This is a genomic window from Saccharopolyspora sp. NPDC002376 (assembly GCF_053593195.1).
Map to the genome: position 1 here is coordinate 1 of NZ_JBSFBZ010000033.1, position 57,671 is coordinate 57,671.

Below are 57,671 nucleotides of genomic sequence, written 5' to 3' on the forward strand. Positions count from 1 at the left end.
ATCGGCGGCCGCACCCACGAGATCAGCCGGTTGATCGGCCGCTCCCTGCGCGCCTGCATCGACATGGCCGCGCTGGGCGAGAACATGACCAAGCCCCGGGTGACGCGGCCGGGTCAGAAGTCGACTGCGGTCCGGTCGTCGATGCGCAGCACCGATTCCTGGGCGAAGCGCTGGGTGTATTCGGTGCGGATCTGCTCGATCTTCGGGTCGGTGTCCTGGTACTCGTTGACCGGGTAGAGCAGGACGAGCTCGAAGGAGCGCTCCTTCTCGATCACGCCGTTGGCGTCGCGGTACTGGCCGTAGCCGTCCTGGACCGTGAGCCCCGCCGGGAACCGCGGCGTGACGACTTCGTCGACGAAGGAGTGGAACTGCTCGTCGGTGACCGGCGCTCCACCGTCGGGACGCACGGTGCCGAACATCAGGCTGGTCTCGACGTACGGCGTGCCCCGCCCGCTCTGCACCGGTGCCTCGTCGCCGAACGCGGCGTAGGCGGCGGGCGCACCCGCTCCGATCAGGGCGGTGGCCAGAACTGCAGTGGTCAGCCGCCAGGACGGCGTGATCGTCTTCTTCACGACAGGAACAGTAGTTCCATCGCGGCGCAGCGGAGCCGACGTCTCACTGGCCGGTCGGCAGAGCTCCCGCGATCATCAGGTGTCGATGGTCGTGAGGAACTGCTCGATGCTGGTGGCCAGTGCGACCGGGGTTTCGTCGATCGCGTAGTGGCCGGCGTTGCTCAGGGTGTCCAGCGCGCAGTTCGGGTAGTGCTGTTGGAAGGTCGCCTGCATGGTCGCCGCGCCCAGCGCGGGGTCGTGCTCGCCGACGATCACCTTCACCGGCACCGGGTTGTCCTGGATCTCGGTGTGGAAGTCGGCCTTCGCCCACGCCGTCAGGTAGTCGCCGAACGCTTGGCGGTCGGAGTGCTCCAGGGAATGGCGCACGGTCGCGTCCAGCCACACACCGGTCAGCCGGTTGCCGGTGGTCAGGTCGATGATGGCGCGCCGGTTGCCGGTCTCCTCGACCGCGCCGGTGAACAGCGCCCAGCCCTGGTCGTCGAACGGGACGCCGCTGGCGGGCACCGGGGAGATCCCGACCATCGCACGCACCCGCTGCGGCGCATCGGCCAGCACTCGCTGCATCACCGCGCCGCCCATCGAATGGCCGATCAGCGAGAACCGGTCGAAGCCCAGCTCGTCGGCGAGCGCCAGGACGTCCCGCGCGGCTTCTTCGAGGGTGTGCGTGCCGGGCTCGTCGATGCGTTCGCCGTAGCCGCGGTAGTCCGGGAACACGTAGCGGAACCGGCTTCCGTCCAGGTGCGGGTGCAGCGGCCACCAAGCCGCGCCCGAACCGAACCAGCCGTGCAACGCGATGACCGGGTGCTGCCCAGCACCGATTTCCTCCGGCACGCGAGACCTCCTAGATCGACTCGCGCCCCAGCATGGCGGACCGGTCAACCCGGCGCACCGACCTCGATCCAGCACCACCTGATCAGCCGCCGCTTCGCCCAGGCCAGTTACGCCCCGCCCACTCGGCGTACATTTGTTTGGTGCGCACCGACCGCCCGCGCACGCTGACTCGCACAACGTTCGGCGTCCCGGCCCGGCCGGTACGGCAGCACCTAGAAGGTTGATCGTTTGGCTTCCCCCACGACTCGTGCGAAGCGCACCGCACGGCCGGATCGCAGCAGGACCACACGTCGATCGACCGGGCTGCTGCACTGCCTGCTGCGTGTGCTCGCGACCATCGCGGCCGGGTTCGCCCTCTACGCCGGGTCACCGCCGCGGGAGCTGTGGTGGCTGGCGCCTCTCGCGTTCGCCGTCTTCGCCGGGGTGGTCTACCAGCGCCGCGCCCGCGCCGGGTTCGGCTACGGCCTGCTGTTCGGGTTTGCTTTCCTGCTGCCGCTGCTGGGCTGGTTGCAGGACTTCCTCGGCACCGACTTCGGTCCGTGGCCGTGGGCTGGCGTGGCAGGGGTCGAGGCGCTGTTCATCGGACTCGCCGGTGCCGGGATGGCGCGGGTCAGCCGACTGCCCGGCGGACCGGTGTGGATGGCGGCGGTGTTCGTCACCTCCGAGATGGTGCGCTCCATCGTGCCGTTCGGCGGCTTCCCCTGGGGCCGGCTGGCCTTCACCCAGGACACCGGGCTGCTGCTGCCGCTGGCCGCGCTAGGGGGCAGCGCGCTGGTGTCGTTCGCGGTCGCGCTGATCGGCGGCGGCCTGGCGCAGTTGGTGCACCGGCGGCATGAGCCGCGCCGCTGGGCCGCGCCGCTGGCCGCGGTGCTCGTGCCGATCATCGGTGGCGTGGTGATGCTGCCGTTCATCGGCACCGACGCCAACGCCGGCACCGCGCGGGTCGCGCTCGTGCAGGGCAACGCGCCCGACATCGGGCTCGGACTGCTCTACGAGGACGGCACGCTGCACGACAACCACATCAGGGCCGCGCAGCAGCTCGTCGCCGACGTGCAGGCGGGACGGGTACCGCAGCCGGACTTCGTGGTGCTGCCCGAGCAGGTCGGCAGCTGGGGGCCCAGCCGGACCGACCCGAACCTGTCCGCAATCGCCGAGCAGCTCGGCGTCCCGCTGATCGTGGGCGGTATCGGCACCGACGCGGACGGCCAGCCGCGCAACCAGATCGTCCGGTGGGACCCGGCCACCGGTGCCGGCGACCGCTACGTCAAGCAGCACCTGGTGCCCTTCGCCGAGACGATCCCGATGCGCTCGGTGGCGCGCCTGGTCAGCCCGTTCGTGGACCGCTTCCCCAAGGACATGGTGCCCGGCGACCAGCCGGGTGTGCTCAAGGTCGGCGACATCCGGGTGGGCGTGGGCATCTGCTACGACGTCGCCTACGACGACGTGTTCACCGGCGCGGCCCAGCAGGGCGCCACCGTGCTCGCGGTGCCCACCAACAACGCCTGGTACGGCCACTCCGAGATGAGCTACCAGCAGCTCGCGATGGCCCGGCTGCGCGCCGTCGAGCACGGGCGCGCCGTCCTGGTGGCCTCGACCAGCGGGGTCAGCGCCGTCGTGCAGCCGGACGGGTCGGTCAGCGAGCAGACCCAGCAGTTCACCGCGCAGAATCTGATCGCCGAGGTGCCGCTGCGCTCGACGCAGACCGTGGCTACCACCCTGGGGTCCGCTCCGACGTGGGCGGCAGTGGTGCTGACGGTCGGCTCGCTGCTCTTCACCTGGTGGCGGCCCCGGCGCAGCGCGGACGACTGAGGGGTGGTTGCAGAATGACCACGCACTTCCCCAGCTGACCCCCGAAACAACACCCGAAACGCACGGCCGGTCCGCGCGACCGGCTAGGAGGACTTGGATGTCGACCCGGCGAACCCCTGACGGTGGTGCCGACGCGGTGCTGGTGGTGGTACCCACCTACAACGAGCGGAACAACCTGGAGCCGATCGTGCGACGGCTGTTCGCCGCAGTGCCCGCGGCGCACGTGCTGATCGTCGACGACGGCAGCCCGGACGGCACCGGCGAGATCGCCGACCGGCTGGCCACCGACGACGAGCGGGTGCAGGTGCTGCACCGCACCGAGAAGGCCGGGCTGGGCGCGGCCTACGTGGCCGGGTTCGACTGGGCGCTGGCCCGCGACTACGACGCGATCATCGAGATGGACGCGGACGGCTCGCACTCCCCGGAGGACCTGCCCCGGCTGATCGGCATGATCGGGCCGGACGGCACCGGAGCCGACGTGGTGCTGGGTTCCCGCTATGTGACCGGCGGGCAGACGGTGAACTGGCCCTGGTACCGGGCGCTGCTGTCCCGCGGCGCGAACACCTACTCGAAGCTGGCGCTGGGGGTGTCGATCAACGACATCACCTCAGGCTTCCGGGTGTACCGGCGCGAGGTGCTGGAAACGGTCCGGCTGCACAACGTCGCCTCGCAGGGCTACTGCTTCCAGGTGGACCTGGCGTGGCGCGCGGTCGAAGCCGGGTTCGTAGTGGTGGAAGCGCCGATCACCTTCGTGGAGCGCGAGAACGGCAACTCGAAGATGGACGCCGAAGTCGTCCGCGAAGCACTGGTCCGAGTCACCAAGTGGGGACTACGCCGCCGCGGCCACCAAGCAGCAGAGGTTCTCCGCTCACTACGGCGCTGAGGTTCGCTAGGCGCACCGCCACGCAAAACGCGTGGATAGAGTTTGAGAAGCACGTCAAAGCGCCTGGGAGCTGATCCCAGGCGCTTTTTCCGTGTGTTGCTCCTACTGGCCGCGGCGGGCGTGCAGCAGGTCCAGGCGCTCCTTGAGCAGCTCCTCGAGCTCCGGGATGGTGCGACGCTCCAGGAGCATGTCCCAGTGGGTGCGCGGCGGCTTGGCCTTCTTCTGCTCCGGCTCGTTGCCGTCGATGATCTTCGACTCGCTGCCGTGCAGACGGCACTCCCAAGTCGGCGGCACCTCGGCGTCGTCGGAGAACGGCACCTCGAACTCGTGGTTCTTGGGGCAGGCGTAGCGCACCGTCCGGCGCGGTGCGAGGTCGTGGTTGCGATCGGTCTCGTAGCTCACTGCTCCGAGCCGGCTGCCACGCAGAACGCGGTCGGCCATGACGGTTCCTTTCACTTCGGCCCGGGGCCGAGCCCGAGCGGTTGTGCTCACCGTGTGCAACGACGGGAGCCCCGCCGTCTGTTCCCGGTGTGATGCTTCTGGTTGCCGTCGGTGACGTTGTTCACCCGTCAACGACAGCCTTCTCCCTAGAGATGCAGTCGGTCCGCGTTCGTGACGCGTTATTCCACTGGCAAACTATAGGTGCGTTCGAACGGGTGATAGTGCCAGATGGTGAGTCACTATGGCTAAACCAGGTCCAGGGAAAACGTCGAGAGTGGGACATAGATCACGCCCCGGAAGGGCTAGATCAACGAAAAAGAAGTAACGGAATGTATCGGTACTGTGTGCACTTCTTTCACAACGCAGCGTACCGGCATATTCCGAACATGCCTTTCTTGCCCAGTCCACCCATCACCAGCTTGGAGCAACGGCCCTGGAATGGCAGAGCGAGTGCGGAGCGTCACCCTTCAGGCACAATCCGCAGCCACGGCCACATCCCGTTTCGGGTGGCGGCGACTCGCACCGCCACCCGGAACATCCGCTCAGAGCACCTTCGGCGCCGGGTTGCCGACCGCCTCGATGGCCCGGCGCACCGGCACCAAGGCGACCAGCACCAGGCCGAGGGCGAAGAACACCACCAGCGAGATGATGGCCAGCCGGAACGATCCGGTGGCCTGCCCGACCCCGGCGAACACCAGCGGGCCCATCCACGAGGTCGAGCGCTCCCCCACCTCGTACAGCGAGAAGTACTCGCCTTCCCGGCCGGGCGGCACCATCTGGCTGAACAACGACCGGGACAGCGCGTTCGTTCCGCCGAGCACCAGGCCGATGCCCACCGCCAGGCCGTAGAACTGGTTCGCCTGCCCGGCCTGCACGAAGTACGCCGCGATGACCACGACCAGCCAGATCGCCAGGCTGATCAGGATCGTCTTCTTGGCGCCGATGTACCTGGCCAGCCAGCCGTGCAGCATGCCACCGACGAAGGCGATGAACTGCACGATCAGCACGGTGACGATCAGCGCGTCCTGCGGCAGCTTCAGCTCCAGGTTGCCGTACTGCGGCGCGACCTGGACGACGGTGGCGATGCCGTCGGTGAAGATCCAGTAGGCGCCCAGGAACGCCAGGGTCAGCGGGTAGTGCTTGGCCTCCAGCAGGGTGTTCTTCAGCTGCTTGAAGCCCTCGAGGACCGTCGAGGTCGCACGCGGCGCGTCCTCCGCCGGCTCGCCGCCGTCGCGCAGCGCCGCCAGCGGCAGCAGCGTGAACACCGCCCACCACACGCCCGAGGACAGGAAGACCAGCCGCACCGCGCCGTCGGCGTCCAGGCCGACCGAGTCGTGGAAGAGGTAGATCACCAGGTGCAGGGCCAGCGCGACACCGGCGCCGAGGTATCCGAACGCCCAGCCCTTGCTGGAGACCATGTCCCGCTCATCGGCGTCGGCGATCTCCGGCAGGAACGAGTAGTAGACGACCACCGAGCCGCCGAAGCAGATGTTGGCGATGATGAACAGCACCACGCCCAGCTGCCAGTTCTCCCCGCCGACCAGCGCGAGCAGCGCCGTGGTCGCGGCGCCGCCGAAGGCCAGCACGCCCATCATCAGCCGCTTGCTGCGGGTCCGGTCCGCGATCGCTCCCGTGATCGGCAGGACCAGCACCTGCACGACGGTGGAGACCGACAGCAGGTAGCCCCACAGCGATCCCGCCGGGAAGCTCAGTCCGGCGATCGAGATGTCGCAGTCCACCAGGGCGTTGCCCGCCGGGCACGGGTTCGGACCGTTGCGGTTGGTGTCCACCTGGGCCGCCGCGGTGGCCACCGAAGTGAGGTAGAGCGAGAGGAAGACCGTCGAGACCGACGTCGGGAACACCGAGTTGGCCCAGTCGTACCAGCACCAGCCACGTTGCTCCCGACGCCGCTGCGCGGCGTCCGGTGCCACGTCGCTGCCCATCACGCTCATCCGTTCGGTCCTCCGAAGCCAACATCACTCGATTGGGGGTAACCGGACCTTACTGGCTCAGCCGAACACGGTGGAGGCCCAAGCGGGAACAATGCGTAGTTGTACTCACCTGCCGATCTCCGACCGCGGGTCGCCGAACCGCTCGCGCAGCACGTCGTTGAGCACATCGGGACGGTCCGTGACCAGCCCGTCCACCCCGATGCCGAGCAGCTGCCGCATCTCGGCGGGATCGTCGACGGTCCAGACGTGCACCTCGATCCCCCAGCGGTGCGCTTGACGAACGAACTTGCGGTCGATCACGCTCAGGCTGCCGAACTCCTGCGGCACCTGCGCCGCGCTTCCAACGACCAGCGAACGCAGCGGCCAACCGCCCCACTTCGAGCCGAGCCACAGCAGCCCTGCGGACCGCTTCCCAGTCGAGGTCAGCAGTCGCGGGCCGGCGGCACGTCGCAGTTGGGTCAACCGGTGCTCGGCGAAGGACGCCAGGCACACGCGGTCCCAGGCGTCGTGCTCACGCAGAGTGCGCAGCACCGGTTCGACCGCCGAGTCGTCCTTGACGTCGATGTTGAAGAACGTGTCCGGCAGCTCCTCCAGCGCCGCGTCCAGCGAGCACACCGGCTCCCGGCCGCCGATCCGCGCGGTGCGCACCGCCGACCACGGCAGCCGCCGGATGGTGCCGCGCCCGTCGGTGGTGCGCTCCAGCGTCTCGTCGTGGTTGACCACCACCACGCCGTCGGCAGTCGCGTGGACGTCGGTCTCGATGTAGTGGAAGCCCTCCTCGACGGCGCGGCGGAACGCGCTCAGCGAGTTCTCCAGGTCGTGCAGCTCCCCGAGATGCCATCCGCGGTGCGCGAACGCGCGGGGCCGGGGACCGAGTAGGAAAGGATGCGTCACATCGCACAACTCTGCCCGATCGGCGTGCCGCCATCGCGCAGGCGGGGCCCTTGACTAACGTGATCGATCGTGGATATCTCGGCCCAGCCCACCCGTCGGCAACGGCAAGTCCGGCATTGCGCCTGGTGCGGACGGCGCGTTCCGGAAGCCGGCAGGCAGGGACGTCCACGCATGTACTGCGCGCAGTCCTGCAGGCAGCGCGCCTACGAGCGCCGCACCGCGGTGCAGCGCGGCGGCCTGCCGGAGGACGCGGTGGTGCTCTCGGCCGCGGAGCTGGCCGACCTGCAGGACCGGTTGTTCCAGCTGCGCTGCGCGGCCGAGGACGTGGTGACCGCGGCGGACGACGCCGCTGATCACGGCGAGCTGCGCAAACTGGCGGCACAGGTGGTGGAGGTGGCCGTGGAGTTGGAGCGGCTGCGGTAAGGGCCTGTCGGCGAATGCCGTCCGTGCCTGTGGAGCCGCTTGCATCCGCCTACGCGGGTCGACCACCGGCGGGTTCCGAGTGGTTTCCTGGCGAGGACGGCCCCTCCGCCGTGTATTGGACATACATCAGGAGGGGCACCCGCAGTCCGGGGAAGCACTCAGATTCCGCTAAGCGACCACCCACCCAAACCATCCACCAACAGGCTCTGAGGCGAACGGAGGATTGTGCGGGACGTCGAAGGTGACCAGGATGAGCTGGTCCCCAGCGGTGACGAGGTGTCGATCGTGCCCGCACGACCCTTGGTCCGCGGCCTGCGCCGCGTCGACCTGATCAGCCCCGACCCGGTGGCCTCGGCGGTCCGCTGTCGGGCGCTGCTCGGCTGGATCCCGGAACCGACCGGTCGCGGCTTCGACTGCTGGGTGGGCAACCGCCGCTGCGCCAGGATCCGCAAGCCCCGTGCGGGCGAGCAGCCCGGCTGGCACCCGGTGTTCGCCGGGAAGGTCCAGAGCTGCGCGCTGACCGGACCGGACGACGCGATGGCACTGGTCGCCAAGGGCCGCGCCCAGCACGGTCCGTGGGCGCCGCCGCCCCGCCCGGGCGAGCCGCGCTGGATCGAGCTGGCCGCCAGCGATCCGGAACGCGCTGACGCGTTCTGGTCCGAGACCCTGAACTTGACGGTGCGTCCGGAACCGCACGGCGCGAACTACCTCGTCGCCGACCGCCCGCTGGCGTCCCGGACGGACCAGCTCAGCGCGGCGGGCTGGGGTTGGCTGTGCTTCTTCGCGGTGGACGACCTCGACGCGGCGGAAGCCCGGGTCAATGCGGTGGGCAGCAAGGTCGCCGACCGGATCGACCATCCGCTGCTGGGCGACGCACTGCTGGTCACCGATCTGAACGGGGCTATGTTCGGCCTGACCACCGGCGAGACCTGGAACTGACTTCGGCGTTCTGTCCTTGAAGCGGCGTCAGCTGTTGACTCTGGCGCGGAGCCCGTCGAGCACCAGCTCGAGGCCTCGCTCGAAGTCGGCCGGTCCCCCGGGCGTCCGGTCGATCGCTCCAGCGCTCGCCGCTTGCAGCGCCATCTGCTCCTCGGTGGTGTGGCCGAAGACGAGGTGCAGGAGCGCTCGGGTGCCGACGTCGACCACGTCGTCGGGCAGACCGCCGTCGCGCAACGCCTCCCTCAATCGGTCGGCAGGTTCACCAGCACCGAGCCCGAAGGTGTGCGCGGTGACGACCACCTCGGCGCCGTCGCGGTAGGCGAGCATCGCATCCCGCAGCTCCCGGCAGACCTCGACCACGCGCTCGTCCCACCGCACGGCCCGGCGGGGGCGGCGGCCCCGGGCCAGGATCTCGTCGGCGATCGCGGCCAGCAGCGTCTGCTTGTTCGGCACGTGGTGGTAGAGCGCGCTCGGTTGCACCCCGAGCTCGGTGGCCAGCCGGCGCATCGTCAGCGATTCCAGCCCGTACTCGTCGAGAACCGCGATCGCGCGGGCCACGACGTCGTTGCGGTGATAGCGCACGCAGAACCTCCCGTTGACCGGTCGCCCCACCCAGTCTAACCTGAACGCCGTTCAGGTGAACACTGTTCAGGTTGCTGTCCGACAGACACTGGGGAGAAGCGATGAGCGCCCACTTCGACCAGCTCGCCGATGCCGTCCTCGCCGGGGCACCGGCCACCCCCGAAGACGCCCTCTCGGTGCTGCGCGCAGACGACGCCGAGCTGATGTCAGTCGTCGCCGCGGCGGGTCGGCTGCGTCGTGCGCACTTCGGCAACACGGTGAAAGTGAACTACCTGGTGAACCTGAAATCCGGGCTCTGCCCGGAGAACTGCAACTACTGCTCGCAGGCGCTGGGGTCCAACGCCCCCATCCTCAAGTACTCGTGGCTGTCCGAGGCCGAAACCCTCGAGCAGGCCGGTGCCGGGATCGAGGGCGGCGCCAGTCGGGTGTGCCTGGTCTCCTCCGGCCGCGGGCCGTCCACGAGGGACATCGACAAGGTCACCGACGTGGTCGCAGCGCTCAAGGAGGAGCACCCCGGCGTCGAGGTGTGCGCCTGCCTGGGCCTGCTCAAGGACGGCCAGGCGCAGCGGCTCAAGGACGCCGGAGTGGACGCCTACAACCACAACATCAACACTGCCGAGAGCCACCACGACAACATCGTCCAGACGCACACCTACGCCGACCGGGTGGACACCGTGGAAAAGGCGAAAGGTGCCGGGATCTCCCCCTGCTCCGGACTGATCGCCGGCCTGGGCGAGACCGACGAGCAGCTCGTCGAGGCGCTGTTCGCGCTCCGGGCGCTGAACTCCGACTCGATCCCGGTCAACTTCCTGATGCCCTTCGACGGCACCCCGTTCGAGAACACCTGGGAGCTCTCCCCGACCCGCTGCGTGAAGATCCTGGCGATGGCGCGCTTCGTCTGCCCGGACAAGGAGATCCGGATCGCCGGTGGCCGCGAGATGCACCTGCGCTCGCTCCAGTCGATCGCGCTGCACGTCGCCAACTCGATCTTCCTCGGCGACTACCTCACCTCGGAAGGTCAGGCGGCTGCGGCGGACCTGGAGATGATCCGGGACAACGGCTTCGTCGTCCAAGGCTCCGAGGAACACCTGGCGCAGCAGGACGCGCGGCCGATCGACCCGGCGATCCGGCGTCGCGGTGCGGGCACCGACGTCCTCCCCAACGCCTGAGAACCCGCGGCGGCGCAAGCAACGACCACGATCAAAGGCAGGGCTTTCGATGATGCCGGGAGAACTGCTCGCCTTCGACCGCGAGCACCTGTGGCACCCGTACACCTCGATGATCGATCCGACACCGACGCGCCTGGTCACCGGTGCCTCGGGCAGCCGGATCACCGTCGACGGCGTTGGCGCGGTGGTCGACGGGATGGCGTCGTGGTGGTCGGCCATCCACGGCTACCGGCACCCGGTGCTCGACGACGCGGTGCGCCGCCAGCTCGACCAGATGTCGCACGTGATGTTCGGCGGGCTCACCCACGAGCCTGCGGTCGAGCTGGCCCGGCGGTTGATCGACCTCGCACCGGACGGCCTCGACCGCGTCTTCCTCGCCGACTCCGGATCGGTGAGCATCGAGGTGGCGATGAAGATGGCGCTGCAGTACCAGCGCGGTGCCGGGCGGCCGGGGCGAACCCGGTTCCTCACCGTCCGCGGCGGTTACCACGGCGACACCTTCGACTGCATGAGCGTGTGCGACCCCTACGGCGGCATGCACGCGATGTGGTCCGGCGTGCTGCCTGAGCAGGTGTTCGGCGAACGCCCGCCCCGCCACAGCGCCGATGTCGACGCGTGGGCCGCGGGTTTTCGCGCTCTCGCAGCCGAGCACGCGGACCGACTCGCCGGGCTGATCGTGGAGCCGCTGCTGCAAGGTGCCGGCGGTATGCACCCCTACCCCGCCGAATGCCTGACGGTGTTCCGCGAGGTCGCCGACGAATACGGGCTGGTCCTGGTTTTCGACGAGATCGCCACCGGTTTCGGCCGAACTGGCACCATGTTCGCCGCGGAGGCTGCCGACGTGACCCCGGACGTGCTGTGCGTCGGCAAAGCGCTCACGGGCGGCTACCTGTCGTTGGCCGCCGCGCTGTGCACGGCGAAGGTAGCCCGCAGCCTGTCCAGCAGCGATTCCGGCGTTCTCATGCACGGGCCCACCTTCATGGGCAACCCGCTGGCCTGCGCCGTCGCTTCGGCCAGCCTGGACTTGCTGAGCAGCAGCGACTGGGCTTCCGACGTGCAGCGGATCAACACCGGTTTGCAGGCGCTGCACGGGATCGACGCCGTCGATGTGCGCGTCCTCGGTGCAGTCGGGGTGGTGCAGCTCGACCACTCCGTCGACGTGGTCAAGGCGACCGAAGCGGGGCTGGCCGAAGGCGTGTGGCTGCGCCCGTTCCGGGATCTGATCTACACCATGCCGCCCTACGTGTGCACCGACGACGACATCGCCGCGATCTGCGCCGGGATCGCCGCCGCTGCGGAGGCCGGATGAGCATCTGGGCGGAGTGGTTCGCCGAGCAGCGGGCCGGACGCGAGGACGCCGGGTTGCAACGCGCGCTGCGACCTCGGGCAGCCGACGAGGACGTCATCGACCTCGCCAACAACGACTACCTGGGGTTGAGCTGCCACCCCGAGGTGCGCCGAGCGGCTGCCGACGCCGCGTTGCGCTGGGGAGCCGGGGCGGGCGCCTCCCGGCTGGTGACCGGTAGCACCACGCTGCACGCCGACTTGGAGCGCGAACTCGCCGAGTTCACCGATCACGAGGCGGCGCTGGTCTTTTCAACCGGCTACCAAGCGAACCTGTCCGCGGTGACCGCGCTGGCGGACAAGCAGTCGCTGATCGTCTCCGATGCCCATGCGCACGCTTCGCTGATCGACGCCGCGCGGCTGTCCCGAGCGGCGATCGAGGTGGTCCCGCACAACGACGTCGCCGCGGTCCGGGCCGCGTTGGCCGCAGCCGGTGGCCGACGAGCGCTCGTGCTGACCGAGTCGGTCTTCTCGGTGCTCGGCGATGCCGCCCCGCTCGCGGACCTGGCCGAGGTCTGCGCCGACCACGACGCGTTCCTCGTAGTCGACGAGGCGCACGGGCTAGGTGTGGTTGGCGACGGTGGCCGAGGATTGGTGCACGCCAACGGCATGGCCGGCAACCCGCACGTGGTCATGACCGCGACGCTGTCGAAATCGCTTGGGGCGATGGGTGGTGCGGTGCTCGGCTCCGCAGCGCTCGTCGACCACCTCGTCAACCGGGCCCGCCCGTTCATCTTCGACACCGGGCTGGCACCAGCGCCCACCGCTGCGGCGTTGACCGCTCTCAGCTGCCTGCGTCGGCAACCCACTCGCCCGTCGCGGATCCACCAGCGCGGCGGTGAGCTGGCCGACCGGCTCGGCGTGCCGCGGTCGGCGGGCGCCGTGCTCTCGGTGCCGATGCCGTCGCCGCAGGTCGCCATCGCGGCGCAGGCCGCGGCGCTCGCGGACGGGGTCCGGGTCGGGTGCTTCCGGCCGCCGTCGGTGCCCGACGGGATCTCCCGACTCCGGATTACCACGCACGTCGGCCTCGACGACGAGCGCTGGGAGCACGCGGTCGACGTGCTGGTCCACGTCGTCAAGGATCACCGGAGTTCGCCGTGATCATCGTTGTCACCGGCACCGATACCGGTGTGGGCAAGACCGTGACCACCGCGGCCCTCGCGGTCCGCTCCGGTCCGGGCACGATCGTGGTGAAGCCCGCGCAGACCGGCATCGGCACCGACGAGCCCGACATCCGCGCCGTGGCGCACCTGGCCGGTTGCGAGGTCACCGAGTTCACCGGCCTCGAAGACCCCCTCGCGCCCGACACGGCCGCCCGGTTGCGCGGCATCGAGATCCCGCCGATCAGCGCGCACGCCGCTCGCATCCGAGAACTGGCCCGGACCCACGACACCGTGATCGTGGAGGGCTCCGGCGGGCTGCTGGTCCGCCTCGACACCGAGGGCGCAACCCTGCTGGACCTCGCCGCAGACCTCGCCCGGGACCACCCGGTGCAGGTGTACGTGGTGACCCGAATCGGACTCGGCACCCTCAACCACACCGAACTGACGGTCAACGCCCTGCGCTCCCGAGGCCTGGAACCAACAGGGCTGGTGCTCGGCGCGGTCCCGGACGAGCTCGACCTGGCCGAGCGGTGCAACCGCACCGAGCTACCCCGCGTGACCGGAGTCCCGATCGTCGCAGCCCTCCCCCGCGGCACCGGCAACCTCACCCCGGCGAGCTTCCGCTCCCGGGCCAGCACTTGGCTGGCCGGCTCAGGAGTCGAACGGGGAGGGGATTTTGCCTTGTCGGCTGACCTGTTCGACGAGGCCTCGCAGTGAGGCGGAGTTCGGGTTCGGCGGCCTGCACGAGCAGTTCCGGGCGCGGACCACTCATCCGCGGCAGCACCAGGACATGCGCGTCGTGCTCGGCGGCCAGCTCGCGGACCTGGGCGAGCTCGCGGTGGTGCAGCGGTTCCTCCGGCAGCACCTCCAGCACAGGTCCAGCAGGCAGGTTCGCCCGAACCTCCGCGGCGGATGGGCGCATCCGGCGCAGCACACCGCTGGGGTCGCCGACACCCTGGACCGGCCCGGCGCCGTACGCGCCGGACTCGTCGCGCCAGGGAGCCTCGTTGCGGATCACCGCGACCAGGACGCCTTCGACGTCGCGCAGCTCGATCTCCTCGGCCGCGACGGGAAAAGCTTTGCCCCGACCTCACGGGTCGATTCGTGGCATCGCTTCCCCTAGCGGGTGTTCGGCATGACCGCTGGCGAGACCTGGGACTGAGCTCGTTCCAGTGCGAGAGGCTGCCAGTTCGCGAAGCGCTTCACGGACTCCGGGCGGATGACCAGGCGGACCTGATCTTCGGCCAGCATTCCGGCGAGTTCGGCGGCGCGGACCGGGTCGTCGAGGTCCCAGTAACGGGCAGCCAGTCGGGAGCACAGGTCATGCGCGCCGTCGGGTTCCACCGTGATGCGGCCGGCGACCGACAGCCAGCGCTCGCGCTCCCCCACCGGGGCGGCGACGACGATCGAGGCGCGGGGGTCGCGGCGCAGGCGCCGCACTTTGAGCGTGTCCGGTCCGGTGAACAGCTGGATCGTGCCCTCCGCAGTGGCCTCGAACCACACCGGACGGGGCTGCGGCGGAAGTGGCCCTCCGGCCACGGACAGGAACCCGTGCAGGGGGCGTCGGAGGAACTCGAGATCCTGGGCGGTCAGCGAACTGGTGGTCATGACGCCGATTGAACACGGCGAGCTCGGACGATCCCATGGGTGAGAAGCCGGATTGCCTGCGTGTTCGTCTAACTTCGGTGAGGTGGACGTGTTCGGTGACCTGATCCGCGGGGTGCGAGCCCACGGCTCGCTGTTCGGCAGCTCGACCCTGTCCCCACCCTGGGCGTTGCACTTCGTGGACGGCGCACCGCTGACGCTGTGCACCGTCCTCACCGGGGCGGGCTGGATCGTGCCGGAGCACGGCCCACCAGAGCTGCTCCGCACCCGCGAGACGATCGTCGTGCGCGGTCCTGCCACCTTCACCTTCGTCGACGAGGTCGGCACGCAAGCCGAACCGATCACGTGCGGTGAGCACTGCGCGACGCCTGACCAGGGCGGGACCCGGCACCGGCTCGGCTGGCGTGACAGCACCGGAGACGACCGCGATGCGACGACCCTGATCGTCGGCGCCTATCCGGTGCGCGGCGAGATCAGCCGCCGACTGCTCGACGCGCTGCCCGTCGTGCTGCGCGTGGGCGCCGGAGGCACGGCTGACGCCGTGCTGGACCACGTAGCCGCCGAGGTCGCCGTCGACACACCGGGCCAGCAGGTCGTACTCGACCGGCTGCTGGACTGGATGCTGGTCTGCACGCTGCGCGAGTGGTTCGACCGGCCCGGAGGTGAACCCCCGGCCTGGTGGGCCGCTCAGGGGGACCCAGTGATCGGCGCCGCGCTACGGCTGCTGCACGCCGAACCAGCGGCACCGTGGACGGTCGCCGCGCTGGCCGAGCGCACCGGGGTGTCGCGTTCGACGCTGGCCAAGCGGTTCACCGACCTGGTCGGCCAACCGCCGCTGACCTACCTCACCCACTGGCGCATGACGCTCGCAGCAGACCTGCTGGTCGAGCAAGAAGCCGCGACCGTCGCGCAGATCGCCCGCAGCGTGGGTTACGCGGACCCGTTCGGGTTCAGCGCAGCGTTCAAACGGGTCCGGGGCGTCAACCCGAGCGAGTTCCGGCGCGACCACGATTCCCGGCTGACCGAGCGCGACGACATTTAGCCCGGTCGACGAAGCGGGCTGAGCCGGTGGACTCCGGCGAATTCCGCCATCTGCGCGTGATCGCTTAAAGCTCAGGTCAACCCGGTGCCCGACGGGATCGACCGAGAATCCCACGCAACGATCTCCACCATCAACAGCACAGCGCCCCCGCAACCGAAGTCGCGAGGGCGCTGTTTCAGATCCTGTCTTCGATCCTGGTCTTCGTCTTTGATGCGGCGCCAGGCGCATAGCCCACCCGCACCGCAACGCAAAACGAGTGCTTCAGACAGGTTCCCAGGAGCCGGACTACTCGAGTCCGCGGTGGATGGTGTCCTGCTCCTCTTCGAACATGTCCGCGAAGACGTCGTCAGTGATTTCACGGGCGGATTCGTGCTCGGGCATGGCTTTCCCCTAGCGGGTGTGCTTGGTGGTTATCCGGTGCAGCAGTCGGGCGGCCGTGCGGGCGGTGCGGTTGTCGATGTCGAGCTCGGGGTTGAGCTCGGCGACGTCGCACAACGCCAACTTGCCGCTGACCGCTACTCGGTCGCACACGTGCTGGATGGTCTCCAGCGGCACACCGTAGGCGGCCGGCGCACTCACGCCCGGGGCGACAGCCGCAGGCAGCACGTCCAGGTCGATCGTCAGGTAGACGACGTCGCAGCCAGCTAGGAACCGGTCCACGAACTCGTCGACGACGGCCAGGTTCGTCGGGCCGCAGTCCTCGTCGAGCAGGTAGGACACGCCCAACTCGTCGGCGGTGTCGAACAGGGTCCTGGTGTTGCTCGGCTGGCTGATGCCCAGCGCCGCGTAGTGCAGGTCCGCACCGCGCTCCCGCTCCCGCTCGGCCATCTGCCGGAACGGCGTACCGGAGCTCGGGGTCGCGTCCGCGCGGAGGTCGAAGTGGGCGTCGAGGTTGAGCACGCCGAGCTTCGCCCCGGAGCGCACCCGCTCCGATCCGGAGATGCCGAGGTAGCTGCCGTAGGCGATCTCGTGGCCGCCGCCGAACACCACGACCAACCGGCCGTCGTCGATCAGCTTGGTGAGCACGTCGCCGAGCTGCTGCTGACCTTCCTCCAACGCGTTGCCGACGACCTCCACGTCGCCGACGTCCACTGCCTCCAGCGGGGCGGGCAGGGCCATCGAGCCCAGCGCCTCGCGGATGGCTCGCGGACCGTCCGCGGCGCCCTGGCGGCCCTTGTTGCGGCGGACCCCCTCATCGCTGCGGAACCCGACGAACGCGATGTCCGCGGAACCGTCGCCGGAAACGACGTGGTGCCACCGGAGGTGCTCCGGACCCGGCCCGTCGTCGCGCCCGCTCCAGCGCTGCGGTGCGCGGTTCACCACCTCACCCATCACTTCCACTCCTAGACGTCCACTGTGGCCGATGCAACCCGGAAGGCCTTGACCAGCAAGGCCTTCCGGTCCTGTTTGATCAGGAATCGAGCATCGGGACCCGCACGCCGCGCTCCTTGGCGACCGAGGTCGCGTACTCGTACCCGGCGTCGACGTGACGCAGCACGCCCATGCCCGGGTCGTTGGTGAGCACTCGCTCGATCTTCTCCGCGGCCAGCTCGGTGCCGTCGGCGACGCAGACCTGACCGGCGTGGATCGAGCGACCCATGCCGACGCCGCCGCCGTGGTGGATCGACACCCAGGAGGCACCCGAGGCGGTGTTGACCAGCGCGTTCAGCAGCGGCCAGTCGGCGATCGCGTCGGAACCGTCCAGCATCGACTCGGTCTCCCGGTACGGGGAGGCAACCGAACCGGAGTCGAGGTGGTCGCGGCCGATGGCGATCGGCGCGGACAGCTCGCCGGAGGCGACCATCTCGTTGAACTTCAGACCGGCGAGGTGGCGCTCGCCGTAGCCCAGCCAGCAGATGCGGGCGGGCAGGCCCTCGAAGGCGACCCGCTCGCCAGCCATCTTCAGCCAGCGGTGCAGGTGCTCGTTCTCCGGGAACAGCTCCATGATCGCCTTGTCGGTCTTGGCGATGTCCTCCGGGTCACCGGACAGCGCGGCCCAGCGGAACGGGCCGAGGCCCTCCTCGAACAGCGGCCGGATGTGCGCGGGCACGAAGCCGGGGAAGTCGAAGGCGCGGTCGAAACCGGCCTTGCGGGCCTCGTCGCGGATCGAGTTGCCGTAGTCGAAGACCTCGATGCCCTTGTCCAGGAAGCCGACCATCGCCTCGACCTGGGCGGCCATCGACTTGCGGGACCGCTCGGTGAAGGCCGCCGGGTCCTGCTCGGCCAGCGCCGCCCACTCCTCGACGCTCACGCCCACCGGCAGGTAGGACAGCGGGTCGTGCGCGGAGGTCTGGTCCGTGACGATGTCGATCGGCGCGTCCATCTCCAGCAGCTGCGGGAACACCTCGGCGGCGTTGCCCACCAGGCCGATCGACAGCGCCTTGCGCTCGTCGCGGGCTTCCTTCGCCAGGCGCAGGGCCTCGTCGATGGTGTCGGCGCGGACGTCGAGGTAGCGGTGCTTGATGCGGCGCTCGATGCGCGAGGGGTCGCACTCGACGCAGATCGCCACGCCCTCGTTCATGGTCACCGCGAGCGGCTGGGCGCCACCCATGCCGCCGAGGCCGGCAGTCAGGGTGATGGTGCCGGCGAGGGTGCCGTTGAAGCGCTTGCGGGCGACCGCGCCGAAGGTCTCGTAGGTGCCCTGCAGGATGCCCTGGCTGCCGATGTAGATCCACGACCCGGCGGTCATCTGGCCGTACATGGTCAGACCCAACGAGTCGAGGCGGCGGAACTCCTCCCAGTTCGCCCAGTCGCCGACCAGGTTGGAGTTGGCGATGAGGACCCGCGGGGCCCACTCGTGGGTGCGCAGCACGCCGACCGGCTTGCCGGACTGGACGAGCAGGGTCTCGTCCTTCTCGAGGGTCTTGAGCGTCTCGGTGATCGCGTCGAAGGCCTGCCACGTCCGCGCGGCCTTGCCGGTGCCGCCGTAGACCACCAGGTCGTCGGGCCGCTCGGCAACCTCGGCATCGAGGTTGTTCATCAGCATCCGCAGCGCGCCTTCCTGCTGCCAACCGCGGCAGTTCAGCTCCGCGCCGCGCGGCGCGCGAATGTTGCGGGCGTGCTCGTTGGTCATGTGCTGCTCCAGGTTCGAGCCGTTCTCGGTTGCCCCATCAGATCCCGCGTCACGCCCGGCTAACAGGACCAAGCCGGGTCTTTCTCGGATCCGAGACACTTAAGCGTGAGGGGCACAGTTGAGTCATCCGTTGACCAAAGGGCCGATCGAACCGGGACCGTCGTGGTCGAGGCGGGCGAGCATCACGTTGCTGCCCAGGATGTTCCAGGCCGCGTTGGAGGTCTCGAAGCCCGAGTACAGCCAGCGCTCCTGCTCGAAACCAAGCATCGTGATGTCGGGCCCGTACGCGGCAGCGCATGCATCGGCCGGTGCCCCGGCCGCCACGCGACCGGGGCACCGAAAGGGAAACGGGCGCCTACCTCGCCGCCACCGTGACGGGCACGGTCGCGGCCACGCCGTTCACCAGCACCGAGAGCGAACCGGCGCCGGAACGCAGCGCGGTGAGTACTCCGGTGCGCGGGTCGTAGCTGGCTATGTCCTGCATACCGGCCTCGTCGAGCGGACCGACATGGACACCTCCCGCTCCGAACCAGTCGGCGCTGACCGGGTATGCGACCGGAACCGACTTGCCGTTTTGCTTCACCGTGGCCCGCACGGTCGTCGTCGCGCCAGGAAGAAGATCACCCACAGGGTCCAGCGCGAGGCCATCGACATGCGGCCGGAATTCGACGCGCAGCCAAGGCCGTTCGGAACGCAACTCGGGTGCCGAGCGGTGCCGGTCCGCGACAGGGGTGCGGTTACCGTCCGGATCAATGCCCACCAGCGACCAGCCGGTGAACCCACCATCGGCCGGCAACGTCGACGGGGCCTTCCCGCTGTTGCCGTTCACGATGTACGGGATGCCGTCAACGCTGTTGGCGGAGAACGAGCCAACGTGCGAGCCGACGAAGGCCGCGCCCTTTCCGGTGTCCCGGCGGAAATCGGCCAGCCACTGTTCGATCACCTCGGCCTCGGTGCGGTCGGTCATCTGGCTGTTCTTCAGCGGCGACGGGTCTCGCGGCGGGTGGTGCCACAGGGCGACAACGCCGTTGACGCCGGCATCCCGTGCCGCGCCGTCCAGCGCATCACGCAGCATCGTCCACTGGTCAAACCCGCCGCCGCGCAGCGTGCCCAGCGAGGAGTCGAGCAGGACGAACCGCGTTCCGTTGTGGTCGAAGGTGCGGTGGGTTTCGCCGAACTCCTGGCGGAAGTTCGTCTGATTGCCTGGACCGTAGACCTCGTGGTTGCCGGGGTTGTAGTACCACGGCACGCGGTCGCCGATCTCCTCATTGATGACGCGGTGCGCGAGCGCCATGTCTTCCGGGTATCCGGTGTCGACCCAGTCTCCGTTGATCACAATGAAATCCGGGTTCGCCGCCACGGCTTCGCGTAGTGTGCGCCGTGCAGCCTGGACCAGCGGACCGTCCGGGTTGGCCGCAGTGAACTGCGCGTCCGACACGACGGCGAAGCGCCAGCGCGGACCGTCGTCACTCACGGCGCCGTCCTGCACGACGACTGGGTTCTCCACGCGCGGCGCGGCCGGTGTGTCGACCTGCGGCGCCACCTTGGCCGTGATGTCGTCGACCAGGACCGACCCGGTGTACTGGCGGCTCGCGCCGGTCTCGATCGTGTAGAAGCGGCTGACCGTCACCGGGAACGCGACCGTCTGCGGGATCTGCATTTCGATGTACCGCCACCCGGTCCACGTGATGTAGGGACCGTAGAGCGACTGCGACTTGCCTTCCGCGTCGATCATGGTGAACGCGGTCCACTCGCCGCGGCCCTCGCCGTACACCCACGCACCCACGGCGAGCGGCTGGCCCGGCAATTGGATCGGCGTCGGAGCCGTCGCGTAGGCGGTACGGGTCGCGGTCGACTGCGTGAAGTCGTAGGACAGCCGCAACGCGGGCCCGCCGTCGCGGCCGGTGGCCGGTGCCACCGAACCGCTGCCGCGAGCGCTGCCGAACCGCCATTGCGCGGCGTCGGCGAAGTCGGCCACCACGACGTCCTGCAGGCCGACGCTGACTGGAACGTGCGTGACGATACCGCGCACGGTCGCTTTCACGACGGTACCGGCCGCATCCGACTTGGGCCGGACCAGAAACCGGCCGTCTTCGGTGGGCGTGATGTCCAGCAGCGCCCGGTCATACTCCAACTGCACGTCGGCAGGGTCAATGGGCGCCTGGAACCCGTCCTCGTCGTGGCCGACGACGCCGAAGGTGCCGGTTGATTTCCCATCCGGAACGATGACCTTGTCGACATCGGGCCGCGTACGGGCGAGCTCGCCGAGCACCGTCACCGGGAGTCGCCCGGAGGCAGCCTTGTCCGTCGCGACCACCTCGGCGTCACCGGACTGGCTTGCGGTGAACGTGCCGTCCGCACCGATCCGTCCGATGGCGGGGGTGACTCGCCAGCGCGGGTCGGATGCCACGGGCGCATAGGTCTCGTCGTGACCGAGCGCAGCCAGTTTCCGCGTCAGGCCGGGAAAAACGCGGCTCAGCGACTCGTCCTCCTCGTCGGCGGCCGGCACCACACGCATTCCGGTGAGGCGGCCGCTGCCCTCATCGGCGAAGAGGGCGAGACCGTTGGGCACCGAGCGTTCGTGTCCGTCCGAAGGGTCGTTCTCGACGTCGACGCCCTTCTCCCCTGCCTCGCGAGCAACGAGCGTGGAGGACCCACCGCCGTCGAGATTCAGCGCATCGTCGGCGCCGAGTTCCTTCATGAAGGCGCCGAGTTCCTGGTAAGTCATGCCGCGGCTCTCGCGGGTCCGGCCGTCGATGGTGACCAGGAACATCTTCTTGCCGTCGGCCGAGAACCCGACGGACGTGCGGGGATGGACGGACTGGTCTGTCTGCGGCTGCACGACACCGTCCCGCAGCAGAACCGTGTTGCCGCCCACGGCGAACGCCATCTGGCCGTCTTGGGAGCGCGGTGCGTAATCCAGCGAAACCGCGTCGCCGACGCGCAGCGGCTCCAGGGCGTCCGCTCCGGCGTTGCGGCCGAGGAGCACAAAGGCGTTCGCCGCGATGGGACCCGCACCGGCCTGCGTGGCAACAGCGGTCACCGTGCCGTCGACGACGGTCACTTCGCGGACGCGGCTCGCCCCGGAGGCCGGGCCCGAGCGCAAATAGCTGCCCCAAAGCGGCGTAAAAGCACCGATACCGTCGGCCGGAAGCACGTGCTGGTTGAGTCCGTCCAGGCGAGCGCTGCGCCCCGGCATGGACACCGAGCCGTCGAGGAACATCTCGGTCATCCGGCCGATGCCCTGGGCGTCAACGCCGACCGCGTGGTTCCAGCCGGGTGTCGGTCCCTTGACGAGTCCGTCCCGGGACATCCCGATGCCCAGGGGCGCGGTGGAGTTGTTGATGTCGAAGAAGTCGCCGTTGACCGCGGCGACCGCGGCGCGGCGTTCGGCCTGCTGCGACACCGGTTCGCCCTTGGACACTTCACCGGGGAAGAGGTAGTCGCCGGACAGGCCCTGCGTGCCGAGGTCGGCAACCAGCGCATCACCGCGCAGGAAACCGGCGGCGTCGAGCCACTGGAACGAGGTCAGCTCCAGGCCGGGAGCCACCGGTCGCTCGGTGTGATCCAGGACGATGCGCCGACCACCGGAGTCGCCGACCTCCAGGCTGGGTTCGTCCAGCCGCGACGATGCCGCCGGGATGCGTCCCTGGGCTGGATCGGCTCCGACGACGACCGGGGCGGAATCGATCGGCCGGTCGTCTCCCTGGTCGGGCGCGGCTCCCGCGGGCGCCGCAACGCCCAAGGCCAGCACCCCCACCAGAGCGGTCACGCCGAACAGGCGAACATTTGTAGTAATCACTGGCGAACAGTGACAGAGCCCGCCACCGGCGCGCCATCCTTTCTATGACGAGAAGGGAACCAATTCCTGACCATTCCGCGGTGTTGTCCACACAACCCAGATACGACATGCGTTCGATGAGGCGAAAATCGGTGCTGAGGCTTGGCCCCGGCGGCGATGCCGCCGGGGCTGTTCCACTGCTACGGCAGCGTGATGTCGACGGAGACCGGCAGGTGGTCGGACGCATCTGACGTGATGACTTCGGCGCTGCGGGCATCGATACCCGGAGATGCGAGGACGTAGTCGATGCGCACGTGCGGCGTCTGCGCGTCGTGGGTGAACCCGTCGCCTTGCCCGGCGATGGGCCAGGTGTCGTCTAGGTGCTTGGTGGCTGCGGCGATTTCGGGAGCGTCCGGCGTGGCGTTGAGATCACCGACGAGCACCGTGGGGAGGTCAGACTCGGCGACAATGGTGTTGATCGCCTCCACCTGTGCAGACCGTTCGATCTGGGAGTTGTGCTGGAGATGCGTGTTCAGGAAGCGCATGGTCTTGCCGTCTACCATGATCCGTGCTTCCAGCAGTCCGCGCTGTTCGCCTTGCTCTGGCCGGGGAAGCGGCGTGTTGTGGGAGTCGAGGATCGGGAAGCGGGACAGGATCGCGGTCCCGTATTGACGCCGGGGTTCGCCCGGGTTCGCCGGGTCGAGGTCTAGGTTGGCGCCGTAGACCACGTGCATGTCGAGGCGATCGGCCAGCCACGCGGCCTGGTCGACGAAGTCACTGCGTGCGGACCAGTGCCGGTCGACCTCCTGCAGACCGATGACGTCGGCACCGGTCTCCTCGACAACCCGCGCAGTGTGCTCGAGATCGAGCACGTCGTCGGCTCCCGCGCCATGGTGGATGTTGAACGTTGCGACAGTGAGATCCCGCCTCGGGACATCAGCGAACGACATCGGCGCGGTCGCGATCGAGACCAGAATCAGGGCAGCAGCCAACAAAAACCGGCCGAACGGATGCTTCAACGGAGCACCTCCACATAAATTTACCAGGACGGGGCATTCTTACCTGCCGTTGTTAAATTCGCCTGGCTCCTGCCTGAACGGCAAACCACCGAGGATGTACCTTTGCGCGCCGACGTGCAGCAAACCGTTTCTAAAGACTATTGGGTAACTGGGACGACACTGACCGAATCCTCGCCGAAGGTGGGGAGAAGCATGGCGAAGCGTTGCAGCGGCGCTACGTCTACGACATTGCCGCCGGTGATGCCTCGAAGTCGATTCGGCTGCGCGCCACCGGACGTGAGATCACGCTGACGATCAAGGAGATCAGTCACGACGGGAATCGACGGGACTCAGGAGACAGAGGTCAACGATCTGCGCTTCTCTCCTGAAGCGGGAGACTGACCGCGTAGCTGGCGATCTCTGATCAACAAATCTGAAAACCGCTGGTCAGTGCGCACACGCTGCCAGGCGGCGTCCTTCGCCTCGGAGCGGCTCCGCTCAGGTCGCCAGCGGGGCGCGGCCGGAGATGGTTGCCGTCAGTTTGGCGGCACCGCCGCGCATCGCCTCCCCGACCGCGGCCGGCTCGTGGCGCTCGTGGAACCGGCTCCACGTGGTGCTCAACGCCGCCACCGGGCGGGCGCTGTGGTCGAACACCGCCGCGCCCACCGAGCGCAGACCGGGCGCGACCAGCTCCACCTCTTCCGACCAGCCGCGTTCCCGGTCGACCGCCAGCTGCTCCCCCAGCTCCGCGAGCGTGCGGGGTCCGCGACCGGTGCGGGTGATGAAGTCGCTGCGGCGCGGGAAGAGCGCCCGGACCTGGGCATCGGAACTGCCCGCGAGGATCGCGCGGCCGTTGGCGGTCAGGTGCGCGGGCAGCCGCACGCCGACGTCGGTGATCAGCGAGACGTCGGCGCCCGAGGTCGGCTGTTCCTTCAGCAGGTACACCGTTTCCGAGCCGTGCAGGATGCCCAGGTGCACGGTTTGTCCGAGATTGCGGGCCAAGCGGCGGAGGATGGGCGCGGCCCGGCGTTCCAGGGGTTCGTGGCGCAGGTAGGCCGAGCCGATCTCGAAGGACACCACGCCGAGCCCGTAGGCCTGCTCCCCCGCCAGGTAGACCACGAATCCCTTGTCCACCAGCACGGACAGGATGTGGTACAGCGACGAGCGCGGGATACCGAGGTCCCGCGCCAGGGTCGCAGCGCGCACCGGTCCTGGTGCTTCGGCCAGCCGGACGAGGACGTCCAACGCCCGTCCGACCGCCGGTGATGCGCTCGATTCGGCCACTGCACCCACCCCTCACCCGCGACGACAGCACGATTGTCGCGGATACCGCCGCTGCGACTTACGGCAGCCAATCGGCGCGGACGTCCTCCTGATGCTCGCCGAGTCGCGGAGTGCGCGGGCACGGGCGGTCGTCCGAGTCTCCGAACTGGACGGGTTGCTTGAGGTAGCGCAGCGCGCCGAGTTCGGGATGTTCCAGCTCCGCCACCAGGCCTCGGCCCTGCACCTGGTCGCTGTCCACGACCTCGGCGAGGTCCCAGATGGGCCCAGCGGGAACGCCGGCCCGTTCGGCGGCGGCCACCACTTCCGAGACCGCGCGGCGTTGCGTCCACGCCTCGATGATGCTGCGCAGCCGCTCGCGGTTCTCGGTCCGGGCGGTGTCGGTGGCGAAGCGCTCGTGGGTGGCCAGCGACGGTTTGCCCAGCATGTCGGCCAGTCTGGCGAACACGCCGTCGTTGGCCACCGCGATCGCGACCAGTCCGTCAGCGGCTTGGAAGGTGTCGAAGGGCGTGGAAACCGGGTGTCGGTTGCCGGTGCGCCCGGGCAACTTGCCGGTGGCGGTGAGCAGGCTCATCGCCGTCACCTGCATGGAGACCAGCGAATCCAGCATCGCCACGTCGAGGTGCCGACCGCGCCCGGTGCGTTCGCGATCGAACAGCGCTGCGCAGATCCCCCACGCGGCGAACATCCCGGCGCACAGGTCGCCGAGCGATTCGCCGGTCCTGGTGGGCGGGCCAGCGGGCTGTCCGGTGGCCGCCATCAGCCCGGACATCGCCTGCACCACCAGGTCGTAGGCCGGCAGGTGCGCCAGCGGGCCGTCCTGGCCGAAGCCGGAGATGCTCGCGTAGACCAGGCGCGGATTGTCCGCGGACAGCGTTGCGTGATCGACGCCGAGCTTGGCCGCCACACCCGGGCGGAAGTTCTCCACCACCACGTCCGCGCGCCCGGCCAGGGATCGGAAGAACTCGTGGTCGTCGGCGTCCTTGAGGTCCAGCGCAACGCTGCGCTTGCCCCGGTTGAGCTGGGCGAAGTAGACGCTTTCGCCGTCGACGAAGGGCCCGAGATGCCGGGAGTCGTCGCCGTGCACCGGTTCGACCTTCACCACGTCGGCCCCGAGGTCGGCCAGCATCGCCGTGCAGTAGGGCCCGGCCAGCACCCGGCTCAGGTCCAGCACGCGCACACCGTCGAGAAGTCCCATCACGCCCTCATCCCGCAGGAAGTTGCGCTCGCGAGTGCTCACGAGCGTTGTCCGCCGATCACGCTAGGAACGACGCGAAGCGGTCGACGATGTGCAGGCGCACGAAAGATCAGCGGTTTTCCGGGCAGAAGGCCATTTGTTCGCGCACCCCGCTCGTTCGGTAATGGCGCGGAAGACCGATCGAGGAGGTTCCATGACGCCTTACCTGCTGCCCGCCGAGTACGAGGACTTCCGCGCGAGCGTGCGCGCGATGGCCCAGGACAAGATCGCGCCCCGCGCCGCCGAGATCGACGAGCGCGGCGAGTTCCCGCACGACGTCTACGACGAGCTGGTGGCCGCCGGGTTGCACGCGGTCGGAATCCCCGAGCAGTACGGCGGTGACGGTGCCGACGCCACGGCCGCGGCCATCGCCGTGGAAGAGGTGGCGCGGGCGTGCGCATCGTCGTCGACGATCCTGACGTCGAACAAGCTGGGCGTGACTCCCCTGCTGCTGTTCGGCACCGAGGAGCAGAAGCAGCGGTATCTGCCCGAGGTCGCGTCCGGAAAGGCTTTGATGGCCTATGCGATCAGCGAGCGCGAGGCGGGTAGCGACGTCGCAGCGATGCGGTGCAAGGCGGTCCGGGAAGGCGACGGATACCGCTTGGACGGGGTGAAGACGTGGATCACCTCGGCGGGGATCGCGGGGCTGCTCGTGGTGTTCGCGGTGACCGATCCGGAAGCCGGGTCGCGCGGGATCTCGGCGTTCGTGGTGCACGCCGACGATCCGGGCATCAGCTACGGCCCGCCGGAGAAGAAGATGGGGCTGCGCGGTTCGGTGACCCGCGAGGTGTTCTTCGAGGACTGCCTGATCCCGGCCGACCGGATGCTCGGCGAGCCGGGCAAGGGCATGCGGGTCGCCTTGTCCACTTTGGACCGAACGCGGGTGTCGATCGGCGCGCAGGCCGTCGGGATCGGGCAGGCCGCAGTGGACGCGTCGGTCGGCTACGTGCAGGAGCGCAAGCAGTTCGGCCGTCCCATCGGGGACTTCCAAGGCGTGCAGTTCAAGCTCGCCGACATGGGCATGCAGGTCACCGCCGCTCGCCAGCTGGTCTACGCAGCCGCAGCGCGCGCCGACGGCGCACCGGACCTGACGTTCTTCGGTGCCGCCGCGAAGTGCTTCGCCTCCGACGCGGCGATGCGCGTGGCCACCGATGCGGTGCAGCTGTTCGGCGGCTACGGCTACACCCGCGACTTCCCGGTCGAGCGGTTGATGCGCGACGCGAAGATCACGCAGATCTACGAGGGCACCAACGAGATCCAGCGGGTCGTCATGGCTCGTCGGCTCCTCGGCTGAGCGCTCGCACGGCGAACCACAGCTCGATCCGGTCGGTCAGCCGCGCGAGGTCGCGTCCGGTGAGCTGCTCGACCAGCTGCAGCCGGTAGCGCAGGCTGTTTCGGTGCACGGCCAGCGCTTTCGCAGTCACCGATGGTGAGCAGTCGTGGTCGAGGTAGGCGCGCAGGGTCGCGAGCAGTTCACCGTCGTGCTCGACGTCGTAGCGCAGCAGCCGGGCCAGCGTTGTCTCGGCGAGTTCCTTCATGGGCAGATCGACACTGCCGGCCAGCAGACCGGTCACGCTCAGGGGCCCGGCCGGGTGCACCCCGGGTCCCTGAGCGCTGGCCTGGCGCGCTTCGGCGTGCCCGATGCGCAACCCGGGGACACCTGACCTGGCGGTGCTGACCCCAACGCCGACCTGCGGGTCCAGCACCGCCAGCCGGTCGCGGAGCTCCGTGGCGATGCCTGCGACGTCTGCGGTGGCGGGCACGATCAGCACGGCGCTGTTGTCGATGACCGCGGTCGGCTGGTGGTCGTCGCGGCGCTCCACCAGCTGCCCCACCGCCCACGGCAGGCGGCGCAACCGGTCCGCAGGTCCGGCGACGGTGGCCAGCACGACGTGGTTCGGCTCGCCGATCGGCACGCGGGCGCGGGCCAACCGAGCGCGTCCCTCGCGGTCGGAGATCACGTGTTCCAGCACGTCCTCGACGACGTGGCCGAGCAGTTCACGCCGCCCGGTCAGCACCGCCTGGTGCCGGGCGATCTCCAGTCCGAGGATGTTCGCGGCGAACGACAGCACGCTCTCGAACTGCGCGGGGATGTCAGCGCACACCTGGGCGACCGGCACCTGGTCGATCTCGACCGGCCGGCGTACCGCCGCGTCGGGAACTGCCGCGTGCTGGGGGAATTTCGCCAGCACCGCACCGTCCACGCCGACCACTGCGACAGGCGTTCGTCCGAGGTGGACGTAGAGCCTGCTGAGCAGACCGGTCAGACCGTTTCCGGCGAGCAGTGCGCGCACGAGTTCGTCCTGCACCGCGACGTTGGCGCGAACCGCGTCGTACTGCTCGGCGAAGATGCGGTCGGCAACCCAGTGGCTGATCTGGATGAACGGCACCTCGCACGGTGATTCCACCAGCGCGAGCCCGCATTCCTCGGCGGCCCGGACGACGACGTCCGGGACTTCGCGGTGCACCAGCCCGGTGCCGAAGCACAGCGCCGCGATCGGCAGCCGCGCCAACCGGTCGATCAGCTCCCACCACTGCTCGTCGGTGCGCTCGTACATGCCAGTGGTCAGCACGAGTTCGTCGCCGCGCAGGAACGGGACCGGATCGGGCAGTTCCGTGGTGGAGACCCAGCTGATGGGCCGGACCGCGGCAGCGCAGTGACTGGTCTTCGGCACCAGCTGCAGCGACGGTTCCGCGACGAGATCGACCACGCTCACCGGCATCATCACGTTCTTCACCCGCTCATCAGACGAGTGAGTGCTCCGCGCCGGGACGCGGAGCACTCAGCACCGTTTCTCGTCAGAACCTGTATTGAAGTCATTTTGCGTAGCGGTGCGAGTAGCGGAACCTCAGCGCCCGCCTGGACTGCGGGTGCCCACCCTTATGTATGCCAGGCTGGGCCATGCTCGCCAGACGAACGCTGAGAACCCGCGGCGGTGCAAGCGCCGAGGGTGGGCTATGCGCCTGGCGGCGCATCAAAAGCAAGGATCAAAAACAGGCACTCAGGCCGCCGGAGCCGTCTCCTGGATTCGCTTGCGCATCGCGGCCCAGTAGATGACACCCGGGACCACCAGGCCGAGCAGCCACGCGATGTCCGCGCCGCCGAGCAGCGCCACCAGGGGTCCGGTGAATACACCGTCCACATTGGAGAACGGGATCTGCACCGCGATGCCGATGAAGTAGGCGATCAGCGCCGGCGCGCACCAGCGGCCGTAGACGCCGTTGGGGTCGTACATCGCCTCCAGGTCGTACTTCTCCTTGCGCAGGAAGTAGAAGTCGACCAGGTTGACCGCGCTCCACGGGGTCAGGAAGTAGAGCAGGAAGTGCAGGAACAGCACGAAGTTCGACAGGAAGTCACCGCGCCCCAGCACCGCGATCACGCCGCCCAGCACGCCGACGAGCGCGATGTAGCCGATCCGGGTCGCCGGGGACAGCCCGGCCTTGCGGGTGAAGGCGCTCATCGTGGTGGCCACGGTCATGTAGCCGCCGTAGATGTTGAGCACGTTGATGGTGAGCTTGCCCAACGCGATGGCCAGCAACAGCGGCAGCACCAGGGCCTCGCCGCCGAGACCCACCACGTAGGCGACCTCGTGGCCCTTGAACTCCGTGCCCGCCACCGCGTAAGCCAGCGCGCCGAACGACATCGCCCAGGTCGCGCCGAGCACGGTGCCGCCGTAGGTCCACCAGAACGTCGCGCGGATCGAGGTGTTCGAGGGCAGGTACCGCGAAGTGTCGGCGACGTAGGGGCCGAAGGTGAGCTGCCAGGACGCGGTCAGCGACAGCGCGAGCAGGAAGGCGGGCACGTCCAGCTTCGCGTTGGCCAGCACCGGCCCGAGATCGCGCGTGGTGACCAGCCGGAAGGTCAGGTACACGAACATCACGACCGACACCAGCGACGCCAGCCAGCCGAAGCGGTGGATCAGCTGGTACCCGACGATCGCGATCGTTGCCGACAGCGCCGCGTAGAGCACGATGCTCAGATCCAGCGGCAGGTTGGTGATCGCCGAAAGCGCCTGCCCGCCCAGCACGTTGCCGCTGGCGAAGTAGCCGAGGTACATCAGCACCACGAGCACCAGCGGCAGCACGGCGCCGTACACGCCGAACTGGGCCCGGCTCTGGATCATCTGCGGGATGCCCAGTTTCGGCCCCTGAGCCGCGTGCAGGGCCATCGGCACGCCGCCGATGGCGTTGCCCATCGCGATAGCCACCAGCGCCCACAGTGGATGCAGCCCCACGAGCACGGTCAGCGCGCCGGTCACCGCCGAGGTGATCTGCATGTTGCTGGCGAACCACAACGTGAAGAGGCTGCGCGGACTGCCGTGCCGCTCGCTCTCCGGGATCGGGTCGATCGACCTCCGCTCGACCTGCAAACCACCGGCCATGTGTCACTCCTCGCCCCGCCGAGTTCAGTTCGTTCCATTAGTCGCCGCAACGTTCTCCGGAGCAATGCCCGGCACTGCCCCGCTGTCTTGAATGTCAGACACAGCACCTCAGGCGGACGAATTAACTTCCCAGAAGCACCGAACCGGACGGGGATTCGACGATCCCCGCCCGGTTCGGTTCGGAAAAATCAAGCTGCGACTGGAGGTTCTCAGTCGAGCGAGCCGACGACCTCTTCAGCCGCGGCCACCAGCTGCCCGTTCTGGCACAGCTCGACGGCGGCCTCGATCTCCGGCGACAGGTGCCGGTCGGTGCCCGGGCCGTCGACGTGCTCGCGGATGCGGTCGCGCACGGCCCCGGTCGCCGCCGACGGGGTCAGCGGGTTGCGCATGTCGATGGCGCGAGCCGCGGTCAGCGCCTCGATCGCCAGGACGCGGGTCAGGCCGTCAACGGCGCGACGCAGCTTGCGGGCCGCGGACCAGCCCATCGAGACGTGGTCCTCCTGCATCGCCGAGGACGGGATCGAGTCGACGCTGGCCGGGACGGCCAGGCGCTTGAGCTCGGAGACGATCGCGGCCTGGGTGTACTGGGCGATCATGTGCCCGCTGTCCACGCCCGGGTCATCGGCGAGGAACGGCGTCAGGCCGTGGTTGCGGGCCGGGTCCAGGAACCGGTCGGTCCGGCGCTCGCTGATGCTGGCCAGGTCCGCGGCGACGATCGCCAGGAAGTCCAGCACGTAGGCCACGGGCGCGCCGTGGAAGTTGCCGTTGGACTCCACGCGGCCGTCGAGGGTGACCACCGGGTTGTCCACAGCGCTGGCGAGCTCGACCGACGCGACCGACTCGGCGTGCGCGATGGTGTCGCGGACGCCGCCGGCGACCTGCGGCGAACAGCGCAGCGAGTAGGCGTCCTGGACGCGGGTGCAGTCCGGACCGGCGTGGCTGGCCACGATGCCCGAACCGGCCAGCAGGCGCGACATGTTCGACGCGGCGGCGGCCTGGCCCGGGTGCGGACGCAGTGCCTGCAGGTCGGCGGCGAAAACGCGGTCGGTGCCGAGCTGACCCTCAATGCTCATCGCGGCGGTGATGTCGGCGAGCTTGACCAGCTGGCGCAGGTCGTGGCAGGCCAGCACGAGCTGGCCGAGCATGCCGTCCGTGCCGTTGATCAGCGCGAGGCCTTCCTTCTCCTGCAGCTCGACCGGGGTGATCCCGGCGGCAGCGAGGGCTTCGGCGGCGGGCTTCGACTGGCCGTCGGCGTCGCGGACGGTGCCCTCGCCCATCATGGCCAGCGCGATGTGCGCGAGCGGCGCGAGGTCACCGGAGCAGCCCAGGCTGCCGTACTCGTGGACGACCGGGGTGATGCCGGCCGACAGGACCGCGGCGTAGGTCTCGGCAACCTCGAGGCGGACGCCGGTGCGGCCGGTGGCCAAGGTGGACAGGCGCAGCAGCATCAGGGCACGGACGACCTCGCGCTCGACCTCCGGGCCAGTGCCGGCGGCGTGTGAGCGCACCAGGCTCTTCTGCAGCTGCTTGCGCAGCTCCAGCGGGATGTGCCGGGTGGCGAGCGCACCGAAGCCGGTGGAGATGCCGTAGACCGGCTTGGGCTCCCCGGCCAGGCTCTCGATCCGGCCGCGGGTGGCCGCGATCTCCTTCTTGGACTCCGCGGACAGCTCCACGCGCGCGCCGTCGCGGGCGACGCGGACGACGTCGGCCGCGCTGACCGCGCCGACTCCCACGACCACGGTAGCGGTGTCCACGGCAGCTTCAGTACGGCTCATGCTCAAACTTCTTTCCTCGTGAGTTGGATGTTTCGCGCCCTTCCCGGGCTGGCGGGCCCGGTTCGGGGGCGGCGCGTGAAGTTGGGAACCAGCGGCGGCCGGATCGACGGCCGCCGCTGGAGCACTGGGGTGCAACCGGGTCAGCTCGCCCCGACCTCGGAGTTGACGCGCTCGTCGTCCGGGTCACCGCTGCCGGGGTTGCCCGGCCGTTGGCCGATGCCCAGCCAGTAGCCGAGCGACAGCAGCACGAGCCACACCGCACCGACGATGAGCGCCACGCGGGTTTCCGCCGAGAAGGCCAGCAGAACGGTGACGAAGATCAGGAAGGCGATCGCCACGATCTGGGCGAAGGGCCACAACGGCGCCGGGAATTTCAGCGCCGCGACTTCCTCCGCGCTCATCTTACGTCGGGCCTGGTAGTGCGACAGCATGATCATCAGCCACACCCACACCGTGGCGAAGGTGGCGATGGAGGCGATGATCGTGAAGATGTCCTCCGGCACGGCGTAGTTGAGCACCACGCCGATCAGCAGCGCGCCGGTCATGATGACCACGGTCATCCACGGCACGCCGTTGCGGGAGACGCGACCCATGATCGCCGGGGCCTGGCCGCGCTCGGCCATGCCGAACAGCATGCGACCAGCACCGAAGATGTCGCTGTTGATCGCCGACAGCGCGGCGGTGATGACCACGATGTTGAGCACCGTCGCCGCGGAGTTCATGCCGAGGCTCTGGAAGATCTCCACGAACGGGCTGCCCTCGCCGGTGATCTGCTGCCACGGGGTGATCGACATGATCACGCCCAGGGCCAGCACGTAGAACAGCAGGACTCGGACCGGCACGGTGTTGACCGCGCGCGGGATGGTCTTCGCCGGGTCCTCGGCCTCACCGGCGGTGACGCCGATGATCTCGGTGCCGCCGAAGGCGAACATCACCACGGCGAAGGACATCAGGAAGCCTCCGATGCCGTTGGGGAACATCCCGCCGTTGGACCAGAGGTTGCTCACCGCGGGCTCGGCGTGGCCGCCACCGGCGGTGAAGCCGAAGACCAGCACGGCGATACCGCCGACGATCATCGCGACGATGGCGACGACCTTGATCACCGAGAACCAGAACTCGAGCTCGCCGAACGCCTTGACGCTGAGCAGGTTCACAGCAGCGAGGAGGAACAGCGTGGCCAGCACCCAGGTCCACCGAGGTACGTCGGGGAACCAGAAGCCCATGTAGACCGCCAGCGCGGTGACGTCCGCGATGCAGACGATGATCATCTCGAACGTGTAGGTCCAGCCGGTGATGAAGCCCGGCAGGCGTCCGAGGTGCCGAGTCGCGTACTCGCCGAACGAGCCGGGCACCGGGTCGGCCACGGCCATCTCGCCGAGCGCCCGGAGCACGATGAAGACCACGGCGCCGCCGATCAGATAGGCGAACAGCACCGAAGGGCCTGCCGTGTTGATCGCGTCCGACGATCCGTAGAAGAGACCGGTCCCGATGGCCGAGCCGAGAGCGATGAAGCGGATGTGCCGTGCCGTGAGGCCTCGACTCAGGGCCGCCGCGCCTTTTCTCACCTAGTTCCTCCCTGCGGGAACCACGTCGTTCCCTGTGTTGCGACCGGGGTGGTGAACCGCTCGGTTCGGGGCCGCCGGACTGTGCTTGCGCGCACAATCGAAGGCGGTGCGATATGTATAGTGCTGTATATACATTTCGTCAAGAGGTTGGTTCGAAATCAGCTGGCGCACAACGCCCACTCGATGACGAACACGAACAATCCAGCTGGCAAAAGGGGTTTTGAGCGATCTCAGGTCGCGTCGAAGGTGCCTTCGAGGCGGAACCGCGATCCAGGATGCAACAGCCGCGCAGTGCTGACGAGGCGGCCCTCCGACCACGTGCGCCGGTGGATCAGCAAGCACGGCTCGAACTCCCCGATGCCCAGCCGCGCGCAGTCCTCCGCGCTGCCCAGCACCGCCTCCACGACGTGCTCACCCTTGCCCAGCGGCGCGATCTGCGACAGGTAGCTGTTCGGCGTCTGCACCGAGAAGTCCTGGTCGAGGTAGTCCGGGGCGAGCTCGGGGTTGACGTGGCGGTCCTCGAGCTGGATCGCAACACCGTCCTCGAAGTGCACGACGATCGAGTGGAAGACCGGTCGCCCCTCGGTGATCCCGAACAGGCGATGCATGCGCAGATCGGCAGGTTCCTCCCGCAGCAGCACGACCTCGGTCCGATGTCGGCGCCCGCGCCGCTGGACCTCGTCGGCTATGTTGCGCACCTCGTACAGCGCCGAGCTGCTCTTGCGCTCGGCGACGAATGTCCCCACTCCGGCCAGCCGGACGACGAGACCTTCCACGCTCAGCTCGCGCAGCGCCCGGTTGATGGTCATCCGCGACAGCCCCAAGGCGTTGACCAACTGACTCTCGGAGGGCAGCAACGCCCCCTCGGCCCAGCGCCCGGTGCCGACCTGCTCGATGATCACGTCCTTGAGGCGGCGGTACGCGGGTGCGGACTCGCGGCGGCTCTCGTGGAACAGCGCGGCGACGTCCAACGCATCAATGGTCACCGGTCACCGCCCGCCTCGGAGATCAAAACGTGCTTCCAGTCTATCGGCCGCACCCCACCCGGAAGTGTTCCGGGAGCAGAACGACGCGGGTTCTTCGATCGTTCCGCAACCTTGTGCCCAGGGTCACGACGGCGCTTTGCCGATCTTCGCGGTGCATGATCGCCGGTCAGCCGATCTCGATCCGAGGCTCCACCGGCAGGTCCGGTCGATCTTCACCGGGCAATCGAGTTCGCGCACTCCTCACCAGCGCAAACGGCACCCCCGGCAGACGCGGCGATCAGCTTCGGATCCAGCCGCTGCGGATGGATCCCCTCGATCAACACGATTGGTTACTCAGCGTCGCCGTCAAGGCTTTTTCAGCTAACTGATCAGGTGAATCATTGAAGAGTCGATGACTCTTGGCTACGTTTCTGACGGCTGCGAAATCACGATCCGGTCACGACGCCTCGTCCCCGCGAGGCACTCCCGCCCCCGACGGTGGCCACCGGATCTTCCCCGACGTGGAAGGGCTTACGTGCAGAAGCAGGACAACGCGGGCGGCCACACCCCGAAGGCTTCGGTCCGCGCACTCGTTGACAAGTTCGGCCTGAACGCGAACGGCTCCCGGGCCCGCCGGGTGTCCGCCAAGGTCCTCCCGGTGGTCGTCGCCGGCGGCACCCTCGTGCTGGTCGGCCAGTCGATGGCGACGGGCACAGACCCGGAGCCCACGACCGCCCACATCCGGGCCGTCGACAACGAGATCCCGGCCCAGGCCCAGGCTCCGGCCGCCCTCGCGGCGGAAGCCCCGGCTGTGCCCCCGATCCAGGCTGCTCCCCCGGCTCCGCAAACCCCGCCCGCCCCGGCGGCCCCGGCCCCCGAGGAGCACCCCGCTCCGAAGGAGGCGGTGCCGGTCAGCAAGTCCCTAGACGTGGACTACCAGGCGCAGCAGACCGGTTACTGGTGCGGCCCGACCGCAACGCGCATCGCGCTGTCCAGCAGGACCGACAACCTGCCGGACCAGGGTGCGCTGGCCGCTGAACTCGGCACCACCGAGAACGGCACCGACACCATCCACCAGGTCGTCGACGGGATGAACAAGCAACTGGCCGGCACCGGCACCAGCTACGTGGCCCGCGACTGGAGCGACCGCGCGCTGACCCCGGAGATGACCGACCAGCTGTGGTCGGACGTCGTCCGCAACGTCAACGACGGCAAGGCCATGGTGGCCAACATCGTGGCGGCCCCCGGCAACCAGCCGCCCGGCTACCCGTCGAGCGAGACGATCTACCACTACGTGGCGATCGCCGGCTACGACGCCGAGAACAAGACGGTCCACATCGCCGACCCGGCCCGCTTCAGCGGCATCGAGGACTACTGGCTCAGCCTCGACCAGATGGCATCCCTGATCAAACCCAAGGGCTACACCGCCTAACGCTCCCCCATCCTGAAGGCCCCGCCGAATCCCTGAACTGCTCCCCGGCGGGGCCTTCAGCGCCTCCCAGCTCAGCGCGTCACCTGCTCCAAGAACTCCTGCGTCTCCGCGTCCGGCGAATACACGCAGACCCCGCTCATCCCCCGCGTGAGCAGGACCTTGTAGGTGTTGCGGATGAGCCCGGCGAAGTGCAGGTCGTCGGCCTTGCGAACGGCGGGGTCGTGCGAGTGGCCGCGCCGAGCGACCCACTGCCCGTCCCGGCGCACGAAATCAGGCCCGATGATCACGCCGGCCCAGTCGTACTCGAATCCCTGGGCGGTGTAGATGCACCCGACCTGGCCGAATCCGCGCTCGTCGGAAGCCCAGAAGTAGGACTCGGGCGCGTCCGGGACGCGCTTGTCGGGTTTGGCGTTCCAGGGCCGCTGCCAGTCCTCGATGACGAGGTCGTCGACGAGGCTCTTGCCCTCGGCCGTCTTGACTGGATCGCTCCACGGCCAGCAATAACCCGCGGCGATGCGGGCGGTGCCACCGTGAGCCGACTGCTGAGCCAGCAGCCACGCTTCCATCGCCTGCGGAGAAGCCGCGCTGGTGACGACGAAGTCGTCGTCGACGGGCGAGGCGAGCTGGCTCCACTCCGCGGGTGCGGCCTGCTGGAGTCCCAGAAGCCGCGACACCCAGATGTCGAACGCCTCGGAACCGCCGCAGCGGAACTGGCCGTCCAGGCGCACCACCTCGACTTCGCATCCCCGCGACTTCGCCGAGGTGGTGATCTCCTCCAGTGATCCCATTTCTCCGGGACGCACGATCTGGTTTTCGTCGAGGAGGAACACCGGCACGGACGCGACGTCGATCAGCTCGTCGATCTGGCGTCCGGCGGCGTCGCGGACGTCCTTCTTGGTGTAGCGGTTGACGCTGGTTTCGCGGATGCGGTGGGCTTCGTCGCAGATCAGCACGTCAAGCTCGCGGGGCTCGGAGCTGACGTAGTTGTTGAAGTACTTGAACAGGCCCTGCACCCGGGTGTTCCGGCGTCCCGCGATCTTGCGCAGCGTGCGGGTGAAGGCGCTGGATCCCGTGGCGTGATGCACGGTGCGGCCCTGCCGGGCGAGTTCGCCGACGAGGCTGAGCGCGATGGCGCTCTTACCGGAACCAGGGCCGCCGAGCACGATCACAGCGGTCCGGGCATCAGCGGCGCGAGCCTTGCGCACCGCCTGCATGACCGTCTCGAAAGCGACCCCCTGCTCATCGAGCAGCACGAACTGCTCGCGCTCCTGGATCTCCTTGGCCGCGAGGTTGAGCAGCGGCTTGGACGGAGCATGGTGGAAGTTCAGGAACTCCTCAGCGGCATCCCGCGCGTCGTCGCGGCCGCCGGTCCGATCGAGCACGGACTGCAGGTGATCGACGAGCTTCCCGCGGTCGTCGAGGGTGAACAGCCGACCGTAATCGCTCAGCACATGGTCACGCAGCGCGGCGACGCTGCCGTTGCGCGCGTTGTGCAGGTAGGCGATGCCGTAGACGGACCGGGGCCGCGTGGCGAGCGCGGGAGTCGAGTCGACGAGGTACTCGCAGTAGCGGCGGACCTGTTCGACCGGGTGCAGAACGGGGTTCTCGCCGTAGGCGGAGACGTGGACGAGATCGCCGAGCGCCTCTTCGACCTGGGACCACTGCTTCAACTCGACGAGCACGTAGCTGGGTTCACCAGTTTTGGGGTGCGTTCCGCACAGGACGGCGTCGACCCGCCGTGGGCTGTGCGGGAGCTTGTGCTCCAGGAGCACTTCGACGTGCTCCAACCCGGCATCGGCGAGATCGGCGAGCAGCACCGGAAGGCTCCGCTGCCAGGACCGCACCTCGGAGATTCCCACCCGGGCTTCGAGTTGGAACTTGGCCTGCTCGTTGAGCAGCAGGTGCAACCGATCAGCTTTCGCCTCGTCGAGCAGCTCCGCCGCGCTCCGACGAACCAGCGCCACTTCCAACCCCCACTGGGCACGCGTGATCCACGCGCGGGTGGGGGCAGCGACGAAGTGATGACTTCGGTGCCCGTCGGGCCGCGATCTTCTCGGACAAGGCTAATGGGTCGATCTTCACGCGAGCTGTCCGGGTGGCTGGTGCGATTTCAGCCTTCCTGCCGGTCGAATCCGCAGGTCAGGTGTGTTCTTCAGGTTCCGGACCGAGGGCGTTCAGTCTCTCCTCATCAAACCCATGGGCTACACCGCCTGACGAACAGCACCACGCCTTCACCCCTTGCGCTCTTGTGACGCGTCCAGGGGGAGTTCGGGACCGGGAACGAGGTCATTCCGAGTCGAAGACCGCCATGGTCACCCCGACCACCTACCGCTCTCAGGGGTCGGTGCCGGGTTCAGCGGGATCGGGCAGCCAGGATCACGGCGTCGATCGCCCGGGAGATGCGGTCGGCCGCGTCGTCGGGGTCGGGTTGGCCCGCGTCGAGCCAAGCGATGACGGCTTCGAGGGCGACGGTGGGGACCAGCCTCGCCGCCCAGTCCTGCCACGGCCCTTCCGGGATCGTTCCACTGAGGTGGCGCTCCGCGATCTCGGTGGAAGCGATTCGGATCGAGTCGGTGACGTCGCGGAATTCCGGTTCCCGTGCTGCGTGGTGGAACAGCAGCCGGAACCCGTCAAGGTCCTCGCTCGCGGCGAGCAGCAGCGCGGGGATGCTGGACGGCGTCACCGTGCACACAGGAGACCTCGTCCTGCTCCACCCGGGTGCAGCCAACCGCGACAGGGCAGTCTTCGCCGATCCCGATTCCTTCGACATCGCGCGAGAAGCGGTCGGTCACTTGGCCTTCGGCCACGGCCCGCGGTACTGCATGGGTGCTCCGCTGGCCCGCATCGAACTGCACGCGGTGTTCAGCCGCCTGGTCACCCGCTTCCCCACGATGCGACTGGCCGTCCCGCCCGGCCAGCTGGAGCTGCATCGAAATCCCTCGCAGGTGGGCTGATCGAACTCCCGGTGACCTGGTGAGCGGAACCGGGTGCTCGCCAACACGTGCCGACTTCTCGGGCCATCGGATCCGAGGACACTGAAACCGACGCCCCGGGACGGCAGTCCGAATGGTTCTGAGCCCCGCACTTCCAAAGAAGCTGGTAGGACAGCGCCAACTTCGCACCCTGCCGGTTCGAAACCGACCTGCTCGAACATCAGGACCCTTCACCCGGCTCCGTGCCGAAGGCGCGCCCTATCCGCCGGAGAGTTCGCCGAGGACGTGCAGGGTCCGGTTGGCCCGGACCGACATCCGCTGTTCGCGGGCGGTCACGTCGATGTAGGTCTGGCTGGAGTTGATCGACGAATGCCCGAGCAGCTTGGCGATCTCGGCGGCGTTGGCCCCGTCCTCGGCGAGCCTGGTGGCGAAGGTGTGCCGCAGTGCGTGCACCATCGCGCCTGGCTGCACCCGGTCGGACACCCCGGCCGCCCGCAGCGACTGCCGCACCAAGTACTGCAACCCGCCGCGCTGAAGCCGCTCGCCGCGGTGGTCGACGAACAGCGGCTCGCCGCCGGGCAGCCGCTCACCGAACCGCTCCCGCCGCGATCGCAGGTAGTTCTGGATCAGCACGTCCAGGGAGTCCTCGATCGGAATCGACCGGTTCTTGCCGCCCTTGCCGTGCACGTGCAGCCGCCGATCGCCGCTGCGCCCGGCCAGCGATCCCACGGTCAGCTCGAGCAGCTCCGCCGAGCGCACCCCGGTGCACAGCAGCGTGGCCAGCACCGCGAGATCGCGCTCCGGCCACGGGTTGCGCGCCCGCCGGGCACCCGAGGCGACCGTGCGCAGCAGCCGCTCGGGCGTGTCCTCGCCCTGCAGGGGCTTCGGAGTCGAGGGCGCGTTGCGCGGCTTGGGCACCACCTGCATCGGGTTGCCGGACACCGCACCCTCGACCACCAGGAATCCGAAGAACCCGTTCCACGTCGACCACGCCCGGGTCACCGACGAAGCCGACCGCGCGCCGGCGAACCGGGCGAACGCCGAACGCAGCACGGAGGCGTCGACCCGCTCCACCGGCAACTGGTCTGCGGCGGCACTGGTGAGCTCGACCAGCTCACCAGCCACCGTCTCCAGGTCGCGGCGGTAGGCGCGCAGCGAGTTCGCCGCGAGCTTGCGGGCCTGCAGGTGCTCCAGGTAGATCTCGATCAAGCGCGCCAAGTCCACGCCGCACCTCCCCGATGATCATCTCGGGTAGATGAAACCAGACACCACCGACACTCAGCTGTTGCGGATGAACCGGTCCAGCACCCGCACGCCGAACTTCAGCGCATCCACCGGCACCCGCTCGTCGACGCCGTGGAACAGCGAGCTGAAGTCGAGATCGGCCGGCAGCTTCAGCGGGGCGAACCCGTAGCAGCTCATGCCCAGGCGGCTGAACGACTTGGCGTCGGTGCCCCCGGACATCATGTACGGCAGCGCCTTGGCTCCCGGGTCCTCGGCGATCAGCGACGCGCTCATGGCGTCCACGATCCGCCCCTCGAACTTGGTCTCGACCGGTGGCAACCCGACCCACTCGCGCTCCACGTCGGGGCCGAGCAGCTCGGCCAGCTCCCGGTCGAAGGCCTCCTCTCGGCCCGGCAGGATCCGGCAGTCCACGGCGGCCTCGGCGACCGACGGGATGACGTTGTGCTTGTACCCGGCGGTAAGCATCGTCGGATTGGCGGTGTCGCGCAGCGTGGCACCGACCATCCGCGACAGGTTGCCGAGCTTGGCGACCGCGCCCTCGACGTCGTCGTCCGGGAAGTCCCACCCGGTGATCTCGGTGACGCCGGCGAGGAACTCCTGCACCGAGTCAGTCAGCACCAGCGGGAACCGGTGGTTGCCGAGCTTGGCGACGGCCTCGGAGAGCCTGGTCACGGCGTTGTCGTCGTGCACCATCGACCCGTGCCCGGCCCGCGCCCGAACCCGCAGCTTCAGCCAGCGGATCCCCTTCTCAGCGCTCTGGACCAGATAAGCGCGCACGCCGTCCTTGAGCGTGACGGAGAACCCGCCGACCTCGCTGATGGCCTCGGTGCAGCCTTCGAACAGCTCGGGCCGGTGGTCGACCAGCCACTGCGCCCCGTGGAAGCTCCCCGCCTCCTCGTCGGCGAGGAACGCGAAGACGATGTCGCGGGGCGGAACGATGCCGTCCCGCTTGAACCGCCGCGCGATCGCGAGGCTCATGGCGACCATGTCCTTCATGTCGACCGCACCCCGCCCCCACACGTACCCGTCCTGAACGGTCCCAGAGAAGGGGTGCACGGACCACTCGGCAGGATCGGCGGGCACGACGTCCAGGTGCCCGTGCACCAGCAACCCGCCCCGGCTGGAGTCGGCACCGGGCAGCCGCGCGATGACGTTGCCGCGCCCGGGGTGGTCGCCGGACTCGACGTAGGTGACCTCGTACCCAACCTCGCTGAGCTTGGCCGCCACGAACTCGGCGGCAGCCCGCTCCCCCACGAGCGTCTCAGGATCACCGGTGTTGGTGGTGTCGATGCGGATCAAGTCGCTGGCGAGGCCGACAACTTCCTCCTCCGCCAGCCGCAACCCCGCGTCATGATCAGTACCGGACATACCGCTGTGCTCGCTCACCAGGCATTTCTATCACCCGAGCGGCTTAGAGGGGGGTGCCGTTTCACCCCAGATGACCATGGGCTAATCTATGTACACAACACAGCGGGAACGCCCCACCAAAGAGGGCGAGCCCGAGATGTCCGAGTGGCGGAATGGCAGACGCGCTAGCTTGAGGTGCTAGTGCCCGTTTAAGGGCGTGGGGGTTCAAGTCCCCCCTCGGACACCAGTGGGTGGGATCCCTCCCACAAGAATACGAGTGGTTTTTCAGCCGAGAAGACGGTGTGGCGCAGTGCGCCCGCCGTCTTCTCGTGCTTTCTGACTACCTCTGCTCGGTCGGGGGTGGTGGCCGTGGTTGAGGCGTTTGTGCCCGCCGTCGTACCCCGATCGACGCCCCGGGCCTCGCAGTCGGAGAACAGTGTCCGCAGAGCGATGTCGATCACGCGCTTGGCGGCGTTGCCCGGTGAGACGACCATGCTCTACCGGATCGCCGCCATCGACGAACGAGGACGGGTCGCAGAGCGGTCGGTGATCCATGCCCTCGGCTGGGGCCCGGGTGAGCGGCTGCAGTTCGGCCTGATCTCTAACACGGCGATCGCGGTTCAGCCGGACTCCGGCGGGGTGTTCAGTCTCGCCCGGCGAAGTCACCTCCCGATCCCGGTCACCGCGCGACGGTGGTGCGGCCTGCAGGCAGGTGATCGCGTACTGCTGGCCACGGCGCCCGATCACGGCGTGCTCGTGGTCTACACGATGAGTGCCCTCGACACGATGGTCATGGCGTTCCGTGCCTCCGCGGGCGGAGGTGAGGCGTCATGACCACCGGTGGCGAAGGACGCCCGGGAGCGGCCGAAGTGGAGGCCGCACGGTTGGTGCTGGAGCGGATGGGAGTCACACCGGCGGATCTGCTCGGCGCCGCCGAACGCGGGACGCCGGCGCCGACGTTCGCCGAGTACATCCCGAAGGTGTCGGCGGCGGTCTCCCCAGGCACCCGCCGGGTCTACTCCTCGTACTGGAACCGGATCGAGAAGCACTGGGGGCAGCGGCGACTGGACGAACCCACGGCGCTGGAGATCAAGCAACTGGCCGAGCACATCCGGACCCATGCGCTCACCCGCCGCAACGCCCGCGGCGGCCGCAGCTCCGCAGAGCACCTGATCGCGGCGATGCGCTGCCTCTACAACCACGCCGTCGCCGACGAAATCATCGCCGAGTCGGACAACCCCGCACGCAGGGTCCCCAAACCCCGCCGCCTGCCCAGCACCCGACGAGGCCTGCCCGATTCAGGCCTGGAAGAGATCAACCAGGTCGCGGCCAGCACCGGTAACGACCCGGCATTGGACACCCTCCTGCTGCGACTGCACACCGAGACCGCCTGCCGCCGAGGCGGCGCCCTCTCCTTGAGGCCGCAGGATCTTGACCCGGAGCAATGTCTGATCTCGCTGCTGGAGAAAGGCGACACGGTGCGCTGGCAGCCCGTCTCCCCCACTCTGATGCACCACCTCCAAGCACACGCCGAAGAGCGAGGCGCAGCTGTCGAAGGCGGGCAACTGCTGCGGTACCGCACCGGCCGACCAATCACGCGTCGACGCTACGACCACCTATGGGCTCGCCTCGGCAAACACCTACCGTGGGTGGCCACTCAGCAGATCAGCATCCACTGGCTACGGCATACGACGCTGACCTGGGTGGAACGCAACTTCAGCTACGCGGTCGCCCGGGCCTTCGCCGGCCACACCGACAGCAGCGGAGACACAGGCACGACAACGACCTACGTCCGCGCAAACCTCGAGGAGGTCGCGGCCGCCCTCGCGGCATTCACCGGTGAGCCCCACCCGTTGGCAGCTGGCACGCCCCCGGCCTGGGGAGGCGATGCATGATGCCCGCAAGCGTGGCTACGTGTTGCCCCAGGTCTGCACGACCTGCCCGGACATGGATCGCCTGACACACAACCGGCCGAAGCAAACCATCAGTGGTCTCCTCCGGAAACAGCCGTAGCAGTTCGACTGCTCACTGATCACGCCCCGCTGGATGCCCACTGCCAGCGGGGTGTGATCAGATGCTCTTGGTGGAAAGCACGACCATTCAGCAGAGCCCTAGTAATGATGCCGGCCAACGTACAGGTCGGAGCCGACGTCTTGGTACTCGGCGACTCATCCTTACTGGACCGCAGATCGACCATCACTTTTGCTGATGCAAGGGTTCCCACAGATCGGAGATCTATGTTTCCACCTTCGAACCCTCCTCAACAATCGATTCCCGGATAGAATCGATTCGATCGAACCATTTTGATCCACCAACCAGTCTCGCAGTTTCTCCAATCTTCTCCATGAACAAGGTCTGCTGAACTTTATCGAGATCGGACCAGAACCATGCCGCGAACTCCACCAGCCAATCCGCGGAAGGACGAGATCCCGCAGCGGGCGGCACTGCTGCGATTTCTCGCGCAACCTCCACGAGGTTTTTAATCTGCTCTTTGGTCAGGGATTCAGCGCTCGGCGCTAGACGCAGCCACCAGGCACAGAGCTTGACCGGATCTCGGATAATAGCGGACATCGCGTCCAACCTGGCCCGGTCTCGGCCAAGGCGGGCACGTTCGTTAGCCAAAGCATGGTCCTGCTCGACCGCGCGGGCGCGGTCGGATTTACCCACACGCAGGCGTACCCGAACGAGCCTCCACTGAATTCCAGTATACTGACTAACACTTTGACGAGCACTGAGTTTCGCAACGAGCAGGTCTCGCGCCGAAGCAGGGTCCAGCAGACCGCATTGACGCGTTGTTTCAGCCGCTTGGGTTCGCACCGAAGCACGGATCATCGCCACGACCTCGCGTCGGAATTCAGTCCCAACAGAACCAATTTGCCGACCGGCTTTCCAACTTACAGCGAGAATCGCAGTGAAGCCGAGCCCGCCATGGCTGCTTGGCAATACGGTTTTGAACCGCATGCGGTGTTCAACACTTTCACGCCTGAGTAAAGTCACGGAGATGTCCGCTAGTCGTCCGCCATGTGAGACGGAAGGGCATGATTGTGTTCGACGATGGCTTGGTTCTCAGGTGGCGGATTGCTCCCACCTAGGAACGCGTCGATGGCACGCCTAATGATCCGGAAGTGAGCGGTGTTTCGCCCTGGCCCTGGGCGGCCGGGTGATGCCACCACAGCCTCGAGGGATTTGGTGGCCCTGAGGTGGCGCGTGAGTGCCTCGACGAGCAAGTCTTCGGCTCGTGAGTCGAGCGGACCGTTGTCGATCGCAGAGCCCCAGACTGAAAGACCTTCGACTATATCGTCGCCGACATGGGGCGATGCCCATGCCTGAGTCCAGCAAGCAACAAGCGCTTCACGGAGAGCGGGCTCAGTATCCGCATGTTCGAGCAACTTTTCTGCCAGGTTGACACCTTCTGCCGTGGCGAGGAGATGAATAAATCCTCGTTCCGCCGCAGCGGGCCACCGGAGCATCCACGACTGAATCGCGGTGAGCACGATGCCCGTGGCATTGATGCTTTCGGAGGCCAGCATACGCAAGCTTTCGCCGGCCTCACGAGCGCTGTTCGCATCGGCTGGCGCGTCAAGAATCCATTTCAGGCGAATGAGTGCTCGTTGCGGATGAATGACACCGCCGCGGCACATTTTAGCAACAAGCTGCTGTTGAGAGGACGAAGATGATTTCGCCCAGTCGCGAAGTTCAGCGAGCGTGCTCGATCTCAGGTCGTCTTCCTTCAGCCCAGCTGTAAGAATCGCGAACGCAAGCTCTTGCTGGCGTTTGTTTCCGTTCGACCACTTGCCCGCCGCGTCAAGTACCAACGTACATCCTGCTTCGACAGCCATCGCTACGAGCAATGCGGCGACACGGGTGACGCTCTTCGTGTCCCAGCCAGGTAAGCCGATGACTTTGCCCAGCCAGCTCAGAACCTGTTCTCGCAACGGCGGGAACTCGCGCCAGAAGTGGCGGAGTACGGCGGTCCCGACTCCAGGTCGCACCGCCGTCAGACTCACACGATCCGCGTTGACATTTGCCTCGAGAAGCTCGAGTCGCCTAGTGAACCCAGGAGCTATGAGCGCCCGGAATGGGTCATGCGGTATGCCAATATTCTCTAGCAGCAAATCATAAGCCGAATATACTGCACCGGTCGAGTGTCCTTCGCACACCGCTGCAGCAACCAACAACAACTTGGTGTCGGCAACGGCGTCACGGTCACGTGCTTCCCCAGGCTGCTGGTCAAGGTGCGTGCGCAGGAACGATGGCCACGAAGTGACACGTTCTACTTCCTTGTTCAGTTGTTCGGGCCCGTGGGCCGTAGCTGCGATTCGGGCCAACTCGACTGCCTCGGCCGGCCGCGTCAGTCCGGTGACAGCATCGCTGATCGGCGTCTGCAAAATCGAGCGGCGGCGTGTCTCATCAGTGGTGAGCAGCTGGACATGACGCGAGAGGACTTCACGCGCGTTTGGTCTCCCCAGGCGAAAGGTAGGCGCCACCGCGCCGGAAGGATCAGACCAGAGCTCCTCTGTCACGAGCACCACCAGCCGCGCCTGACGGTGCGTCAAGGTACTGGTTAGAGCAGCAAGCGCCCGGACGAACCCCGGGTTGATCTCCTCGTCTTCGTCGCTTAGGTCGAGAATGTGATCGACACCTTGCGCGAACGCCAAGAGACGTGTGTCAGGTGAGGGCCAGTCGAGCGTGAACTCATGCACCTGACGCACGTTCGTAGACTGCATCCCTGTGCTCAGATCTGCAGAGGTTTTCTGCAGAAGGTGTGTCGCCGCCGTGCGTCTCCCGGTATGGTGCTCGCCTACAAGCACCGCCAGCGGCCCCTGCGTCAACGCTTTCCGTGCTTCATCAAGTTTGTCTACAGGAGCGAACGCTTCGCGAGCCGCATCTAGGTAGTCAGCAGGAACCGGGCTACTGGTGAGCACCAGACCCTGGTAGATGTGCTGGTTTTCAGCGACGTAGAAGTCCCCGGGACCATTATTGATCGCGAGACTACGCAACACGCCCGACTGTGGTTCAACCATGATCTATGACTGTCCCTTGTTAATCGTCTGGTTTGTCGCCTGGTAGAAGTCGCCTGATCCGCTGTTCAACCCGATCTGGACCGGATTCGAAACGGCCTCGCTTGCGACGTGTTCACGAAGGCGTTTGGTGACTTCGATCAACTCGGCCACGATAGCGGGATCCTCTCGAATCAGATCACGCAACTGATCCGACCATTTTCGCTGGAAAGCTTGCGACAACGCGTCACGTACTGGCCCGTCCGCGCCGTTCAGCTGCGCTGAATCCTGCTCGGCGCTCTCGGCGATGCCGCTGACATCGTTGTTTCGCTTACGGCGCCACAAGTTCGCTACCCAGGACACAACCTGTTTCCCGGTCGTAGTCGCCAACGTCTGAACGAACGTCTGTGCGGCGTCATCGACCACGGCGTCCATGTTCACTGGAAGATCCACCTGTTCACTCCCCATGCTGATGACGAGTCCGTATCGAAGCACACCCTCTGGGGATCTTCGGGCGATTCACAGGAATGCGGTTCGAAGATCACCGAGACGGATCAACGAACCCCACGCACCGCGATCGCCCAGAAGTCAGATTCGAGAAATTTCACTGAATCGGAGCAGGCCTACCTCGGAAGGCGATATTCCAGGCACTCGCTCTGGTAACAAAGATGGCCAGTTCCCGCACTACGTAATAGCTGCTAGTGGGTGTTTCTCGTCTGTCAAGGCCGCGAGCGCAGTCGCGACCTCGACGATATCTGCGCGGATGTAGGTGGCGGTCACTCCGGCACTGCTGCTGTCGTTGTGCCCGGCATAAGCTCGGGCGACTGCGTATCCAAAGTTGCGTTCAACCCACGTCAGCGTGGTGTGACGTAGCCAGTGGGTGCTGACCTGTTGAGTCCGTACCCACGCCAAGTGCTTCCGCAATCGTGACCACAGGTAGTCGTAGCGGCGGGACGTAATCGTCCCTCCGCCCCGATATCGCAGCAGCTGCGAGGCGGAATCTCCCACACCACGCTGCTCAACGTGCTCCTGCAGGCAGCCCATCAGGGTAGGCGACACCGGCTGCCACCGCTGCGTGCCTCCCTTTTCCCGCAGCAGGATCAGGCATTGCTCTCGGTCGAGGTCTTCCGGGCGCAACGCAAGCGCACCGCCTCGACGACAGGCCGTCTCCGTATGCAACCGCAGTAGTAGGCAATCCAGTACAGGATCATTCCCGGTCCGCGCAGCTATCTGATTCAGCTCGCGTAGGCGGGAATCGGACAGGGCGTGCCGCGTGCTGGGAAGGCGCCGTGGTTTGGACACCCGGAGTGCTGGATTGTTCTCTTCCCGCATCAACTCGTCAGCCACCGCGTGGTGGTAGATGCAGCGCAGCGCCGAGATCAGATGCTCGGCTGCACTTCGCCCGCCTCGACTGTTTCGCCGGACCATGGCGTGACGTCTGGCCTGCCCGGCCAGGTACTTGACCTCAATCGCCGTTGGCTCATCCAGCCGACGTCCTCCCCAGACGTCCATGATCCGATTCCAGTACGGACCGTATGCGCGTCGGGTCCCGTCCCTGACTGTGTTGGCCACCTTCGGTACGTACTCCGCGAAGGTTGGCAGAGGTTCAGCCCGGGGTGCCTCGGAGAGGAGGTCCGCTGCACTTATTCCCATGCGCGCCAACAACAGCCGCGCCGCCTCGATCTCGGATGCCCCGCAAGGCACCGAACCTGTGTGATTACCCCGGTCCCTCATGATTGATCACGTCTGGCCAGCGTCGTGTGATAGGCGACGACCATGCCATCCAGCACCGACATCGTGTGCACGACCAGTAGCCCCAAATCGGGCGCAGCAGCAAGCAAAACCCGATCGCCTGGGCTCACGCCGCACCATCGGCGCACAGCGAGAGGAAGCTGCAGGTGACCTCTGCGTGTCAGCCTGAATGCCCCGTAGCGGTTACGACGAACGACGACGACGCCTGACGTCATTGCGACGTCGACACGATCGCCGGGAATCCATCCCAGAACTCGCATGAGCGACGACTCCGCCGTTCGACCGCGGTGGTCCACAGCGGCAATCCGGTAATGCATCGACCCGTCTCGAAGCAGGGCCTGTTTTTCCGCGAACGGAAGCGCCCGCGGCTTCTCCCCTCCCCTACCGAGCCTTCGTTTGGTAGGAACTACTGCCCCCACGACCTGGTCAGCGACGGTCTCAGCCTCGACGCTTATCCCGAGTCCTCCGTCCACCCCCGGGACTTGCAGCGGGGCACGGCTACCGCGATTCATCCTGCGAACCCCTCCATCCTCTTCCAGCGCACATGTCGCGCTCGGCGACGCAAGAAGACTTACGACAGTCGACTCGGCGGTCGATCCCTAGACAATGACATCCGAGGCCGCAGGTGGCGACGCCCATCGTTGCCACTCCAGAAAAGGATCGAGCACGATTCCGCCACCCGGACATCCGACACCGTTGTCGCGTTGCCAGATGTCGACTGGGAAAACTGCGCAATACGTATCAGGCAGTGGACTAGTCGAGACCAACCAAACATCTCCAGGATTCCTGCCCGAGCCACGGGGTACGCGCCATGAGTTTTAACGTGCTAAGAATCGCGTCCACGAGCACCGAATTTCGGTCAATCCAGCTCGTCGGTGCCGTGATCACACAAGGCCCATGGCGGAGAGGCGAGGCAATCACGCAATCACGCAATCAACCGGACTTGCTTGAAATTACTTCATCAGCTGAGGTGCGTCTACAACGGTCAGTTCGGTAGTCCCATCGCGATAGTATTGATTTGTCACGAGATACCTTGTTCACGAGCATCTTCACAAGACGCGTTCATCGGAAGCTAAAAAACCAGAACATCAAGATGAGCCGCAAACACGGTCGGCTGACCGTGAATGTCCGTGTTTTCGAGGCTCTCGTCGGCGCGGGTAGCGATTTTTGGGCTTACCAGGTTTCGGCGATGGGACAGCCTCCATCGCTGATTCCCACCGCGGTTGGGGTGGTGAGTCCGACGGCGTGGCGGTCGGCGCGGACTGCCTTCGTGAGGACCAGGCCCGGCCCAGGATTGGGGGCACAGACGGTGTCTCCGGGGGCAGTGTGGGTAGTGATGATGCGCTGTTCGATGGCCGGGATCAGGGCAGTGTCGGCACCGGTGGTTCCGACATGTCGGTCGGCGATTTGCTGGCGCGGACTGGTGTGGCCGGTGTTCCAGACGCTGCCGCGGTGTAGGGAGGCCCTAGGCATGGCCGGCATCTGGCTGCGGGATCGGGCGACGGAACATGTGGGCGGTCGTGTGGATACAGCGGTGGCTGCGAAGGGCGATCTCCCGGCGGCCAGGTGCGGTCGGAGGCCGCGGCGTGGGCGGGAATCGGTGCGCCAGGACCAGCCGGTCGATCCAGATCAATCCGGCCTGCGCTGCGCAGTGCTCCAGGGACCACGAATGGGTGCCGCTTTCGTTGCATTGATCGCTGCTGAGTGTGAGGACGACGACGGTGCCGTGAGGGGCCAGATCAAGCGTCCAGTCCGCCAGTGCGCACGGCTTGATAGGTGCGTTCGACCACCCGGCAATGATCAAGTGGAAGCCGTCCGAGCCAAGCTGGGAGGGATTGTCGCGGCGTGGTCGGTCAGCCGGCTTCGCGTCCGGTTCGATCGAGTGCGCTAGGTGGGGTCCGCACCCGGACTCGGACCGTGAGGCGAGAGGTGACCACTCGTCGACGGTGTCTCGCTCATGACGGCGCCGGTGTGGATGGTCCGGGGTTGTGGTCGCGCCGCGGCCGAGTCGCAGAACGGACTCCACAAGTTTGTCTCGGCGTTGCCCGCTAGCCGGGATCGGCTCATCGGGGCTGGCGAGCAGGATCCGGTCTCCCGGGGCGCTGTAGGTCGTCGTGATCAGCGAGACCGCAGCGATGACGACTTCATCTGCTCCCGCTTCGAGGTCGGCGAGACACGGCTGTACCCAGGCCGGAACCGAAGATCCGGAGTGGTGACGGGATGCCTCGCACGCCGTGGCGTTCGGCTCGCTCAGGCCACCGGTCTCCTCGGGGTGACGAGGCGGTGTTTCTGGGATCGGGAAGTCAGGCATCGAGTGCTCCGTTGGTCGTCTGGGGTGTGCCGCGAGCACTTCTGAAGTCCGCGAAACCTGCCCTGATCGGTCGGCCCGGTTCGCAGAAACTTCTCTCCTTCGCCCACGCTCGATGGGCCCCTGTGTCACAGATGCAGTCGGGCTCCCGATCTCCGTGCCGATGTCCGAGCGAGGAATTCAAGATCGGATACGAAAGACGAACGAGCTGCGTCGCACCCGACGGCATACCGGTTCAAGGTCGCCCCAGAACTTCCTCAAGATTTTTACTCTTGTTCCTGCCGCTCTCCCCGCGAGGCGACAGCACGGGAACAGCATTTGACTAAAACCGCAGTACACGGGCCTGTTCGTGCTCACATCGCGATCTTGTTCATCGTCGGACGGTGATCTTCTTGTCCAAGGACAAGGAGATCGTTTTAGCGTTCTCGTAGTACGCATCCGTGCGTTGCATTGTTTCGTGCCTGGCTTTCTCGACGGCGTCATGGACCGCCGTTCGAGAGGAGCCGCGACATGGTTTCCCCTTCTAGTTCTGAGCGCACAACGTGGCCGGGCAATCCGCTGGATGCCGCGCGGGAGGCATTCGGGTGGCTGACTGTGGGCGATCACCCGGTGGCTGTGGACGGGCGCTTGTTCGATCACCTGCCCTCGCGTGAGATCCCGGTCGATGAACTGCGGGATCTGCTGCTGGCCCAGGGGTGCCCGCGGCGGGTGTGGGATCAGGTGTGGGCGCATGTGATCGGTCGCTCCCGGATCGAGGGCGGCACGTGGACCGTTGTCGCGGTCGGGTTGGCGCTGCCGATGTTGACCTTGCTGGCTGTCCGGATGACTGAACGTTGGGCCGACGATCCGGCCGACATCCACGCCGAGATCCTCCGCGGCTTTCTCGAAGCACTGCACACGGTGGATCTTGCTGCCGGTCGGATTACGATCCGGCTCCGGTGGGCTGCCTACCGTGCTGGACACCGGGCAGTGAACGCCGCGCTGGACGGACCGACGCCGAAGCCGTTGGGGTTTCACTCCAGCGAGCCCAGGTCCGCCGCTGGGCACCCGGATCTGGTCCTGGCCCGCGCCGTCGAGGCCGGGGTCCTGACGCGGACCGAGGCCGAGCTCATTGGTGCCACCCGGTTGGAAGGCGTCGAGTTGGCCGACTGGCCGCATCACCCGGAGCTGACCTACGAGGGGCTGCGCAGCATCCGTCGCCGGGCCGAAGCCCGACTCGTTTCCTGGCTCGCCGAGTCCAGCACCGGCCCGTGCGACGGCGATCCGACCGGCGAGATCGCCACCACCCGGCTCTCGCCCATCCAGAGGACACCCGCGGTGAATCGGTCACATCCCGTTGCCGGAGAACCTGGCCGACCGGTGACCGATGAACGTCCGGATTCCGGACTTCAGAGCTGCGGCTGACCCCTGCCCGAGCCGGGCTCCTCGTGCCCGCTGATTCCACCTGGAGGTAGGCGCTCATGCTCACCCGTCACCCTCGTCCTTGCTCGTCGCCCCGGCTGGAGCGCACGCCGACCGCGCCAGCACACCGTCACCGGAGGTGGAGCAGGGCGCTGCTGGCCGCCCTGCTCGCCGTGGTGCTCGGTTTGCTGGCCGCTGATTCGACGGCGGCGGCTACCGGTGTCCTGGCTCAGGCTCCCGGGCCGTCGATCACCGATGTCCTCAACAACGCCCGGAACTGGATCATGGGCATTCTCGCGGTGCTCGCCACCTTGCTGTTCACCATCGGTGGGCTCCGCTACCTGATGGCCGGCGGTAGCGCGGGCGAGGTGGAGAAGGCCAAGCAGGCGTTCAAGAGCGCCGGGATCGGCTACGCGCTGGTGGTGCTTGCGCCGGTGGTGGTTGAGATCCTCAAATCGATCCTGGCCCAGCCATGATGCAGCCCTCGTGGTCCTGGATCTCGCGTGCCGCGGTGCGCGGTGCAGTCCTCGCCGGGCTCGTGGTGTTGGTGGGTCTGGCCGGGCTCGGAGCCACCGGCACAGTCTGGGCGCAACCGACACCGGTGCCCGCACCGCCATCGGGCGAGCTTCCACCGCTGCCGCTTCCAGTGCCGCCTGCATCGGGTTGTGCTCCCGGCGAGCCGCAGTCCCCGGCGTGCCTACTACCGACATCCCCACCCAGCAGCCCCACCCCGCCGCCTTCCACTTCGGAACCCGAGACCCCATCCGAGGCCTCCGGGACGTCGTGGATCGCGGATTTCCTCACCGGGTGGATTCGTGACTTCTTCGCCGATGTCGCGCGTTCGGCTCTCGAGGGAGTGCTGGGCATGCTGGCGGATTCCCTGCTGTCCACCCCGCAGTTCGATGAGCTTCCCGTCATGGGCCAGTTGTGGAATAGCTCCCGCAACATCATGATCGCCGCGTATGCGTTGGTGACCACCATCGCCGGAATCGTGGTCCTGTTCTACCAAACACTGCAGACACGGAGTTCCATCAAGGAGATCCTGCCACGACTGGTGGTCGGCTTCGCGGCTTCGAACCTGTCGCTGTTTCTGGGCGGGAAAGCCATCGAATTCGCCAACGCCTTGTCCGGGGCTTTCCTCGGTGACCAGGTCGGGATGGAGGAAGCATCCCACGTATTCGTGGATACCCTGCTCGGTGAGGCGCCCGGCGACGATTCCCATCCCTACGGCGAGCTCTACGTGGTGTTCACCATTCTGGCCGTCGTGGTCATGGTGATCGCGGTCCTGTTGACCTACGTGGTCCGGATTGCGCTGACCGTCATCCTGCTCGCCGCGGCGCCGCTGGTGTTGATGTGCCACGCGTTGCCGCAGACCGAGGCTATTGCTTTTTGGTGGTGGCGCGTCTTCGGAGCGGTCCTCGTCGTCCAGGTCGCACAGTCGCTCACGTTCATCGCCGCCCTGAAAATATTCTTCCTCCCAGGCGGAATCACCCTCTTCTAACCCCTTTCGCATCGCCCATCTCGCATCAAAAACAAGGGGATGTCTTGATTCCTTTTCTCACCGCGCTCGCCTTGTGCTACATCCTCGTCAAAATCCCATCCTGGGTCGTCGGAGCCGCCCGCGGAGGCGGCGGCCGATCCTTCCTCGGAGGACTCCTGCGCGGATTCCTCGCCTACAAGACCTTCGGGCTGCTCCGGGGACGCCTCGGTCCCCCGGCCGCAAAGGCCAGACAGAAAGTCGCGGCGGACCCGTACGAGTCGCCGAAAGCGACCTCTGCTGGGCAGTACATGCTGCCGTTGAACGTGGCCCGCCAACGGCGCAGCTCGCCATCGCGACCACAGAATGCGTCGAAACCGAAGGCCACGCAGCAGCGCCGCGCCGACAGGGGGCAGCAGCTCAAACTTCCGCTCGATGGGGAATGGCCAGAGAACAAGCCCCGGCTGGATCGCGATGGCCAATACCGACTGCCACTGAACGTGCAACCCCAACCCGCCCCGAAACGCCCCGGACCATCGCCGGAGCAGCCAACCCGGCGACCGAGAACTCAGCAGTTGCGTCTCCCGGCCGATGGGCAGTGGCCGGAAAACCGGCCCGTGCGTGGCCGGGACGGTCAATACCGCCTGCCCTTTGACGTCCAGCGGGTCCAGCGGCCTGCGACTCCCGTGCCGCCGAGCCCGCTGGCTCCGCCCCGGTCGCCGCGGCCTCCGGCCAGGCAACTCAAGCTGCCTGCCGACGGCGAGTGGCCGGAGAACAAGCCTCGCCTCAGGGCCGATGGGCAGTACCAGTTGCCGCTGCAGGTCCAACGAGTCCCTCGCCGCACGCCGGCTTCACCCAGCCCGCCACCCGTGCGGCCGACCTCGCGTCCGAGGTCGATGAGCGGCCGGCAACCGGTGCTGCCGCTGACGTTGCCGAAGGTCCGCCCACCACGCCCGAGCACCCGCCGCCTGGGAGGTGAGCGATGACGCGCAGCGTCCGCATTCCCGCCGATGTCGACCGGGAAGACCGCATTCTCGCCGGGTTCACCGCGCGCCAGATCGCGGTCATGGCCGCCACCGGCCTTGGCCTTTACGGCGGTTGGCTCGCTGCCCGCGCGGTGCTGCCGGTCGTGGTGTATCTGGTTGTGGCCGCGCCGATCGCCGCTGTGGTCGTGCTGTTGGTGGTGGTCACCCGCGATGGCATCACACTGGATCGCCTGCTGTTGGCCGCGCTGCGCCAGCGGTTGGCCCCACAACGCCGCATCGCGAGTGCTGAAGCCGCACCGGATGTGCCCGATTGGCTCTCCTCCGCCGTCGAGCACGCCGACCCCGTTCCGCTCGGGGGCCTCGAGCTCCCCGCACGCGGGGTGAGTGAGGCCGGCGTGATCGACCTCGGGCGGGATGGGCTGGCGTTGGTGGCGGTGTGCTCGACGGTCAACTTCGCGTTGCGCACCCCCGGCGAGCAGGAAGCACTGGCCGCGGGTTTTGGCCGCTACCTGCACAGCCTGACCGCCGGGGTCCAGATCCTCGTGCGCACCCAGCGGCTGGACCTCACCAGCCACATCGACGATCTCCGCCACCGCTCAGCGAGCCTGCGCCACCCGGCGCTGGAAGACGCCGCGCTCGATCACGCCGACTACCTGCAACAGCTGGGCGAGCAGGCCGAACTCCTCCGCCGGCAGATCCTCCTGGTGGTCCGCGAACCAGCCGGTACTGCGCCACCGGATGCGTTCAGCCGCATCCGACGCCGACGCCCCGGTTCCTCCGCGGACCGCGAGCTCTCGGCCGGGGCCCGTCGTGCCGCGGCCTCGCGGCTGATGCGGCGCATGCAGGAAGCCTGCGAACTCCTGGCGCCCGCCGGGATCGAGGTCACTCCGCTTGATGCGGGGCAGGCCAGGGCGGTACTGGCCGCCGCCACCAACCCGGACAACCCCGTCCCGCCCTCGCCGGAGATGGCCGGTGCCCACGAGGTCATCACCACCAGCCCCGGCTGGGACCTCAGCAATGAGGAGGACACCCCGTGACACGCACCCGCACGACACCACCAGCCGACAACGCTTTCACCCCGGACGCCATCGAGATCGGCGCGCGCCACCTGCAGATCGGCGAGGACTGGGTCTCTAGCTTCGCCATCACCGGCTACCCCCGCGAAGTCCACCCCGGCTGGCTGCAACCGCTACTGACCTACCCCGGGCGGCTGGACGTGTCCCTGCACGTCGAACCGATCGATCCGCACGTGGCCGCTGCCCACCTGCGCAAGCAACTCGGCAAGCTCGAATCCGGCCGCCGCGACGACGCCGCCCACGGCCGCCTGGCCGACCCGCAGGTCGAGGCCGCGACCGAGGATGCCTACGACCTCTCCGACCGCCTGGCCCGCGGCGAAGGACGGCTGTTCCGATTCGGCCTCTACCTCACCGTCCACGCCTGCTCCGAAGACGAACTCATCGAAGAAATCAGCGCAGTGCGCGCGCTGGCGGCCAGTCTGCTGCTGGATGCCAAACCCACCACCTACCGCTCCCTGCAAGGCTGGGTGACCTCCCTGCCGATGGGCCTGGACCAAATCCGGATGACCCGCACCTTCGACACCGCCGCCCTCGCTGCGGCCTTCCCGTTCACCAGCCCCGACCTCCCACCACCGGACGTCACCTCGTCCTCGGCCGCCGGCGGCGTGCTCTACGGCTACAACCTCGGCAGCCAGGGACTGGTGCATTGGGACCGCTTCGGCTGCGAGAACTACAACTCCGTCATCCTCGGCCGCTCCGGCGCCGGCAAGTCCTACCTCGTCAAACTCGAAGCACTCCGCAGCCTCTACCGCGGCATCGAGATCGCCATCATCGACCCCGAAGACGAATACGCCCGACTCGCCAACGCCGTCGGCGGCACCCACATCCCCCTGGGAGCCGACGGCGTCCGGATCAACCCACTCGACCTCCCGATCCACACCCGCCCCGACGGCCGCCGCAGCGCCCCCGCCGACTCCCTCACCCGCCGCAGCCTGTTCACCCACACCCTCCTGTCTGTCCTGTTCGGACAACAGCTCACCGCCGATGAACGCGCCGTCCTGGACCACGCCGTCACCGCGACCTACCACGCTGCAGGGATCATCGACGACGCCCGAACCTGGACACGCCAAGCCCCACAACTCGCCGACCTGCACACGGCGCTGTCCGCCACACGCGACGCCACCGCGCGCGACCTCGCATCCCGGCTGCAGCCCTTCACCGCGGGTGCCTTCTCCGGACTGTTCGACGGGCCGACCACAACACCACCCGAGGGGCACCTGCTCGTGTTCTCCCTGCGGAATCTGCCCGACGAGCTCAAAGCAGCAGGCACCCTTCTGACCTTGGACACCGTATGGCGTCGGATCTCCAGCCCCTCGATGCGCCACCCCCGGTTGTGCGTGGTCGACGAGGCCTGGCTGCTCATGCAGCAGCAAGCCGGAGCGGAATTCCTGTGGCGCATGGCGAAATCCGCCCGCAAGCACTGGACGGGACTCACCGTCGCCACCCAGGACGTCGGCGACGTCCTCAGCTCCGATCTCGGCAAAGCCATCATCGCCAACGCAGCCACCCAGATCCTGCTGCGCCAAGCACCCCAAGCCATCGACGACATCGTCCGCACCTTCGCTCTCTCCGAAGGCGAACGACAGTTCCTGCTCTCGGCCAGCACAGGCCAAGGCCTTCTCGCGGCGGGGACACAACGGGTCGCCTTCCAGGCCGTCGCCTCTGACCGCGAACACCAGCTGATTACCACCGACCCCGCGGAGCTGGCGTCGCTGTCGTCCGACGATACCGACGGCAGCGGCGGGTCCGCCGGCGTCGGCGGTGCTCAGGACGTGCTCCTCGACGACTAATGAACTAAGGAGGAATGACCGTGGCCTCCCTGCTTGTCAGCGCTGCAGCCGGCTTCGGCGGCTTCCCAACCTTCCGGGCCACCCCCATTCACGACATCTTGCTCACCGTCGCTCTGACTACCGGGCTGGTCGCTGCGATCTGCCTTGCCTGCGCGGTCATCGTGACGTCCGGCTACCTCCTCGCGGCCGTGGTCGTCCTCGGCGCTCGCGCGCTGGCCCGCGCCGTCATCCGCAAGAGCCGTCTCCAGCTCGGTGCCGAGCGCAACCAACCCGGTACC

At 67.7% G+C, this 57,671-nt stretch carries 48 protein-coding genes, 1 tRNA gene and 2 pseudogenes (1 of these 51 running past the window's edge); 23 read left to right on the forward strand and 28 right to left on the reverse strand.

Annotation, left to right across the window (positions count from 1 at the left end; all coding sequences use genetic code 11):
- A pseudogene (rph, locus tag ACWCO2_RS21745) lies at positions 1–84 on the forward strand (ribonuclease PH); the annotation flags it as partial.
- Positions 85–113: 29 nt separating this feature from the next.
- Here rph and ACWCO2_RS21750 read toward each other — a convergent pair.
- Together ACWCO2_RS21750 and ACWCO2_RS21755 are read right to left on the reverse strand one after the other, a co-directional pair.
- Positions 114–572: a DUF3574 domain-containing protein gene (locus tag ACWCO2_RS21750; RefSeq protein WP_450129576.1), complete on the reverse strand. Its 459-nt coding sequence runs from the start codon at positions 570–572 to the stop codon at positions 114–116.
- Between the two features lie 75 nt (positions 573–647).
- Positions 648–1,403, reverse strand: a complete 756-nt coding sequence (locus ACWCO2_RS21755) for an alpha/beta fold hydrolase (protein ID WP_450129577.1) — start codon at positions 1,401–1,403, stop codon at positions 648–650.
- Between the two features lie 228 nt (positions 1,404–1,631).
- Here ACWCO2_RS21755 and lnt point away from each other — a divergent pair, with 228 nt between their 5' ends.
- Entirely contained in the window at positions 1,632–3,212 is a 1,581-nt protein-coding gene (gene lnt / locus ACWCO2_RS21760) for an apolipoprotein N-acyltransferase (protein WP_450129578.1), read from the forward strand.
- 97 nt (positions 3,213–3,309) lie between these two features.
- Entirely contained in the window at positions 3,310–4,095 is a 786-nt protein-coding gene (locus tag ACWCO2_RS21765; protein WP_450129579.1) for a polyprenol monophosphomannose synthase, read from the forward strand.
- Between the two features lie 102 nt (positions 4,096–4,197).
- Here ACWCO2_RS21765 and ACWCO2_RS21770 read toward each other — a convergent pair whose 3' ends face one another.
- The 3 genes from ACWCO2_RS21770 to ACWCO2_RS21780 form a co-directional block, all read right to left on the reverse strand.
- Positions 4,198–4,536 carry an RNA polymerase-binding protein RbpA gene (locus tag ACWCO2_RS21770; protein WP_450129580.1) on the reverse strand — a complete coding sequence of 113 codons (339 nt, stop codon included), beginning with the start codon at positions 4,534–4,536 and terminating at the stop codon, positions 4,198–4,200.
- A gap of 542 nt (positions 4,537–5,078) precedes the next feature.
- Positions 5,079–6,488, reverse strand: coding sequence for an MFS transporter (locus ACWCO2_RS21775; protein ID WP_450129581.1), 1,410 nt, complete (start codon positions 6,486–6,488; stop codon positions 5,079–5,081).
- A 105-nt stretch (positions 6,489–6,593) separates the two neighbouring features.
- Complete coding sequence (locus tag ACWCO2_RS21780) at positions 6,594–7,382, reverse strand: glycerophosphodiester phosphodiesterase (protein WP_450129582.1); 789 nt, start codon at positions 7,380–7,382, stop codon at positions 6,594–6,596.
- Positions 7,383–7,448: 66 nt separating this feature from the next.
- Between ACWCO2_RS21780 and ACWCO2_RS21785 the strand changes: the two genes are divergently transcribed.
- A complete protein-coding gene (locus tag ACWCO2_RS21785) occupies positions 7,449–7,805 on the forward strand; it encodes a hypothetical protein (RefSeq protein ID WP_450129644.1) in 357 nt (118 codons plus the stop codon).
- A gap of 225 nt (positions 7,806–8,030) precedes the next feature.
- The gene (locus tag ACWCO2_RS21790) at positions 8,031–8,744 is read left to right on the forward strand and encodes a VOC family protein (RefSeq protein WP_450129583.1); all 714 of its coding nucleotides are present in this window, start codon (positions 8,031–8,033) and stop codon (positions 8,742–8,744) included.
- A 27-nt stretch (positions 8,745–8,771) separates the two neighbouring features.
- Here the strand turns inward: ACWCO2_RS21790 and ACWCO2_RS21795 are convergent, their stop codons facing one another.
- Positions 8,772–9,326 carry a TetR/AcrR family transcriptional regulator C-terminal domain-containing protein gene (locus ACWCO2_RS21795; RefSeq protein WP_450129584.1) on the reverse strand — a complete coding sequence of 185 codons (555 nt, stop codon included), beginning with the start codon at positions 9,324–9,326 and terminating at the stop codon, positions 8,772–8,774.
- Between the two features lie 101 nt (positions 9,327–9,427).
- Between ACWCO2_RS21795 and bioB the strand changes: the two genes are divergently transcribed.
- The 5 genes from bioB to ACWCO2_RS21820 all read left to right on the forward strand — a co-directional run bounded on the left by bioB (position 9,428) and on the right by ACWCO2_RS21820 (position 14,065).
- Entirely contained in the window at positions 9,428–10,495 is a 1,068-nt protein-coding gene (gene bioB, locus ACWCO2_RS21800) for a biotin synthase BioB (RefSeq protein ID WP_450129585.1), read from the forward strand.
- 49 nt (positions 10,496–10,544) lie between these two features.
- Entirely contained in the window at positions 10,545–11,804 is a 1,260-nt protein-coding gene (locus ACWCO2_RS21805; protein ID WP_450129586.1) for an adenosylmethionine--8-amino-7-oxononanoate transaminase, read from the forward strand.
- Positions 11,801–12,940, forward strand: coding sequence for an 8-amino-7-oxononanoate synthase (locus ACWCO2_RS21810; RefSeq protein WP_450129587.1), 1,140 nt, complete (start codon positions 11,801–11,803; stop codon positions 12,938–12,940). Before ACWCO2_RS21805 ends, ACWCO2_RS21810 begins: the two co-directional genes overlap by 4 nt.
- A complete protein-coding gene (gene bioD / locus ACWCO2_RS21815; protein WP_450129588.1) occupies positions 12,937–13,659 on the forward strand; it encodes a dethiobiotin synthase in 723 nt (240 codons plus the stop codon). The genes ACWCO2_RS21810 and bioD overlap by 4 nt, the downstream gene beginning before the upstream one ends.
- Before the next feature lie 73 nt (positions 13,660–13,732).
- Positions 13,733–14,065 (forward strand): hypothetical protein, encoded by a 333-nt coding sequence (locus ACWCO2_RS21820; protein WP_450129589.1) that lies wholly within the window; start codon positions 13,733–13,735, stop codon positions 14,063–14,065.
- Positions 14,066–14,133: 68 nt separating this feature from the next.
- Here the strand turns inward: ACWCO2_RS21820 and ACWCO2_RS21825 are convergent.
- Positions 14,134–14,550, reverse strand: a pseudogene (locus ACWCO2_RS21825) (pyridoxamine 5'-phosphate oxidase family protein); the annotation flags it as partial.
- Positions 14,551–14,632: 82 nt separating this feature from the next.
- On the opposite strand from ACWCO2_RS21825, the gene ACWCO2_RS21830 reads away from it, so the two are divergent.
- Positions 14,633–15,589: a cupin domain-containing protein gene (locus tag ACWCO2_RS21830; RefSeq protein WP_450129590.1), complete on the forward strand. Its 957-nt coding sequence runs from the start codon at positions 14,633–14,635 to the stop codon at positions 15,587–15,589.
- A 390-nt stretch (positions 15,590–15,979) separates the two neighbouring features.
- Here the strand turns inward: ACWCO2_RS21830 and hutG are convergent, their stop codons facing one another.
- The 7 genes from hutG to ACWCO2_RS21865 form a co-directional block, all read right to left on the reverse strand.
- A complete protein-coding gene (hutG, locus tag ACWCO2_RS21835; RefSeq protein ID WP_450129591.1) occupies positions 15,980–16,921 on the reverse strand; it encodes a formimidoylglutamase in 942 nt (313 codons plus the stop codon).
- Between the two features lie 79 nt (positions 16,922–17,000).
- A complete protein-coding gene (gene hutU / locus ACWCO2_RS21840) occupies positions 17,001–18,662 on the reverse strand; it encodes a urocanate hydratase (protein ID WP_450129592.1) in 1,662 nt (553 codons plus the stop codon).
- Positions 18,663–18,785: 123 nt separating this feature from the next.
- Positions 18,786–18,986, reverse strand: coding sequence for an alkaline phosphatase D family protein (locus ACWCO2_RS21845; RefSeq protein ID WP_450129593.1), 201 nt, complete (start codon positions 18,984–18,986; stop codon positions 18,786–18,788).
- 31 nt (positions 18,987–19,017) lie between these two features.
- Complete coding sequence (locus ACWCO2_RS21850) at positions 19,018–22,434, reverse strand: phosphodiester glycosidase family protein (RefSeq protein ID WP_450129594.1); 3,417 nt, start codon at positions 22,432–22,434, stop codon at positions 19,018–19,020.
- Between the two features lie 209 nt (positions 22,435–22,643).
- Positions 22,644–23,462: an endonuclease/exonuclease/phosphatase family protein gene (locus tag ACWCO2_RS21855; protein WP_450129595.1), complete on the reverse strand. Its 819-nt coding sequence runs from the start codon at positions 23,460–23,462 to the stop codon at positions 22,644–22,646.
- Positions 23,463–23,939: 477 nt separating this feature from the next.
- On the reverse strand, positions 23,940–24,725 hold the full coding sequence (locus tag ACWCO2_RS21860; RefSeq protein ID WP_450129596.1) for an IclR family transcriptional regulator: 786 nt from the start codon (positions 24,723–24,725) through the stop codon (positions 23,940–23,942).
- Between the two features lie 58 nt (positions 24,726–24,783).
- Positions 24,784–25,962 (reverse strand): CaiB/BaiF CoA transferase family protein, encoded by a 1,179-nt coding sequence (locus ACWCO2_RS21865; protein WP_450129597.1) that lies wholly within the window; start codon positions 25,960–25,962, stop codon positions 24,784–24,786.
- 151 nt (positions 25,963–26,113) lie between these two features.
- Here ACWCO2_RS21865 and ACWCO2_RS21870 point away from each other — a divergent pair, with 151 nt between their 5' ends.
- Positions 26,114–27,253, forward strand: a complete 1,140-nt coding sequence (locus ACWCO2_RS21870; protein ID WP_450129598.1) for an acyl-CoA dehydrogenase family protein — start codon at positions 26,114–26,116, stop codon at positions 27,251–27,253.
- Here ACWCO2_RS21870 and ACWCO2_RS21875 read toward each other — a convergent pair.
- From ACWCO2_RS21875 to hutC, 5 genes are all read right to left on the reverse strand, one after another.
- Positions 27,228–28,697, reverse strand: a complete 1,470-nt coding sequence (locus ACWCO2_RS21875; protein WP_450129599.1) for a PucR family transcriptional regulator — start codon at positions 28,695–28,697, stop codon at positions 27,228–27,230. The two genes, ACWCO2_RS21870 and ACWCO2_RS21875, sit on opposite strands and share 26 nt — an antisense overlap.
- A 264-nt stretch (positions 28,698–28,961) precedes the next feature.
- The gene (locus ACWCO2_RS21880; protein ID WP_450129600.1) at positions 28,962–30,341 is read right to left on the reverse strand and encodes a purine-cytosine permease family protein; all 1,380 of its coding nucleotides are present in this window, start codon (positions 30,339–30,341) and stop codon (positions 28,962–28,964) included.
- Between the two features lie 209 nt (positions 30,342–30,550).
- Positions 30,551–32,116, reverse strand: a complete 1,566-nt coding sequence (gene hutH / locus ACWCO2_RS21885; RefSeq protein ID WP_450129601.1) for a histidine ammonia-lyase — start codon at positions 32,114–32,116, stop codon at positions 30,551–30,553.
- Positions 32,117–32,256: 140 nt separating this feature from the next.
- A complete protein-coding gene (locus ACWCO2_RS21890) occupies positions 32,257–33,681 on the reverse strand; it encodes an amino acid permease (protein WP_450129602.1) in 1,425 nt (474 codons plus the stop codon).
- 230 nt (positions 33,682–33,911) lie between these two features.
- Positions 33,912–34,667 (reverse strand): histidine utilization repressor, encoded by a 756-nt coding sequence (gene hutC, locus ACWCO2_RS21895; protein ID WP_450129603.1) that lies wholly within the window; start codon positions 34,665–34,667, stop codon positions 33,912–33,914.
- Between the two features lie 514 nt (positions 34,668–35,181).
- Between hutC and ACWCO2_RS21900 the strand changes: the two genes are divergently transcribed.
- Positions 35,182–36,078: a C39 family peptidase gene (locus tag ACWCO2_RS21900; protein ID WP_450129604.1), complete on the forward strand. Its 897-nt coding sequence runs from the start codon at positions 35,182–35,184 to the stop codon at positions 36,076–36,078.
- Between the two features lie 71 nt (positions 36,079–36,149).
- Here the strand turns inward: ACWCO2_RS21900 and ACWCO2_RS21905 are convergent, their stop codons facing one another.
- Both ACWCO2_RS21905 and ACWCO2_RS21910 read right to left on the reverse strand, forming a co-directional pair.
- A complete protein-coding gene (locus ACWCO2_RS21905; protein WP_450129605.1) occupies positions 36,150–38,042 on the reverse strand; it encodes a DNA/RNA helicase domain-containing protein in 1,893 nt (630 codons plus the stop codon).
- A gap of 389 nt (positions 38,043–38,431) precedes the next feature.
- The gene (locus ACWCO2_RS21910) at positions 38,432–38,761 is read right to left on the reverse strand and encodes a hypothetical protein (RefSeq protein ID WP_450129606.1); all 330 of its coding nucleotides are present in this window, start codon (positions 38,759–38,761) and stop codon (positions 38,432–38,434) included.
- Here ACWCO2_RS21910 and ACWCO2_RS21915 point away from each other — a divergent pair.
- Complete coding sequence (locus ACWCO2_RS21915) at positions 38,745–39,032, forward strand: cytochrome P450 (protein ID WP_450129607.1); 288 nt, start codon at positions 38,745–38,747, stop codon at positions 39,030–39,032. The two genes, ACWCO2_RS21910 and ACWCO2_RS21915, sit on opposite strands and share 17 nt — an antisense overlap.
- Before the next feature lie 237 nt (positions 39,033–39,269).
- Here ACWCO2_RS21915 and ACWCO2_RS21920 read toward each other — a convergent pair whose 3' ends face one another.
- Positions 39,270–40,235 carry a tyrosine-type recombinase/integrase gene (locus ACWCO2_RS21920; RefSeq protein ID WP_450129608.1) on the reverse strand — a complete coding sequence of 322 codons (966 nt, stop codon included), beginning with the start codon at positions 40,233–40,235 and terminating at the stop codon, positions 39,270–39,272.
- 54 nt (positions 40,236–40,289) lie between these two features.
- Entirely contained in the window at positions 40,290–41,624 is a 1,335-nt protein-coding gene (locus ACWCO2_RS21925; RefSeq protein ID WP_450129645.1) for a M20/M25/M40 family metallo-hydrolase, read from the reverse strand.
- Between the two features lie 138 nt (positions 41,625–41,762).
- Between ACWCO2_RS21925 and ACWCO2_RS21930 the strand changes: the two genes are divergently transcribed.
- From ACWCO2_RS21930 to ACWCO2_RS21940, 3 genes are all read left to right on the forward strand, one after another.
- A tRNA-Leu gene (locus tag ACWCO2_RS21930) sits at positions 41,763–41,850 on the forward strand.
- 203 nt (positions 41,851–42,053) lie between these two features.
- Entirely contained in the window at positions 42,054–42,437 is a 384-nt protein-coding gene (locus ACWCO2_RS21935; protein ID WP_450129609.1) for a hypothetical protein, read from the forward strand.
- Positions 42,434–43,498: a tyrosine-type recombinase/integrase gene (locus ACWCO2_RS21940; RefSeq protein WP_450129610.1), complete on the forward strand. Its 1,065-nt coding sequence runs from the start codon at positions 42,434–42,436 to the stop codon at positions 43,496–43,498. The genes ACWCO2_RS21935 and ACWCO2_RS21940 overlap by 4 nt, the downstream gene beginning before the upstream one ends.
- Before the next feature lie 340 nt (positions 43,499–43,838).
- On the opposite strand, the gene ACWCO2_RS21945 is transcribed toward ACWCO2_RS21940, so the two are convergent.
- The 5 genes from ACWCO2_RS21945 to ACWCO2_RS21965 form a co-directional block, all read right to left on the reverse strand.
- On the reverse strand, positions 43,839–44,564 hold the full coding sequence (locus tag ACWCO2_RS21945) for a hypothetical protein (protein WP_450129611.1): 726 nt from the start codon (positions 44,562–44,564) through the stop codon (positions 43,839–43,841).
- A 47-nt stretch (positions 44,565–44,611) separates the two neighbouring features.
- Positions 44,612–46,627, reverse strand: a complete 2,016-nt coding sequence (locus ACWCO2_RS21950) for a hypothetical protein (protein WP_450129612.1) — start codon at positions 46,625–46,627, stop codon at positions 44,612–44,614.
- A 3-nt stretch (positions 46,628–46,630) separates the two neighbouring features.
- The gene (locus tag ACWCO2_RS21955) at positions 46,631–47,056 is read right to left on the reverse strand and encodes a hypothetical protein (protein ID WP_450129613.1); all 426 of its coding nucleotides are present in this window, start codon (positions 47,054–47,056) and stop codon (positions 46,631–46,633) included.
- Between the two features lie 231 nt (positions 47,057–47,287).
- On the reverse strand, positions 47,288–48,115 hold the full coding sequence (locus ACWCO2_RS21960; protein WP_450129614.1) for a tyrosine-type recombinase/integrase: 828 nt from the start codon (positions 48,113–48,115) through the stop codon (positions 47,288–47,290).
- A gap of 218 nt (positions 48,116–48,333) precedes the next feature.
- Positions 48,334–48,615, reverse strand: coding sequence for an AbrB/MazE/SpoVT family DNA-binding domain-containing protein (locus tag ACWCO2_RS21965; RefSeq protein ID WP_450129615.1), 282 nt, complete (start codon positions 48,613–48,615; stop codon positions 48,334–48,336).
- A gap of 2,558 nt (positions 48,616–51,173) precedes the next feature.
- Here ACWCO2_RS21965 and ACWCO2_RS21970 point away from each other — a divergent pair.
- The 6 genes from ACWCO2_RS21970 to ACWCO2_RS21995 form a co-directional block, all read left to right on the forward strand.
- On the forward strand, positions 51,174–52,067 hold the full coding sequence (locus ACWCO2_RS21970; protein WP_450129616.1) for a hypothetical protein: 894 nt from the start codon (positions 51,174–51,176) through the stop codon (positions 52,065–52,067).
- 56 nt (positions 52,068–52,123) lie between these two features.
- Positions 52,124–52,540 carry a pilin gene (locus tag ACWCO2_RS21975; protein WP_450129617.1) on the forward strand — a complete coding sequence of 139 codons (417 nt, stop codon included), beginning with the start codon at positions 52,124–52,126 and terminating at the stop codon, positions 52,538–52,540.
- A 389-nt stretch (positions 52,541–52,929) separates the two neighbouring features.
- Positions 52,930–53,565 (forward strand): hypothetical protein, encoded by a 636-nt coding sequence (locus tag ACWCO2_RS21980; RefSeq protein ID WP_450129618.1) that lies wholly within the window; start codon positions 52,930–52,932, stop codon positions 53,563–53,565.
- A 958-nt stretch (positions 53,566–54,523) separates the two neighbouring features.
- Entirely contained in the window at positions 54,524–55,564 is a 1,041-nt protein-coding gene (locus tag ACWCO2_RS21985) for a PrgI family protein (RefSeq protein WP_450129619.1), read from the forward strand.
- Positions 55,561–57,393, forward strand: a complete 1,833-nt coding sequence (locus ACWCO2_RS21990) for a VirB4 family type IV secretion system protein (protein ID WP_450129620.1) — start codon at positions 55,561–55,563, stop codon at positions 57,391–57,393. The genes ACWCO2_RS21985 and ACWCO2_RS21990 overlap by 4 nt, the downstream gene beginning before the upstream one ends.
- A 20-nt stretch (positions 57,394–57,413) precedes the next feature.
- A protein-coding gene (locus tag ACWCO2_RS21995; protein WP_450129621.1) for a hypothetical protein crosses the window boundary here: on the forward strand, positions 57,414–57,671 show its 5' portion. It continues 111 nt past the right edge of the window; 258 of the gene's 369 nt are visible here — the first part of the coding sequence; it begins with the start codon at positions 57,414–57,416; its stop codon lies off the right edge, out of view.

Bases quoted from the DNA above. Each gene is read 5' to 3' on its own strand.
- ACWCO2_RS21765 (WP_450129579.1), top strand. From the start codon at position 3,310: ATGTCGACCCGGCGAACCCCTGACGGTGGTGCCGACGCGGTGCTGGTG.
- ACWCO2_RS21770 (WP_450129580.1), bottom strand. From the start codon at position 4,536: ATGGCCGACCGCGTTCTGCGTGGCAGCCGGCTCGGAGCAGTGAGCTAC.
- ACWCO2_RS21775 (WP_450129581.1), bottom strand. From the start codon at position 6,488: ATGAGCGTGATGGGCAGCGACGTGGCACCGGACGCCGCGCAGCGGCGT.
- bioB (WP_450129585.1), top strand. From the start codon at position 9,428: ATGAGCGCCCACTTCGACCAGCTCGCCGATGCCGTCCTCGCCGGGGCA.
- ACWCO2_RS21805 (WP_450129586.1), top strand. From the start codon at position 10,545: ATGATGCCGGGAGAACTGCTCGCCTTCGACCGCGAGCACCTGTGGCAC.
- ACWCO2_RS21810 (WP_450129587.1), top strand. From the start codon at position 11,801: ATGAGCATCTGGGCGGAGTGGTTCGCCGAGCAGCGGGCCGGACGCGAG.
- ACWCO2_RS21820 (WP_450129589.1), top strand. From the start codon at position 13,733: ATGCGCGTCGTGCTCGGCGGCCAGCTCGCGGACCTGGGCGAGCTCGCG.
- hutG (WP_450129591.1), bottom strand. From the start codon at position 16,921: ATGGGTGAGGTGGTGAACCGCGCACCGCAGCGCTGGAGCGGGCGCGAC.
- hutU (WP_450129592.1), bottom strand. From the start codon at position 18,662: ATGACCAACGAGCACGCCCGCAACATTCGCGCGCCGCGCGGCGCGGAG.
- ACWCO2_RS21870 (WP_450129598.1), top strand. From the start codon at position 26,114: ATGACGCCTTACCTGCTGCCCGCCGAGTACGAGGACTTCCGCGCGAGC.
- ACWCO2_RS21880 (WP_450129600.1), bottom strand. From the start codon at position 30,341: ATGGCCGGTGGTTTGCAGGTCGAGCGGAGGTCGATCGACCCGATCCCG.
- hutH (WP_450129601.1), bottom strand. From the start codon at position 32,116: ATGAGCCGTACTGAAGCTGCCGTGGACACCGCTACCGTGGTCGTGGGA.
- ACWCO2_RS21915 (WP_450129607.1), top strand. From the start codon at position 38,745: ATGCTGGACGGCGTCACCGTGCACACAGGAGACCTCGTCCTGCTCCAC.
- ACWCO2_RS21925 (WP_450129645.1), bottom strand. From the start codon at position 41,624: ATGTCCGGTACTGATCATGACGCGGGGTTGCGGCTGGCGGAGGAGGAA.
- ACWCO2_RS21935 (WP_450129609.1), top strand. From the start codon at position 42,054: ATGTCGATCACGCGCTTGGCGGCGTTGCCCGGTGAGACGACCATGCTC.
- ACWCO2_RS21940 (WP_450129610.1), top strand. From the start codon at position 42,434: ATGACCACCGGTGGCGAAGGACGCCCGGGAGCGGCCGAAGTGGAGGCC.
- ACWCO2_RS21945 (WP_450129611.1), bottom strand. From the start codon at position 44,564: ATGCGGTTCAAAACCGTATTGCCAAGCAGCCATGGCGGGCTCGGCTTC.
- ACWCO2_RS21950 (WP_450129612.1), bottom strand. From the start codon at position 46,627: ATGGTTGAACCACAGTCGGGCGTGTTGCGTAGTCTCGCGATCAATAAT.
- ACWCO2_RS21960 (WP_450129614.1), bottom strand. From the start codon at position 48,115: ATGGACGTCTGGGGAGGACGTCGGCTGGATGAGCCAACGGCGATTGAG.
- ACWCO2_RS21965 (WP_450129615.1), bottom strand. From the start codon at position 48,615: ATGCGAGTTCTGGGATGGATTCCCGGCGATCGTGTCGACGTCGCAATG.
- ACWCO2_RS21970 (WP_450129616.1), top strand. From the start codon at position 51,174: ATGGTTTCCCCTTCTAGTTCTGAGCGCACAACGTGGCCGGGCAATCCG.
- ACWCO2_RS21975 (WP_450129617.1), top strand. From the start codon at position 52,124: ATGCTCACCCGTCACCCTCGTCCTTGCTCGTCGCCCCGGCTGGAGCGC.
- ACWCO2_RS21980 (WP_450129618.1), top strand. From the start codon at position 52,930: ATGCTGGCGGATTCCCTGCTGTCCACCCCGCAGTTCGATGAGCTTCCC.
- ACWCO2_RS21985 (WP_450129619.1), top strand. From the start codon at position 54,524: ATGACGCGCAGCGTCCGCATTCCCGCCGATGTCGACCGGGAAGACCGC.